The organism is Bradyrhizobium sp. 187, from assembly GCF_023101005.1.
Classification (GTDB): Bacteria; Pseudomonadota; Alphaproteobacteria; order Rhizobiales; family Xanthobacteraceae; genus Bradyrhizobium; species Bradyrhizobium canariense_D.
The window spans coordinates 519,041-576,126 of the sequence record NZ_CP064694.1; the positions used below are offsets into that span (position 1 = coordinate 519,041).

The 57,086-nt window shown below is 60.6% G+C and carries 49 protein-coding genes and 6 pseudogenes; 15 read left to right on the top strand and 40 right to left on the bottom strand.

Annotated features, from left to right (window positions below):
* Positions 1-192 precede the first annotated feature (192 nt).
* Entirely contained in the window at positions 193-1,593 is a 1,401-nt protein-coding gene (locus IVB19_RS39590) for an aminotransferase (protein ID WP_247822022.1), read from the bottom strand.
* Positions 1,594-1,604: 11 nt separating this feature from the next.
* Positions 1,605-3,119 carry an NAD-dependent succinate-semialdehyde dehydrogenase gene (locus tag IVB19_RS39595; protein WP_247822023.1) on the bottom strand — a complete coding sequence of 505 codons (1,515 nt, stop codon included), beginning with the start codon at positions 3,117-3,119 and terminating at the stop codon, positions 1,605-1,607.
* Between the two features lie 158 nt (positions 3,120-3,277).
* On the opposite strand from IVB19_RS39595, the gene IVB19_RS39600 reads away from it, so the two are divergent.
* Complete coding sequence (locus IVB19_RS39600; RefSeq protein WP_247822025.1) at positions 3,278-3,754, top strand: Lrp/AsnC family transcriptional regulator; 477 nt, start codon at positions 3,278-3,280, stop codon at positions 3,752-3,754.
* 583 nt (positions 3,755-4,337) lie between these two features.
* Positions 4,338-6,017, top strand: coding sequence for an MFS transporter (locus IVB19_RS39605; protein ID WP_247822026.1), 1,680 nt, complete (start codon positions 4,338-4,340; stop codon positions 6,015-6,017).
* 106 nt (positions 6,018-6,123) lie between these two features.
* Here the strand turns inward: IVB19_RS39605 and IVB19_RS41000 are convergent.
* Together IVB19_RS41000 and ald are read right to left on the bottom strand one after the other, a co-directional pair.
* Positions 6,124-7,231, bottom strand: a pseudogene (locus tag IVB19_RS41000) (transposase).
* Between the two features lie 325 nt (positions 7,232-7,556).
* On the bottom strand, positions 7,557-8,669 hold the full coding sequence (gene ald, locus IVB19_RS39625; protein ID WP_247822028.1) for an alanine dehydrogenase: 1,113 nt from the start codon (positions 8,667-8,669) through the stop codon (positions 7,557-7,559).
* A 520-nt stretch (positions 8,670-9,189) separates the two neighbouring features.
* Between ald and IVB19_RS39635 the strand changes: the two genes are divergently transcribed.
* Entirely contained in the window at positions 9,190-9,459 is a 270-nt protein-coding gene (locus IVB19_RS39635; RefSeq protein WP_247822032.1) for a transposase, read from the top strand.
* 900 nt (positions 9,460-10,359) lie between these two features.
* On the opposite strand, the pseudogene IVB19_RS39640 reads toward IVB19_RS39635, so the two are convergent.
* Together IVB19_RS39640 and IVB19_RS39645 are read right to left on the bottom strand one after the other, a co-directional pair.
* Positions 10,360-11,478, bottom strand: a pseudogene (locus IVB19_RS39640) (ABC transporter ATP-binding protein); the annotation flags it as partial.
* A pseudogene (locus IVB19_RS39645) lies at positions 11,474-12,175 on the bottom strand (ABC transporter substrate-binding protein); the annotation flags it as partial. The pseudogenes IVB19_RS39640 and IVB19_RS39645, both read right to left, overlap by 5 nt.
* A 411-nt stretch (positions 12,176-12,586) precedes the next feature.
* On the opposite strand from IVB19_RS39645, the gene IVB19_RS39650 reads away from it, so the two are divergent.
* From IVB19_RS39650 to IVB19_RS39660, 3 genes are all read left to right on the top strand, one after another.
* On the top strand, positions 12,587-13,312 hold the full coding sequence (locus IVB19_RS39650) for a LuxR family transcriptional regulator (protein ID WP_247822034.1): 726 nt from the start codon (positions 12,587-12,589) through the stop codon (positions 13,310-13,312).
* A gap of 518 nt (positions 13,313-13,830) precedes the next feature.
* On the top strand, positions 13,831-14,463 hold the full coding sequence (locus tag IVB19_RS39655; protein ID WP_026233906.1) for an acyl-homoserine-lactone synthase: 633 nt from the start codon (positions 13,831-13,833) through the stop codon (positions 14,461-14,463).
* A gap of 73 nt (positions 14,464-14,536) precedes the next feature.
* The gene (locus IVB19_RS39660; protein ID WP_247822036.1) at positions 14,537-15,490 is read left to right on the top strand and encodes a LysR family transcriptional regulator; all 954 of its coding nucleotides are present in this window, start codon (positions 14,537-14,539) and stop codon (positions 15,488-15,490) included.
* On the opposite strand, the gene IVB19_RS39665 is transcribed toward IVB19_RS39660, so the two are convergent.
* From IVB19_RS39665 to IVB19_RS39770, 22 genes are all read right to left on the bottom strand, one after another.
* On the bottom strand, positions 15,463-15,705 hold the full coding sequence (locus tag IVB19_RS39665) for a DUF2274 domain-containing protein (protein WP_018459932.1): 243 nt from the start codon (positions 15,703-15,705) through the stop codon (positions 15,463-15,465). The genes IVB19_RS39660 and IVB19_RS39665 overlap by 28 nt on opposite strands.
* Before the next feature lie 5 nt (positions 15,706-15,710).
* Entirely contained in the window at positions 15,711-16,916 is a 1,206-nt protein-coding gene (locus IVB19_RS39670; RefSeq protein ID WP_247822038.1) for a TraB/TrbI/VirB10 family type IV secretion system protein, read from the bottom strand.
* Positions 16,913-17,887, bottom strand: coding sequence for a P-type conjugative transfer protein TrbG (gene trbG, locus IVB19_RS39675; RefSeq protein WP_247822045.1), 975 nt, complete (start codon positions 17,885-17,887; stop codon positions 16,913-16,915). The genes IVB19_RS39670 and trbG overlap by 4 nt, the downstream gene beginning before the upstream one ends.
* 2 nt (positions 17,888-17,889) lie before the next feature.
* Positions 17,890-18,570, bottom strand: coding sequence for a conjugal transfer protein TrbF (gene trbF, locus IVB19_RS39680; RefSeq protein ID WP_247822046.1), 681 nt, complete (start codon positions 18,568-18,570; stop codon positions 17,890-17,892).
* A gap of 47 nt (positions 18,571-18,617) precedes the next feature.
* Complete coding sequence (gene trbL / locus IVB19_RS39685) at positions 18,618-19,853, bottom strand: P-type conjugative transfer protein TrbL (protein WP_247822051.1); 1,236 nt, start codon at positions 19,851-19,853, stop codon at positions 18,618-18,620.
* Positions 19,854-19,856: 3 nt separating this feature from the next.
* The gene (gene trbK-alt, locus IVB19_RS39690) at positions 19,857-20,228 is read right to left on the bottom strand and encodes a putative entry exclusion protein TrbK-alt (RefSeq protein ID WP_247445028.1); all 372 of its coding nucleotides are present in this window, start codon (positions 20,226-20,228) and stop codon (positions 19,857-19,859) included.
* 2 nt (positions 20,229-20,230) lie between these two features.
* Complete coding sequence (trbJ, locus tag IVB19_RS39695) at positions 20,231-20,965, bottom strand: P-type conjugative transfer protein TrbJ (RefSeq protein WP_247822057.1); 735 nt, start codon at positions 20,963-20,965, stop codon at positions 20,231-20,233.
* Positions 20,962-23,397, bottom strand: a complete 2,436-nt coding sequence (gene trbE, locus IVB19_RS39700) for a conjugal transfer protein TrbE (protein WP_247822058.1) — start codon at positions 23,395-23,397, stop codon at positions 20,962-20,964. Before trbE ends, trbJ begins: the two co-directional genes overlap by 4 nt.
* 9 nt (positions 23,398-23,406) lie before the next feature.
* Positions 23,407-23,670, bottom strand: coding sequence for a VirB3 family type IV secretion system protein (locus IVB19_RS39705; RefSeq protein WP_247394338.1), 264 nt, complete (start codon positions 23,668-23,670; stop codon positions 23,407-23,409).
* On the bottom strand, positions 23,670-23,996 hold the full coding sequence (locus tag IVB19_RS39710) for a TrbC/VirB2 family type IV secretion system protein (RefSeq protein ID WP_018459011.1): 327 nt from the start codon (positions 23,994-23,996) through the stop codon (positions 23,670-23,672). The genes IVB19_RS39705 and IVB19_RS39710 overlap by 1 nt, the downstream gene beginning before the upstream one ends.
* Positions 23,993-24,913, bottom strand: a complete 921-nt coding sequence (trbB, locus tag IVB19_RS39715; RefSeq protein WP_247822064.1) for a P-type conjugative transfer ATPase TrbB — start codon at positions 24,911-24,913, stop codon at positions 23,993-23,995. Before trbB ends, IVB19_RS39710 begins: the two co-directional genes overlap by 4 nt.
* A gap of 253 nt (positions 24,914-25,166) precedes the next feature.
* Entirely contained in the window at positions 25,167-26,483 is a 1,317-nt protein-coding gene (locus IVB19_RS39720; RefSeq protein ID WP_247822304.1) for an MFS transporter, read from the bottom strand.
* A gap of 82 nt (positions 26,484-26,565) precedes the next feature.
* Positions 26,566-27,228: a ribbon-helix-helix domain-containing protein gene (locus tag IVB19_RS39725; protein WP_247822066.1), complete on the bottom strand. Its 663-nt coding sequence runs from the start codon at positions 27,226-27,228 to the stop codon at positions 26,566-26,568.
* Positions 27,229-27,616: 388 nt separating this feature from the next.
* Positions 27,617-28,039, bottom strand: coding sequence for a CopG family transcriptional regulator (locus IVB19_RS39730; protein WP_247822068.1), 423 nt, complete (start codon positions 28,037-28,039; stop codon positions 27,617-27,619).
* A gap of 11 nt (positions 28,040-28,050) precedes the next feature.
* A complete protein-coding gene (locus IVB19_RS39735) occupies positions 28,051-30,027 on the bottom strand; it encodes a conjugal transfer protein TraG (protein ID WP_247822070.1) in 1,977 nt (658 codons plus the stop codon).
* A 409-nt stretch (positions 30,028-30,436) separates the two neighbouring features.
* Positions 30,437-30,643 carry a cold-shock protein gene (locus IVB19_RS39740; protein WP_247408864.1) on the bottom strand — a complete coding sequence of 69 codons (207 nt, stop codon included), beginning with the start codon at positions 30,641-30,643 and terminating at the stop codon, positions 30,437-30,439.
* 275 nt (positions 30,644-30,918) lie between these two features.
* Positions 30,919-32,643, bottom strand: coding sequence for a relaxase/mobilization nuclease domain-containing protein (locus IVB19_RS39745; RefSeq protein ID WP_247822305.1), 1,725 nt, complete (start codon positions 32,641-32,643; stop codon positions 30,919-30,921).
* Between the two features lie 240 nt (positions 32,644-32,883).
* Positions 32,884-33,798: a lytic transglycosylase domain-containing protein gene (locus IVB19_RS39750; RefSeq protein WP_247822071.1), complete on the bottom strand. Its 915-nt coding sequence runs from the start codon at positions 33,796-33,798 to the stop codon at positions 32,884-32,886.
* A complete protein-coding gene (locus tag IVB19_RS39755; RefSeq protein ID WP_524536781.1) occupies positions 33,795-34,301 on the bottom strand; it encodes a S26 family signal peptidase in 507 nt (168 codons plus the stop codon). Before IVB19_RS39755 ends, IVB19_RS39750 begins: the two co-directional genes overlap by 4 nt.
* Complete coding sequence (locus IVB19_RS39760) at positions 34,301-34,765, bottom strand: DUF2840 domain-containing protein (protein ID WP_247822073.1); 465 nt, start codon at positions 34,763-34,765, stop codon at positions 34,301-34,303. The genes IVB19_RS39755 and IVB19_RS39760 overlap by 1 nt, the downstream gene beginning before the upstream one ends.
* Before the next feature lie 454 nt (positions 34,766-35,219).
* The gene (locus tag IVB19_RS39765; RefSeq protein WP_247822075.1) at positions 35,220-36,122 is read right to left on the bottom strand and encodes a replication initiator protein A; all 903 of its coding nucleotides are present in this window, start codon (positions 36,120-36,122) and stop codon (positions 35,220-35,222) included.
* Between the two features lie 3 nt (positions 36,123-36,125).
* The gene (locus tag IVB19_RS39770) at positions 36,126-36,404 is read right to left on the bottom strand and encodes a helix-turn-helix transcriptional regulator (protein ID WP_247522883.1); all 279 of its coding nucleotides are present in this window, start codon (positions 36,402-36,404) and stop codon (positions 36,126-36,128) included.
* An 86-nt stretch (positions 36,405-36,490) separates the two neighbouring features.
* Here IVB19_RS39770 and IVB19_RS39775 point away from each other — a divergent pair, with 86 nt between their 5' ends.
* From IVB19_RS39775 to tnpC, 4 genes are all read left to right on the top strand, one after another.
* Entirely contained in the window at positions 36,491-36,694 is a 204-nt protein-coding gene (locus tag IVB19_RS39775; RefSeq protein ID WP_247822077.1) for a hypothetical protein, read from the top strand.
* 224 nt (positions 36,695-36,918) lie between these two features.
* The gene (gene tnpA, locus IVB19_RS39780; protein ID WP_247336378.1) at positions 36,919-37,341 is read left to right on the top strand and encodes an IS66-like element accessory protein TnpA; all 423 of its coding nucleotides are present in this window, start codon (positions 36,919-36,921) and stop codon (positions 37,339-37,341) included.
* A complete protein-coding gene (gene tnpB / locus IVB19_RS39785; RefSeq protein WP_007601228.1) occupies positions 37,338-37,691 on the top strand; it encodes an IS66 family insertion sequence element accessory protein TnpB in 354 nt (117 codons plus the stop codon). The genes tnpA and tnpB overlap by 4 nt, the downstream gene beginning before the upstream one ends.
* A 69-nt stretch (positions 37,692-37,760) precedes the next feature.
* Positions 37,761-39,350, top strand: a complete 1,590-nt coding sequence (gene tnpC, locus IVB19_RS39790) for an IS66 family transposase (RefSeq protein WP_247822085.1) — start codon at positions 37,761-37,763, stop codon at positions 39,348-39,350.
* Here the strand turns inward: tnpC and IVB19_RS39795 are convergent.
* From IVB19_RS39795 to IVB19_RS39805, 3 genes are all read right to left on the bottom strand, one after another.
* Positions 39,333-39,734 (bottom strand): DUF2285 domain-containing protein, encoded by a 402-nt coding sequence (locus IVB19_RS39795; RefSeq protein WP_346283672.1) that lies wholly within the window; start codon positions 39,732-39,734, stop codon positions 39,333-39,335. The two genes, tnpC and IVB19_RS39795, sit on opposite strands and share 18 nt — an antisense overlap.
* Positions 39,735-39,906: 172 nt before the next feature.
* Entirely contained in the window at positions 39,907-40,098 is a 192-nt protein-coding gene (locus IVB19_RS39800) for a transcriptional regulator domain-containing protein (protein WP_247822089.1), read from the bottom strand.
* A 159-nt stretch (positions 40,099-40,257) separates the two neighbouring features.
* Positions 40,258-40,536 (bottom strand): DNA -binding domain-containing protein, encoded by a 279-nt coding sequence (locus IVB19_RS39805; RefSeq protein ID WP_247822090.1) that lies wholly within the window; start codon positions 40,534-40,536, stop codon positions 40,258-40,260.
* Between the two features lie 279 nt (positions 40,537-40,815).
* Between IVB19_RS39805 and relB (IVB19_RS39810) the strand changes: the two genes are divergently transcribed.
* Entirely contained in the window at positions 40,816-41,043 is a 228-nt protein-coding gene (gene relB / locus IVB19_RS39810; RefSeq protein WP_247822307.1) for a type II toxin-antitoxin system RelB family anti-toxin, read from the top strand.
* A 185-nt stretch (positions 41,044-41,228) separates the two neighbouring features.
* Here relB (IVB19_RS39810) and IVB19_RS39815 read toward each other — a convergent pair whose 3' ends face one another.
* Positions 41,229-41,507, bottom strand: coding sequence for a DNA -binding domain-containing protein (locus tag IVB19_RS39815; RefSeq protein ID WP_247822091.1), 279 nt, complete (start codon positions 41,505-41,507; stop codon positions 41,229-41,231).
* Positions 41,508-41,666: 159 nt separating this feature from the next.
* Between IVB19_RS39815 and relB (IVB19_RS39820) the strand changes: the two genes are divergently transcribed.
* Positions 41,667-41,930 carry a type II toxin-antitoxin system RelB family anti-toxin gene (gene relB, locus IVB19_RS39820; protein WP_247822092.1) on the top strand — a complete coding sequence of 88 codons (264 nt, stop codon included), beginning with the start codon at positions 41,667-41,669 and terminating at the stop codon, positions 41,928-41,930.
* A 507-nt stretch (positions 41,931-42,437) separates the two neighbouring features.
* Here relB (IVB19_RS39820) and IVB19_RS39825 read toward each other — a convergent pair.
* The 8 genes and pseudogenes from IVB19_RS39825 to IVB19_RS39860 all read right to left on the bottom strand — a co-directional run bounded on the left by IVB19_RS39825 (position 42,438) and on the right by IVB19_RS39860 (position 51,802).
* Positions 42,438-42,758: a DUF736 domain-containing protein gene (locus IVB19_RS39825; RefSeq protein ID WP_018454792.1), complete on the bottom strand. Its 321-nt coding sequence runs from the start codon at positions 42,756-42,758 to the stop codon at positions 42,438-42,440.
* Between the two features lie 548 nt (positions 42,759-43,306).
* Positions 43,307-43,792: a hypothetical protein gene (locus IVB19_RS39830; RefSeq protein ID WP_247822093.1), complete on the bottom strand. Its 486-nt coding sequence runs from the start codon at positions 43,790-43,792 to the stop codon at positions 43,307-43,309.
* Positions 43,793-43,930: 138 nt separating this feature from the next.
* Positions 43,931-44,854, bottom strand: coding sequence for a DUF2493 domain-containing protein (locus IVB19_RS39835; RefSeq protein ID WP_247822094.1), 924 nt, complete (start codon positions 44,852-44,854; stop codon positions 43,931-43,933).
* A 331-nt stretch (positions 44,855-45,185) separates the two neighbouring features.
* On the bottom strand, positions 45,186-46,247 hold the full coding sequence (locus IVB19_RS39840) for a DUF7146 domain-containing protein (protein WP_247822095.1): 1,062 nt from the start codon (positions 46,245-46,247) through the stop codon (positions 45,186-45,188).
* A 323-nt stretch (positions 46,248-46,570) separates the two neighbouring features.
* Positions 46,571-47,101: pseudogene (locus tag IVB19_RS39845) on the bottom strand (hypothetical protein); the annotation flags it as partial.
* Positions 47,102-47,285: 184 nt separating this feature from the next.
* Positions 47,286-49,403, bottom strand: a pseudogene (locus IVB19_RS39850) (ParB/Srx family N-terminal domain-containing protein).
* Between the two features lie 107 nt (positions 49,404-49,510).
* Positions 49,511-50,467: an ArdC family protein gene (locus IVB19_RS39855; RefSeq protein ID WP_247822096.1), complete on the bottom strand. Its 957-nt coding sequence runs from the start codon at positions 50,465-50,467 to the stop codon at positions 49,511-49,513.
* Positions 50,468-51,241: 774 nt separating this feature from the next.
* Positions 51,242-51,802: a thermonuclease family protein gene (locus IVB19_RS39860; protein WP_247822097.1), complete on the bottom strand. Its 561-nt coding sequence runs from the start codon at positions 51,800-51,802 to the stop codon at positions 51,242-51,244.
* 570 nt (positions 51,803-52,372) lie between these two features.
* Here IVB19_RS39860 and dinB point away from each other — a divergent pair.
* The 3 genes and pseudogenes from dinB to IVB19_RS39880 all read left to right on the top strand — a co-directional run.
* Positions 52,373-53,221 (top strand): annotated as a pseudogene (gene dinB / locus IVB19_RS39870) (DNA polymerase IV); the annotation flags it as partial.
* Positions 53,222-53,623: 402 nt separating this feature from the next.
* On the top strand, positions 53,624-55,474 hold the full coding sequence (locus IVB19_RS39875; RefSeq protein ID WP_247822098.1) for a PIN-like domain-containing protein: 1,851 nt from the start codon (positions 53,624-53,626) through the stop codon (positions 55,472-55,474).
* The gene (locus IVB19_RS39880; protein WP_247822099.1) at positions 55,467-57,068 is read left to right on the top strand and encodes an ATP-binding protein; all 1,602 of its coding nucleotides are present in this window, start codon (positions 55,467-55,469) and stop codon (positions 57,066-57,068) included. The genes IVB19_RS39875 and IVB19_RS39880 overlap by 8 nt, the downstream gene beginning before the upstream one ends.
* Positions 57,069-57,086 lie beyond the last annotated feature (18 nt).

Sequence of the window (57,086 nt, forward strand, 5' to 3'; positions counted from 1 at the left end):
ACTATAAGAGCGTTTAGGCCAGAACGCGTGAGCGTCATTCGGGTATGCATCGCTTACGCGGACACGATCCCCGTGTGACCGCCTGCGAGCGAGAACAGCGGATGTCCGTTGTCCTCAATGGCGCTAAGCGCGCCTCTCGGCTCCGCGGGGCCCGAGAGCCGAAATCCTCAGACGCAATATGCAAAACGAGCTTCAGCCGGCCGCTGGTTTCTTGGCCAGCTCGTCCATCACATCCTTTGTTGCTCGATAGGCCAAGTCCACAATCTCATCGATCTCGGCCTCTGATACAACGAGCGGGGGTGCAAAGCCAAGAATGTCCCCGTGCGGCATTGCTCGGGCGATTAACCCGCGATCGCGGGCAGCCTTTGAGATCCGAGCGCCAACCTTTAGGTCCGGATCAAACCGTCGCTTCGTATGGCGATCTGCTACAAACTCGATCGCGCCGAGCAGGCCCACCCCGCGAACTTCTCCCACGATTTCCAGCTGAGCAAACCGCTCTTTGAGTCGCTTCTGAAAGTGCGCGCCGACAGTTTTGGCGCGGTCACTTAACCGCTCCTTCTCTACGATGTCGAGGACCGCATTGGCAGCCGCAGCCGCGATCGGGTGCCCAGAATAAGTATATCCATGCGAGAATGCCCCGACACGATCAGCGGCTTCCTCCATGACCTTGTAAACTCTCTCACCAACAATGGCTCCTGAGAGCGGCATATAGCCGGAGGTCAGTCCTTTGGCGACTGTTACTAGATCCGGCTCAATGCCGTAAAGGGTGCTTCCGAAATCCGCGCCGGTACGGCCGAAACCACAAATGACCTCGTCTGCAATCAGAAGAATGTCGTAGCGCCTGAGCACCGCCTGGATTTCACGCCAGTACCCCTCAGGTGGGGGCGTAATGCCGCCGGTGCCTAGCACCGGCTCAGCGATCAAGGCACCGATTGTTTCTGGCCCCTCCGTGACGATTAGTGTCTCGAGTTCGGCGGCACGCCGACCAGAGAAGTCCAGTTCCGTCTCGCCCGGCTCGGCGCCCCAGTAGTGATGCGGCGCACCGGTGTGCAGTATGCCCGGGTACGGCAGGTCCATGTAATCGTGGTAGAACGACATGCCGGTCATCGAGCCGGAAATCACAGAGCAGCCATGGTAGCCGCGCTCACGCGAGATAATCTTCTTCTTCTTAGGCTGCCCTCGTAGATTGTTATAGTACCAGACGAGCTTGGCTTGAGTCTCATTCGCATCGGACCCGGACAGCCCGAAAAAGACCTTGCTTGCCTTCCCAGGTGCCATCCGTACGAGGCGGTCCGAAAGCGTGGCCAGCTGTTCGGTCGTGTGTGCCGCATATGTGTGGTAGTACGCCAAACTGTAAGCCTGACGTGCGATTGCTTCGGCAACCTCCGTACGGCCGTAGCCGATATTCACACAGTAAAGGCCAGCAAAGGCGTCGATATAATTGCGACCCTCAGCGTCCTTGATGCAAATCCCGCTTCCGCCTGTGACGATCGTCGGATCACCCATTTTTCCCGTGGCGAAGTCTTTGAGCTGAGTGAATGGATGCAAAACACTCGAACGATCCCGTTCAGCAATGGTTTTGATGTCGATCATCTTATGTCTCCCTAAACCGCTAGATCGCCGAAGCAGACGTATTTCAGTTCCATGTATTCCGTTAACCCGTGTCGTGACCCTTCGCGACCGAGTCCTGATTGTTTCCAGCCCCCGAACGGGATGGGCGGTCCCGTGAATGAAGCCGTGTTGACACCGATCATGCCGCACTCGATTTGCTCAGAAAGTCGGAGCGCTCGGCGCAGACTGTCCGTATAGACATATCCAGCAAGCCCCATTTCATTCGCGTTGGCTCGGGCTATGACCTCTTCTTCAGAATCGAACGGCAGTACGGCTGCGACGGGCCCAAAGGTCTCTTCGCGAGCAATTCGCATGTCTTCCGTGACTTCGCTGAGCAGCGTTGGAAGGACGAAGTTGCCACCTAAGCTCGTGTCGTTTTTCGATGTGAAAATGCGGGCTCCCCGCTGTGTCGCGTCATCGATCTGAGCGCGGCATTTTTGGGCAACAGACAACTTGGTCATGGGGCCAATGTCAGTTGCGGGCTCCAGGCCATGCCCGACTTTGAGTTGGGCCATTGTTTCGGCAAATGCTTCAACGAAGGCGCCATAGATGCCTCGTTGCACATAGATGCGGTTAGCGGCCAAGCAATCTTGGCCGGAAGTAGCGAATTTAGCTGCGATTGCGCCGCCCACGGCCTTCCGAACGTCGACGTCGTCGAAGACTAGAAAAGGGGCATGCCCCCCCAGTTCCAACGACACCTTCTTAACGTTCTCGGCCGCACCTCTGAGAAGGAGCCGACCGACCTCGGTAGAACCTGTAAACGATAGAGCGCGAATTCGTGCGTCGCTCAACAAGGGTCGCGAAAGCTCGATCGGATCACCGACGAGCACCTGAAGCACGCCTGGCGGGAAGCCAGCCTGCTCGCCAAGTCTCGCAAGGGCGAGTGCAGACAGTGGAGTTTCTGGTGCAGGCTTGATAACAATTGGGCAACCGGCAGCAAGAGCGGCCCCAGCCTTTCTTGTGATCATCGCGATTGGAAAATTCCAGGGGGTGATCGCGGCTGCGACCCCTATTGGCTGCATCCGCACTTGAAGCAGGCTACCAGCCTTGTGGCTGGGAATCGTCTCTCCGTACGCACGCTCCCCCTCTGCTGCAAACCATTCAAGAAAGCCCGCGCCATAGGCTATTTCCTGCCGTGCCTCAGCCAGCGGTTTACCTTGTTCGCTCGTCACCAGGATCGCGAGCTCTTCTGAGTGCTCGAGCATCAATGAGGCCCAAGACCTAAGAACCGCTCCTCTTTTTGCTGGGAGCAATTCTCGCCAGGCGGGAAATGCCCGCTCAGCCGCGGCGATTGCCACCTCCATCTCTGCGGCGGTACAGCGAGCGACGTCCGCGATGCCTTCCCCCGTCGCGGGGTCGATCACCTGAGTTCGCTCTCGGTCCGCAACCCATCGGCCGTCGACCAGCGCCGCTCCCACCAGGAAATCGCGCCGTCGTAGCGTTTGCAGATGCCGAGTAGCAAGGCCGGCAGAATGGGCGCTTTGGTGCACAGTCGCCTGAAACGTCATGTGTGGGTCACGCACGGTCAATTCTTGAAATGATCGAGGAATTCAGGATAGTGGTAATGTACAAAGATTTGCGCCGCATTTCCCTGCCGCCTGGAGGATTTCCTGCGGCGCGCATGGGTTTGGCGACGGAATGCACCTGAAGTACGCTGGAGCGAAGCATGCAATACGATCGGATCGACGCCCGCATCCTGGAGATCGTACAAAAGAACAATCGTTTGACATCCGAGGTCATCGGCGAGATGGCCGGCCTTTCTGCTACGGCCTGTCAACGCCGCTTAAAGAGACTGCGCTCTGATGGAATCATCGAAGCTGATGTCTCCATTGTTTCGGCCAAGGCGGTTGGAAGGCCCATTCAGATGCTTGTCTTGGTGAGTCTCGAGCGAGAGCGCTCAGACATTATCGACAAGTTTAAGAAGGCGATCAAATCGTCTGCGGAGGTCGTCAACGGGTTCTATGTCACGGGCGATGCCGACTTCGTTCTCTACATTACAGCCCGAACTATGGAGGACTACGAGCAGTTCACCCGGCGTTTTTTTTACGAGAACCCTGACATCAAGGGGTTCAAGACGATGGTTATCATGGACCGCGTAAAGGCCGGGTTTGCTATTCCGATCGAGTCGCCGTCCGAGGAATAGCGCTGTTCCTTCGCGAAGGTTTTCGTCGCGCACTCGCGCAGAACGCCTGAAACAATCAGCTGGCTGCACTATCCTGAGTCGCTCAATGCGGTCAGTGCTGAGCAGGTGTGGGTTGCATCTTAGCCGCCTCAGCCAATCATCCACTCTCTGGCGAGACGATGCAGCAACTAGGAACTCGGCGGAAGTTCATCTGCGGTTTGGCTGGCAGAATAGCTCGCCTTGCTTTGGCTGATTGTGGCGGCAAGTTCGCGGTTCAGATCGCACAAACAGCATCGGGGTCGCTGCGAACAGAATGCGCCGCGACCGAATTGAGTCATCTTGCAGGTAGACGCCTCCACCTTGACGGGGTTGGTCGTTCCAAACAAGTCGCTGCGCGATGGGTCCGGTCGTCGGCGCTTGCAGCTATAGAACGAGAGGCGCCCTGTCGCGCGCGAAATAGGCGAGACTTCGTTGGAGGGCCAACTCCGGCGATTGGACTGAGCCATAAGGAGTTTATTTCTCGGCTGCGCAACTCACGATGCGCTCTTGGTTTGCACCAAGAGCGGCTTCTCAATCCGAGCCTAGAGGCAACAAAGAACCCAAGATGACTCAGTCGTTGAAGGCCCCGACGTTTAGCCCCGATGGAATCACAGCTCCGCTCCGCGAACTGAATTTCCGACGGATCTGGCTGGCTAGTGTACTTGCCAATCTGGGCGCCCTGATTCGGAGCGTCGGCGCGGCCTGGGCGATGACGCAGATGACGCCGTCAGCTGATAAGATCGCGCTGGTGCAGACCGCTCTGATGTTGCCGGTGATGCTGATCTCGATGCCCGCGGGCGCCATTGCCGACATGCACGACCGACGCATCGTGGCCCTAGTGTCCGTCGGTATCGCGCTCAGCGGCGCGGCGGCACTGACAGCGCTTGCTTGGCTTGGCCTGCTTACGCCAAACCTGTTGCTGATATCGTGCTTCGTTGTGGGCACCGGAATGGCGCTGATGGATCCTGCGTGGCAGTCTTCGGTCAGCGACCAAGTGCCACCGGAGACACTTCCGGCCGCGGTGGCGCTGAACAGCATCAGCTACAATATTGCGCGAAGCGTGGGGCCGGCCATCGGCGGAATCGTCGTGGCAACGGCGGGCGCGGTAGCGTCCTTCGCGCTTAACACGCTGTTTTATGTTCCACTAATTCTGGCTCTTTTTCTATGGAATCGTGATTCGGAGCCGAGTCGTCTGCCGCCAGAGCGGCTTAACCGCGCGATCCGCTCGGGCGTGCGTTACATCATCAATTCGCCGTCCATCAAAATTGTACTCGTTCGTTCAATGGTTATGGGCGTGATCGGCGGCGGGATCATCGCGCTGATGCCCCTTGTAGCTCGCGACCTACTGCAGGGTAGCGCACAGACATATGGCATCATCCTTAGCGCCTTTGGTGTCGGTGCGGTGGTTGGCGCGCTCAGCATTACTGCCATACGCAAGCGTATGAGCGGGGAGTCGGCAATCCGCGCCTGCGCGTTGTCAATGAGCGGAGCAATCACCGCGGTAGCGCTGAGCGGCGCGCCGATATTGACGGCGATAGCGTTGTTCCTCGCAGGTGCTGTGTGGATGATTGCTTGGGCTCTTTTTAACATCGGAGTTCAATTGTCAGCTCCGCGCTGGGTCGCTGGCCGTTCGCTTGCGGCCTATCAAGCGGCTGGATCGGGCGGGATCGCCATTGGTAGCTGGGGCTGGGGTTATCTGGCTGACGACACAGGTGTGCAAACTGCGCTCCTGATCTCAGCTGGCCTGATGCTGGCATCACCGATTCTCGGTGTTTGGCTGCGCATGCCGCGCATCAGTGCTCGTGAGCAAGACGCCGAGATGTTGGCCGACCCCGAGGTTCGGCTTAGACTTTCCAGTCGCAGCGGGCCCCTTGTGGTTGAGATTGAGTATCGTGTGGAGCAGGAGAATGCACGGGCCTTTCACAAGGTGATCCAGGACGTCCAGCTGTTCCGACAGCGCAACGGCGCGTATGGTTGGTCTATCGCGCGAGACATCGCTGATCCAGAATTGTGGACCGAACGCTATCACTGCCCGACATGGCTGGATTACCTGCGACAGCGCAACCGCTCGACCGAGTCAGAGCGCGACCTGGATCGAAAGGCTGCCGCTTTCCACAAAGGTCCGAAGCCCATCCGCGTCCGCCGCATGCTGGAGCGTCCCTTTGGGTCGGTTCACCGGAAAGAGGATGAACTCGATCGTGTTGCGAAGGAAGCGGTGCACGGTCAAGGGCTGATTCGGAGCTGAGGAACTAGCGCAGCGAGACCGGACTGGCGGAAACGAGCAAGAAGTCAAAGGCTGCGGTTTCGAAAAGGTTCAACACAGGGTCAGGCGCCCGTGACAGCCGAGCCGGTCAGGCGGCGGCGTTTGCGGGCTGACGGTCGGTCGGTTTTGCGATGACCTCGATGCCATCGGCGAATGTCGCACTGAGAACGAGTTTTGGTAGCTGGTCGTGACTGTCGAGACGACGCCCGCGTTTCTGCGCGCCTTCGGCCAGTTTGAAGACCATCGCGAGCGCGGTCTGTTGGACAGACAGCCCTTCGACCGGATGGTGCGGTCGTATTTGGGTGTGTAGCTCTCGATGAAGGCATCGAACGCTAGTTCGGCTGTGGCCTTGGTTTCGGCCATCCATATCTCCTCCAAGGCGCTTTTGGCTTTTGGCCTTCGGCTGCTGGCTCTTTGGCAGGTTGGCGAGCACGTTCGCGGTCTTGTGCACCCAGCAGCACTGTTCGCGCGTTGTCGGCCAGACCTCACCGGCCGCCTTCAACAAACCCGAGTGTGCCATCGGCGATGACGAGCCGCGGTGCCACGTCGATCCGGTGCTGCTTCATGAGCAGTAGATCGCGCCAGTCGTGCACGCTCTCGCGGGCGCGATCGGAGAAGGCGACCGGTTCGTTGCTGCTGCTGCTCCTGCCCATTCGTTACCTGAAGGAGATTTCGACCGGCGACTTCTCCGAGGCGCTGGCGGCTCGGCAAGAATGCTGCTGGGTCGTCCGAACCCGCCATCGGCCACCGGAAGGATGGCTGGTCGAGGAGCAAGACGCGTAGCAGAAGCGCGATCTGTCGGCCGGGCGCTACGTTTACATCTGGGCTGACGGCATCCATCTGGAAGCTCGGATCGAAGACGAAAAGCTCATCTTAATCGACTTCGACCGGCGTACGTATGGCGGCAGGATTGGGGGCGAGAACCGGATAAAGCCATAATCGCCGGCCCCGGCCTCGCGATCGCGTACACGCCTCCTGGCGCACGGCGACCAGGCCGAATGCGGTCATCACCTCGCGCTCCGGCAGGTGACCGTGGCGGCCCACGCGCTGGTCGCCGTCCGCGGTCTTCAAATCGGCATGCTTCCCGAGAATGACAGCGAGCTCGGCCTCGGTCGCCGTCGCAAGCAGGGTACGAGGACCGTTGCGCAAGATTGCGGTGAGTTGATTGTCGAGATTCCTGGCTGAATCAGCTTGATAGCGTTATCGTTTGACCCGCCATATCACTCCTTCGGTGGAGAAATGGATGCGTCAAGCACCCCCACGATATGCCGCCTTTCCGATTCCTTCCGTCACCAACTTTCAGCGATAGCTCCCGACGAGATAATTTTAGCAACAATAATGGTGTTCCTAAAGCGGCGCACTCTCTCGAGCCGATGCCCTCGGCAGTATCTGACGGTGCGCTGGGATGCTGAACAATTTGCAGGTGTCTAGCGGTTCGCTCCCGTGGATAAAAAAGGGCCACTCCCGAAGGAGTGGCCCGCCAAGTCAGGGAGGAAATGCCCCCTAGGGAGGCCTCTGGGATCAGGCCGCAGCCTGTTCGATTGGGGAGAATGGCAGCTTTAGACTCTCGGCTACGGCCTTATAGGTCAGACGGCCGCGATAGACATTGAGACCGGCGCGCAGATGAGGATTTTCAAGAATGGCTGCAAAGCCGTTATTGGCTAGAGACAAACCAAATGGGAGCGTTGCGTTGTTCAGAGCGTGGCTGGACGTAAGCGGGACAGCCCCCGGCATATTGGCCACGCAGTAGTGAATGACACCGTCTACTTCGTATGTTGGATCAGCATGGGTCGTGGGATGCGAGGTTTCGAAACAGCCGCCCTGGTCAATGGCGACGTCAACGATCACAGAGCCTTTGCGCATTGAACTCAGCATTTGGCGGCTGACTAACTTTGGCGCACTCGCTCCCGGTACAAGCACGGCCCCAATGACAACGTCTGCCGAAAAAACCTCTTCTTCAACGGAGTCGATCGTCGAGAACTTAGTGCGGGCGCGCCCCTGGAACAGCTCGTCCAGCTCGCGGAGCCGGGGTATAGATCGGTCAATGACTGTGACCTCGGCACCAAGGCCGATAGCCATGCGCGCGGCATGCGTGCCGACAACGCCGCCGCCGATGACGACGATCCGGGCCGGCTGAACGCCCGGAACGCCACCGATCAACAATCCGCGGCCCCCCGTATAGCGCTTCAGTGCCGTACCGGCTGCCTCGATTGCAAGTCTACCCGCAACTTCGCTCATCGGCGCGAGCAGCGGCAGGGCGCCCTGTGCATCCGTCACGGTTTCATATGCGACGGCTGTGCACCCAGAATTCAGCAGCCCATTGGCTTGGTCCGGATCCGGGGCGAGATGTAGATATGCAAAAAGGATCTGATTTTCTCGGAGCTGCACCCATTCGGAAGGCTGTGGCTCCTTGACCTTTACGATCATCTCGCTCGATGCAAATACCTCGCGAGCAGAGTCCAAGATCGTAGCGCCAGCCCTGCGGTAGTCATCATCAGTAGATCCAATGCCGGCCCCCGCATTAGTCTCGACCTGCACTTTGTGGCCAGCGGTCACATATTCGCGGACGGCTCCAGGCGTCAGACCCACTCGGTATTCATGTGTCTTTATTTCCTTGGGAACACCCACCTTCATATGCATCTCCTAACTGGATGCGCCCTTGTAATCAGAAACAGACACGATCCTGCGTCAGATAAGGTGAAATCGCGGAGAAATGCGGCGTTGTTCCTCGGTTTGTGCAGGATTTCGAACCCGGTAGAGCGGCGGGATGACCGCGCCATTTCGGTTGTCACCACCATAAGCAAATCAATGCTAGATCTGCTTGTTACAAACGCGGCTGGTCCGCGCGCATTTGTGTCGGCGCCAACCACGCCGCGGTGCCGTCGAGCTCACGAGCAGGATCGGTCGGACGTGGCAGCTCAATGCGCCGCGTGGAAACCTGAGATCGACGTCCACGGGATGGTGTTCATCGACGAGAAGGGAGCCTTGAGCAAGACGGCGCGGCGCTATGGCCGTTCGCCGTACGGCTAGGGCTGTGTCGCAGCGTTCCCGCATGGTCATTGGAAGACAACGACTTCGTCGACGCGCTCAGATGGCATGGCTGCTCCGATTGTTTTTGACGGGTCCCCTGCATGGTCTGGCAGTCGAGGCTTACATGACGCAAGTCCTCGTGCCGACACTCAGGCTCGGCGTCATGGTGGTGATGGAGAGTCTCGCAGCACACAAGCTGGCCGAAGTCGGCATCGCAGTCGAGGCGGCTGGTGCCAAGCTCCTCTATCCGCCGCCTTATTCGCCCGACCTCAATCCGATCGAACTGGCCTTCAAGCTCAAAGTCGCCCCTGCAATACTGACGCCCGATCAATCGAGTCTTTGGACAACGCTATCGCCCTCGGCCTGGCCGCCTTCACCGCCCAAGAATCTCTGAACTTCTTCGCCGCAGGAGGTTGTGATCGTGTCTGACCACAATCTGGTCTCTGGCTATCGAAGCTGAGAATTAAAGTGGTGAGGAGAGTCAAAAGTTGACGCGCGGACGGCGAGATGAATCTGGAAGAGGTGGTGATAGGAGGCCATCGCCTGAATAGTTCAGATCGTACGCTCCGGCCCTTTGTGTCTTCTATTGCCGACACTAGACTAGACAGTTTGACTGAGCCAGCAACTGATTGATGAGCTTGTCCTGCTCTAACGTTTGATCGACCATGGCGCCATGGTCTGGCCTCTTGCAGATCGCGTGCGAGACCAGTGTCGCCTAGTCGCCACGTGGGAGTCAGCAGAATGAAGGCATCGATCGCGCTCATCCACCCGGACGCGCATTCGTCGGAGAGCGTGCTGCAGGTCCTCAGCTCGGGAAATAAGAGAATCGCGACATATTTATACCGCTTCACGTCGAATCCCTCCAAGTGTCTGCGCTGGATCATCGGCCTCATAGCACGCGCCGCTTCTTCGAGCCGACGTACTGTGTTTGATGGGTCGACATACATTCTTGCTGTACTCGACGGCTCAAATGGCCGGCTCGGTATTCGTCACCGTCGTGCCCTATCTCCTGGAGAAGCGCTGCCGTCGCGTCGACCACTTGCGGCACTTCCGGCTCGCGGTCGACCTTGCCCCAACTGGTTCTCACGAACCAGAGCCCAGAGAGCCCGTGGGCTGGATTCCCAGAGTGCCCATCCAGCTGCTCTTCCGAAGACGGTTTCCATTTTTGCGGCCGGGCTTCGGCGGCCCCGATGTCTTGCAGAGGAAAGGCAAGCCTTAGAAAAGCGCTCCGTCCGCCCCCCAACACCCTCACCAACTTATGTTCTTAATCGGCGAGTTGATTCAGCTCGATGAGCTAGCATCGTTCGATCACAGCAGCAGGATGGGCCGCGATATTGCGGGTACCGGCTCTGTATTCCCGCTGGAGGTGCTCGAGATCTGCTGCGCGGATGTGGCAACGGATTACATGGCCGGGCTCCGCTTCAATGAGCGTGGGCTCGGCCGTCTCACAAATTTCCCCGATCTTTCGCGGGCATCGACTCTGGAAGGAGCATCCTGAAGGCGGGTTGGCAGCGGAAGGAATTTCGCCAGATAGCCGAATGCGGGAGTTGTTGTTACCATTGAGGGTGTGGACGGCGGAAAGGAGCGCCTCGGTATAGGGGTGGTTTGGTCCTTCGAATACGCGCTCCGATGGTCCCATCTCCATAACCCGTCCGAGATAGAGTACGGCTATTCTGTCTGAAAGATAGCGCACAACGCCAAGATCGTGAGAGATGAAGATGTAACTGACCGCGCTGGCCCCCTGGAGCTCGGCGAGAAGATTTAGGATGGCGCCCTGCACAGATACGTCGAGCGCCGAGGTAGGTTCGTCGCAGACCACAACTCGAGGATCACCGGCGAAGCTTCGGGCAATGGCCACGCGCTGCTTGAGCCCGCCCGAGAGCTGGCGGGGGCGTAGAGCAAGATGTCGAGGAGTCAGGCGGACAGCCTCCACAAGCGCGTTTAGACGGCTAGACAAGTCGACGCCACGAAAGCCGCCGAGCCTGCGCAACGCGCGGCCGATAATGCGCGAGACAGAGTGGGAGGGATTTAGTGCGGAATCCGGATTCTGGAAGACGATCTGCACCGCCTTGACCTCGTCATCGCGGCGCTGGCCGAGACTGGGAGCAAGACGCTTCCCGTCAAGCTCGATTGTCCCGCCGAGATCAGGCGGCCCCAAGCCTAGAATCATTCGAGCCAGCGTTGTCTTGCCGGAGCCGGACTCGCCGACTAAACCAAGTGTTTCCCCCGCGTGCAGGCTTAGCGAGACATCGGATACCGCACGGATCGCATAGCTGCCCTGTCCGAAAGTCTTCGAGAGATTGCTGATCCGAAGCGCCGGTGTGCCGCACGCTGCGGGTTTCTGTACAACCAAGTTTGTTGTGCTGCGCGGAAGGTCGCCAGCCCGATCGGGGTAGTGGCAACGCACCAAACGGGCCTGTGCCGTCCCAGGTCTTCTCGAATTCGCCGGCATAGCTCGCGGGCAGAATGATGACGTTGAAGTTGCCGGAGGACACCAAATAGGGGAAGTTGCCGTTCGGAGCGTCTAGATGGAACTCCACCGTGTAGTCGTCCACCTTTCGGGTACCGCCCTTCTGCAGGACGCCCCTGAAAAACGTGAGCGCATTCCCGGGATTTTTCGGATCGGCCAAGCGGTCGATCGTGGCGACCACATCCTCAGCCTTCATCTCGCCGCCAGAATGGAACTTGACCCCCTTGCGCAAGGTGAACGTCCAGACGCTGCCGTCCTGATTGGGCTTCCAGCCTGTCGCAAGGCAGGGCCTAAGTACGAGGTCCGGGCCGTCGATGCAGAGGAACTCGCCGACCTGCTGGAGCAACACCATCGAGAGGAAGGGTCCCCGTGTTGGGTCGATCTCACTCGTCGGCGTATTGCATGCGACGCGCATCGTGGCGCCCGGTTGGACCGCGGCCCTGACGGCCGACGGTGCTGCTCCGAAACCAGCGGCCAGTGTAGCTCGCCTAAGAAAAGGCAGCGACAGCCCAAGCAAACTGCCGTGCCGCAAGAACTCTCGGCGTCCAACACGGCCCTCGACATGACCATCGATCAGATGATTCTCGAGAGGAGTGAGGCCGAAGCGAAGACCATCGAGCAAGTTAGCGTTTCGCGTCACGGCGATTCCCCCTTTCATAGTATCGAGCAGCAGCAGCTGGCCGTTCTCTGCGACCGCTTTGTGGGACATACACCCGGCCCCATGCTACTGGATGTAAAAGAACCTATTTGATGGATCTTTTCCGGCTTATTTCAGCTCTCCAAGCCGACGATCCGCGCAAGCGCATCATTTTGCGCGTTTTAGAGGCGCCGCCTCCGTCGTGATCGCTGGAAAGGACGTCACCCGGATGATCCGTAGGCTGGTTACAACGTATCATGACCACCCTCTCGATCTCTCGATGTCATCGTGGGGCGCAGGAAGGCCCCTGAGGCAGTTCGGGAGTTCGGCGCGATCGTTCGAAGACGAAGCACTTGCAACGGCGCCACATCCAGAGATAGTATTCCGTTGGAATAACGCTCCCCGACGGCCAAAATGAACCGGACCATTCAGACGTTCATCGATCGACTGATCGAAAGCAGAGACCATAACGCTCTGCAGCAAAGTATGGCGGAAGTCGCCAAAGCCCTGAACCTATCTTCCTTCGCCTACCTCCGACTCCCTAAGAAGGAAGGCGGTGATCCCAAGCTGATTTCAACATACCCGCCCTGCTGGACTACACATTACCTGCAGCGCCGCTATGAAGACATGGATCCTGTGGTTCGTCACGCGATGATCCATACTCAACCGTTTCGATGGGGGCCCGGGTCGGGACCGCCAGTGCGCTCGGACTCTGAGAGAGAGTTGTTCGAACAGGCAAGCAGGTTCGGTATCCGGCACGGATACACCATACCAATTCACGACAGCAGAGGTGAAATAGCCATCATAACATTTGCGATTGACACGAACCGGGCCGGCTTCGAGCGCTCCATAAGGGAACGCGGCAGTGTTCTGGAAGTGATCGCCTGGTATTTCCATGCGCATGCACGACAAAAGCTTACGCCCGACCGTTTGATCGATGGCGTCACGCTGTCTCAGCGCGAGCACGAGTGCCTCGAGTGGTCCTCTCAAGGAAAATCGATTGCCGACATCGGAGTCATCCTGGGAATTTCACGGAGAACCGCCGCGTTTCATTTGGATAATGTTCGAGCGAAGCTCGGGGTTCGCACGATTTGCCAGGCGGTGGCGCGATTGGCGCAGAACAATTCACAACGAAAGTAGGCGCGTTTGCCCCTGGGTTTCCCGCCGCACAACTGCCGCCGCGTGGGAGTCCCGCCAGAAGACGCGGCCGCACCACTGGTCCTTGGTACGCAGGCACTGAGCGCAACGTCGTGCTATGCCATGATGATTCATGAGCATGCCGGCTGCCGAGCCGTTGTCAGAGCCAGGGCGGAGGACCGAGCCAAGGCCGGTCAGGAAAAATGTCGGGGGTAGGATCCGCTCGCCAACTGCATCATGGCCGGCCGTGAGGCTGAGGCTTATTCTGAGTGCGCCCGGCCGTACGTGAAATGTCGGCTCGCCACGGCGACCATTTCGTCCTCGCGGCTATCGGCCACATTCCGCGTGTTAAAGACTTGAAAGAAGATCGTTGTTGGCACGAATTGCCGGCCCTCACTGGGCGGCCAGAAGAAACAATCAACATCATACTCGAAGCAAAATGGTCGCGCACCTGTGCACCTGCACAGGTGGAGGGTACGCAGGATTGTGCTTTACTTTGCGAAGCAAGCACGGAGGTGGCAATGATGCTCCTGATTAAGCCAGAATATTACGGCGAGTTTGTTGAGGAGCTGGCCGAGATGCACCGTCTGCGCTATCGAGTGTTCAAGCAGCGTCTTGAATGGGAGGTCCAAGTGAGGGGGGACATGGAGGTCGACGCGTTCGATGTCGTTCGGCCTGTTCACTTGCTGCTCCGGTCGAGCGAAGGCCGGCTTCAGGGTTGTGTCCGTCTTCTCCCCTCGACCGGCCCTACGATGCTGAGAGACACTTTCCCGGTTCTTCTGGACGGGCAACCGGTGCCGCGGAGCGAGAAGATCTGGGAGAGCAGCCGTTTTGCGCTCGACATTCCCCCCGACGCGCCGAAGGCAGGTGGCGGACTTGCTGCTGCGACTTACCAGCTTTTTGCAGCGATGATCGAATTCGGCCTCTCCCTTGATCTCTGTAATATCGTCACCGTCACCGATGCCCGCATGGAGCGCATTCTTCGGCGCGCTGGCTGGCCTCTTTGCCGGATTGGGAGATCTCGGGCACTCGGCAACACGTCGGCTGTTGCCGGTTACCTGGAAGTATCGACGGGTGCGTTGGAACGTATCCGTCAGGCGGGGCAGATCTCAGGTCCAGTGCTCTGGGCGCCTGTCGTCCGAGCCGCCGCGTAGGCATTCGAGCAAGTCCGAAGCTTTCAACATGGCTGCGCACTAAGCCGGCAGCCACTCTCGCTCGTTCCTCAAGATGCGCAATTCCCGCGGACGAAATCTTTCGCTTCAAGCCCACAAAGCCGTGGAACTGAAGCACTTAAGATCGGCGGTGGCTGCCGCGGATTGCGGTAGCTTTCGTGGAGCCGCCGACTTGCTGGGATCGCAACAATCGAGCCTTAGCCGAATAATCAGCGAGTTTGAGCACCACTTGGGCGTTCCAATTTTCGAGCGCTTCAGCGGAGGTGTGCGCCCAACGCGGCCCGGCCGCGACGTTCTTCGGTTATCCAGGACCATCCTGGAGGAGTTCGGCGCACTCATCGCAACCGCGCGATCCGTCCACAACAGCGAAACCGGCCGTCTGAGCGTCGGTTTCTGCACATCACTTTCGGCCGGCAATCTGCAAGCGTCCCTACTCGAGTTCAAGCAGCGCTTCCCGCAGAGCGCTCTTGCAACGGTTGAACGATCACGGACACGTTTAGCAGCGGCACTTCGCAACGGATCGCTTGATCTCCTGATCGTCACGGGGAGCTTGCCGCTATTGGACAATAAAGCCATGTCTCTGTGGAGCGAGCGTGTTCTCGTTGCCTTGCCTCATGACCATCCTCTCAGTTCCCGCGAAACTGTCTACTGGACCGACCTGCGTGGTGAGACGGTGCTGCTCAGCCATTACGACCCCGGAAAAGAGCTCGAAGATCTTCTGGTTTCCAAGCTGGTTTCGCCGGAGGCTCGCCCAAAAATCGAGCGCCATGACGTCAGCCGCGGCATCATCAAAAGCCTGATCAGCATGAACACAGGAATAAGCCTCGTGCTCGAGTCTGACATAGGCGCAAATTTTGCGGGCCTTGTTTACCGGGAGCTGCGCGACGGCGCGGGTGCGAGCCGGCTCGAGTTTTCTGCGTATTGGCGCGCCGACAATGAAAACCCCGCGCTACACGAATTCCTGAAGTTGCTCTCCCAGCGCTACCCCTCGCCTTCTGCTGGTCGCTGACCCGCGCGGCGCGCCTTCCGGAAGCTCCGGTCAGCTGCCATGAACCGGGCCAGCATGGGCGCGATAAGTTTGGCTGGATCTCCGATCGGCTGCTGGGTCTCGTGTGCAAGGATCTCGGCATATGCCACGAGATCCCTGTGCACGCTCGCGGGCAGTTCATGCGTAATTTTGATCGGCTTGTCGTCTTCGATTGCGCCGAGCTTAAGCTTGGCCATCGTCCTCACCCCCTATACGGTTCGAGCACCAGGTCACGGTTGACGATCACCCGCACCGGAAATCCCGGACGAATCGTCAAAGTTGGCTGAATATTGAGATTGCGGCGGACTATCTGCTGGCCCGTTTGATTGATCGAATCCCCAGCTCCACGGCGGAGCGCGGCAATGAGATCGCTGTTGGTATTGCCGCTATCCGCGCCGGAATTCACCTCCGTGCCGACGGAAAGCAGCGTCGAAAGAGCGGCGGCCCCCAACAATTCCTTCCAATGATTGTCGACTTCGTCCTCAAGACCAGAGTAGCCTGCCGCATCTGCGCCGGGCTGCCGTTCCAAAACGATCGACCTCCCGTTCGGCATGATAAGGCGCGTCCAGACCAGGAGCACGCGCGACTGCCCAAATGCAACCTGGCTGTCGTAGCTTCCGATCAGCCTTGCTCCCTGGGGGATAAGGCGAGCTCGCCCGGTAGGAGAATCGTACACCGATTCTGTGACTTGCGCCGTGATCTGGCCCGGCAGGTCGGAGCGGATTCCTGTGATGAGAGCGGCCGGAATGACCGTTCCGGCCTGAACGACAAAAGGCGATGCCGGCCTCACAAGGCGATCGGAGCTTGTCGTTCGGCGGTCGACTGTTGCACTGACAAATGCAAGCTTTCGGTCTTGGCCATTCTGAGCAAATGCTTCGTCGGATGATGGCGCGGCGCTCGATCGGGCTTCGCTCGACGAGGTGGCAGGGGCCTGTGGGCGGACATTGGTGCTGGCAAATACCTTGCTGGTCCGTGCCGCCTCGCTCTCCTGCGTGACACGCTGCTGTTCGGCATCGATACCAAGGGAGCTGGATGTCGAAGACCCCTGTGCTGCGACGATCGGGCGGCCGAGATCACCGGGCAAGGGCGGCCCCAGGCGCGGCACGTCCTTCGGGATCTCGGTGTAATCCTTTGGTAAGGTCGCGAGCTGATCGGCGAGATTGTGGCGGTCGGTGGCGTAAAGCTCCTCAGGCGCTGAGACACGAGACCGTTTCTCCTGCAGCGCCCAGAGCACCGCGCCGGTGATCAGCACGAGCACCAGGGCGCTGACGCCAATCAGGACCTTTCGCGAGAGGCGGGCCACTTGTGGAGGATCCGGCCGGAGGCGCAGGGCCTCGGCGATCTCTTCCGGCGGCCTGGCCCGAGCCGGTTCCTTTGGTGTATCGATCGCCTCGTCACGATCGTTCAAAGCGACCTCCCGTCAGTTCGCACGATCCTGACCTTCTGCTGGTGCTCCTCGCCGAGCCGCAGCTCCGCGGCCGCGAACAGCCGGTCAACAATCAATACGTTTCCGTACGCGCGGTAGTTGACAAGCTCGGTTTTGCCGTCGGGTCCGATCACGAAGAGCGGCGGCATCTCGCCCTGACTGACGCCGGGGGAGAATTCGATATAAGTTTTTCGGCCGTCATCATAAGCGTTGACGGGACGCCACGGCGGGCTGTCGCCCTCGATCGCGTAACGGTACCGGCGCGCCGGCAGGTCCGGAATAAAGGGTGCCGGCGGTAAAGCCCGAGTTCGCTCGCCACGATCCGCCGGATAGAACCAAGCGACCGAGGGCATATAGGGCTTTTCTTTTGCGCGAAGCTCGATCAAGTAAGTACGACGATCAGTATTGACGACGAGGTTGGTCTCGATCAAGGGACGGGTTGGCTTGACCATGATGTGAACGCGGCGGCTGTCGCCACTCCCACTTTCGGTGTCGCCGACCACCCAGCGCACAGTATCGCCCGCGGCGACGGGTCCCGAGCCGATCAGCTGCTCACCGGGCTCAAGGGCAATGTCCGTAATTTGTCCCGGCGCGGCATAGATCTGGTAGAGCGCGCCCGGACTATAGGAAAACACTTGCACCGCATTGTAGTAGCCCGCTTTGCGAGGCTGCACACGTGCAGCGTCATTTGCGGTTTCGATACGCTCGACAGGCTCTTTGGCCTCCGCGGTCTTGCCGCCGCGCGCCGCCTTCCAGATCGGCGGCAGATGCAGCGGTCGCGGCCGGTCATCGGCAAGCGCGGGCAAATCCGGGGCCGGCGGGAGCTCGTTGTCGTAGCTGATCTGCGGCGGCCTGAAACTCGTGCAGCCGCCGAGCGTCGAGAGACAGATAAGAAGAGCTAGAGGCAAGCGCGGCTGCGTGTGTCGCGACGCAATGACGATATCTGACGGCATGGTTAGCCGAGCTCCTTTGACCAGTTGATCGCGTTGACATAGATGCCGAGGGGATTTTTGCGCAGGCGATCCAGATCGCGAGGCATTTCCACGATGATGGTGAGGATCGCAGTCCACCGTTCGGTTGCGGCAAGTTGGCCGTTGTCGTAGCGGCGTTCGATCCAGGCCAGACGAAAGCTCTCAGGCGAGGCCCGGATGACGCTCGAGAGTTCGACCGCGACTTGCGTCTTGCCGAGCTTGGCAAACGGATCGTTGTTGCGGGCATAATCATTGAGCGCTGCGGCACCGCGATCCGTCGTGAAATCATAGGCGCGCAGCCAATTTTCGCGAAGCACGATGGCGTCCATCGGCAGACCACGCACATGCTCGACGAATCGCGCCAGGTGAAAAGCGACTTGAGGGTCGGTCGGTTGGTAGCTGGCATTTGCCGCAGCGACAGTCTTGGCTTCCCCCAATTGATCGACCTCAACCACCCAGGGCGTGATCGTCCCGTGTGCGGATTGCCAGACCAGGGCGGCGGCAAAACCAGCGGACAAGAAGAGGCAGGCAAACGCCATCAGGCGCCAGTTTTTGGCCTGGACGCGCGCAGACCCAATGCGATCATCCCAGACCTGGGCGGCGCGTTGATACGGAGTGACAGGTTCCGGCATGCGGCCATAGTGAACGGCCGATCGTTTGAACATTGTTTGACCTCAAGCTGCTCAGCGATGGAAATGGTCGATGTGAAGCGTCAGCGGTCCTGTTGGGAGAGGTCGACAGATCCGCCCCCTCCGCCGTGATCGCCCGAACGGATCGCGTGGGTAGCCGCCGATGCGCCATGGCTGATCGTCTGCCCCCGCTTCATCCGGCGAACCCAGGGGGGCGCGTCGGAAGCCGCGGCGGAAGAGTCCCCCTCTTCCCGACCGGCATGGCTCGAGGATCCACCAAGACCAGCGGCGAGAGAACGTAAAGGACTAGCCGCACCTGACGCACTTGCCTCTGCGCCGGACATGCTCCCCGCCCGCGACACGCTCACCGTACCACTTGCAATCGCGCTGCCTCCACGTGCCGCGCCAGCAATCGCGCTGCCCGCGAGACCGGCCGCGCCGGCGGCAAGACCTGCGCCAGCCGCAACAACGCCAGCGGCGGCGAGGCCCGTCCCGACGGCGCTCCCGGCGCCAAGCTGCGGACCTCCGGAGACGATGCCGTTGGCGACACCGGGCCCGAAAATCCCGAGCCCCAGAAGTGTGAGCGCACCGAGCACCAGTGCCATCGCGTTCTCGATGGTCGGCTGGTTGCCGCCGAAGCCTGCCGTGAACTGCGAGAACAAGCTCGAACCGATGCCGACAATGACGGCAAGGACCAGGACCTTGACGCCGGAGGAAATGACATTACCCAGCACGCGCTCGGCCGCAAAAGCGGTCTTGCCGAAGAGGCCAAAGGGGATCAGAACGAAACCCGCAAGTGTCGTCAGCTTGAACTCGATAAGCGTGACGAAAAGCTGGATGGCGAGAATGAAGAAGGCTAACAGCACCACAATCCAGGCGAACAGCAGGACCACGATCTGCACGAAATTCTCGAAGAAGCTGACATAACCCATGAGCCCCGAGATCGAGTCGAGGATGGGGCGGCCGGCATCAAGCCCCACTTGCGCGATCCGGCCCGGCCGCAGAAATTCTGCCGATGACAGGCTTGTGCCTGAGGCTTTTAGCCCAAGGCTTGCAAAGCTTTCGAAGACGATGCGCGCAAGGCTGTTCCAGTTGCCGATGAGATAGGCAAAGACGCCGACAAACAATGTCTTCTTGACGAGCCGGGCAAGAATCTCCTCATCAGTGCCAAAGGACCAGAACAGGCCCGCGAGCGTGAGGTCGATCGCGGCCAGCGTCGTAGCGAGATAGCCTACTTCGCCTCCGACGAGGCCAAACCCGGAATCAATGTAGCGGGTGAAGATTTCCAGGAACTGATCGATGACGGAGGTACCACCCATGGCTCACTCGGTTTGGCTTGGAATGGAGGGAAAACCGGACGGGTGGCGACTTTCGTCCTTGCGCGGGACAGGAGAGAGGAATGGCGCCGCGCCTGTCCGGCTGTCCGGATCACCTGTCGATCTACTTCCTGCCAAAAACTGCCTGCGCTGCTCGGCCCAAATCTTCTGGCATTCCAGGAGAGTCTCTTTCTGCTCGTAGGTGACGGTACGGCATTGCTCGAGCTTTGCCGCGGTCGCATCGGGTTTTGACGCGAGATAGACGGAAGATTGGGTCGCGCTCCCGTCCTCACCCAACCGAATGGCGCAGACGCCAACCACCAGGACAGCAAGACCAAGCGCTGCCGCGGCGGGCAGTCGTTCAAGTTGTTTCTTCATGATCAGTGGAACATCTGCACGGTTGTTGGTTGGTAGCCCTGCCCCTGGGTCAGAAAGCGCCGCAGTTGCTCCCTGCCCTGATCCTGCGCAGCTGCGCGCTGGGCAGACTCGAGCGTTTGCGCACGACCTTGCGACGCGACAGTAGCCGTAAGGTCCGCAAGCTGCTGAGCTTGCAACGCAAGGAGCTGGTTGCCGGCCTGACTTGATTGAAGCGCACCTGATGCGCCCTGGCTCGCCGTCACCAGGGCCGACATTTGGGTGCGGTTGGTGTCGAGATTGCCGACAACACTCGCTTGGACCCGCATGGCGTCCTGCAGCCCGACAACGGAGTTCTGCCAACGCGTCTGCGCATTTGCGACAAGGAGCCCATTGGACATGCTGACCGATGCCGGCGCATAGGTGGTGGAAAACGCGCGATCGATTTGCTGGACATCGTAGGCAATTCGCTGCGCCTGCGAGAGTAGCTGCTGGGTGCGCTGAATCGATTGCTCGAGCTGTTGCAACGACGAATAAGGCAGGCTCGCCAGGTTCTTCGCTTGATTGATCAGCATCTGCGCTTCGTTCTGGAGCGATGTGATCTGGTTGTTGATCTGCTGCAGCTCACGCGCGGCGGTCAGCACATTCTGAGCGTAGTTGTTGGGATCGAACACGATCCACTGCGCCTTTGCTTCGCCGGGCGCTTGGACCATGGTCATGGCGATGATACTTGCCACCAGAATCGGCAGGATACGGTTCATGAGAGTGCTCCCTGTTTGGCGAGCTGCGGAATGAGGTTGCAGGCCCAGCCGAGGTCGCGCGCCTTGAGCCAACCGGTGACGAACTCGTCCCTTCCGTGCTCGGCAAGCACCCGATCGATGAGAGCCTGGTCGGCTTTGGACGAGGCGCCCACGAAGGCGAGCGCGATTTCGCCAAGTCCGAGCTCGAACAGGCGGTTGCCGCGTCGAGATTGGCAGTAGTAGTGTCGCTTGGGGGTGGCGCGGGCGAGGATCTCGATCTGGCGGTCGTTCAGCCCAAAGCGCCGATAAATCGCCATGATCTGCGGCTCGATGGCGCGATCGTTTGGCAACAGGATCCGGGTCGGGCAGCTCTCGATGATGGCAGGCGCGATTTTGGAGCCGTCGATATCGGCAAGCGACTGGGTCGCAAAAACGACGGAGGCGTTCTTCTTGCGAAGCGTTTTCAGCCATTCGCGAAGCTTGCCGGCAAAATCGGCATCATCGAGCGCGAGCCAGCCTTCGTCGATGATGAGCAGTGTCGGACGGCCGTCTAAGCGGTCCTCGATCCGGTGAAACAGATAGGCCAGAACTGCGGGGGCGACAGAGGTCCCAATCAATCCGTCGGTCTCGAACACCTGGACGGAGGCTTCACCCAGCCGTTCGTGCTCGCCGTCCAGCAACCGGGCGTATGGCCCACCGAGGCAGTAGGGCTGCAGGGCGCGCTTGAGAGCGTTGGATTGCAGGAGAACGGATAGTCCAGTCAGCGTCCGCTCCGTAACCGGCGCCGAGGCGAGCGAGGTCAATGCCGACCAGACATGATCCTTGGTCTCAGGCGTGACCTCGATCCGCTCGCGCGTCAGGATCGATGCGATCCAGTCGGATGCCCAGCCTCTCTCGCCGATATCATCAATGCGCGCAAGCGGCTGGAGGGCGACGAGTTCTGAGGATTCGAGCGCGCCGCCGAGATCATGCCAGTCGCCCCCCATGGCGATCGCCGATGCGCGGATCGAGCCGCCGAAGTCGAACGCAATGATCTGCGCCGCGCTGTAGCGGCGGAACTGCAGCGCCATGAGCGCCAGCAGGACCGACTTGCCGGCGCCCGTCGGTCCGATGACCAGCGTGTGGCCGACATCTGCGACATGCAGAGACAACCGGAATGGCGTGGAACCTTCAGTCTTGCCGAAGAACAATGGGGGTGCCTTGAGGTGGTGATCCCTCACCTCTCCGGCCCATACTGCAGACAACGGGATCATATGGGCGAGGTTCAGGGTAGAGACCGGGGGCTGGCGGACGTTTGCGTAAGTTTGTCCAGGCAGGCTGCCGAGCCACGCTTCGACGGCATTGACCGTCTCGGCCATGCAAGTGAAGTCCCGGCCCTGAATGACCTTTTCGGCGAGGCGGAGCTTTTCGTCGGCTGCGCGCGGATCCCTGTCCCAGACTGTGACCGTTGCCGTGACGAAGACCTCGCCGATCTGATCCGAACCCAATTCCTGGAGCGCACTATCGGCATCCATCGCCTTGTTGTGGGCATCGGTGTCCAAAAGCGTGGAGGCCTCGTTCGTCATCACTTCCTTCAGGATCGAGGCGATCGATTTGCGCTTGGCAAACCATTGCCGCCTGATCCTGGTGAGGAGCTTTGTGGCATCTGTCTTGTCGAGCATGATAGCCCGCGTCGACCAGCGATACGGGAACGCCAGCCGGTTCAGCTCGTCGAGAATCCCGGGCGTGGTCACGGTTGGGAACCCCACGAGCGTCAGAACGCGCAGATGCGCGTCGCCCAGCATGGGTTCAAGACCGCCTACCAGCGATTGATCGGCCAGCAGCGCATCGAGATACATCGGGATTTCTGGCACGCGCACGCGGTGCCGTTTGGTCGAGACCGTCGAATGCAGGTAGGTCAGGGTTTGCTCGTCATCAAGCCAACCGCATTCCGGCATGAAACCCTCGACCAGCTGCAGCACGCGGCTGGTCCGGTCACTAAAGCCGGCGAGCACCTCGCGTGCATCGGCTCCCGCAGCGCGCTGGCCGCCCTCGTACAGCAAGCGCTCTGCTGCCGCCGCACTCTCTGCCGGAGGCAGATAAAGGAAGGTCAGGTAGTAGCTCGATTCGTAATGACTGCCGGCTTGTTCGAATTGCGCCTTGCGCTCCGCATCCACCAGCGCCGAGGCGACGTCCGGGAATGTATCCGGCGGATAGCGTCCGGCCGAATGACGTTGCGCCTCGACGAACACGGCCCACCCCGATCCGAGGCGACGGAGTGCATTGTTGAGGCGGCCAGCGACCGCAACAAGCTCGGCAGGCACGGAGCTGTCGAGATCCGGCCCTCTGAACCGGGCCGTTCGCTGAAATGATCCATCCTTGTTGAGAATGATCCCTTCGTCGACCAGGGCAGCCCAGGGCAGGAAGTCGGCAAGACGTGTGCTTGAACGGCGGTATTCGGCAAGATTCATCATGGGACGACTTCAGGTGCTGAGGTGAGCGGGGACGCGAACATGCCGGCGCACGACTTCTACGAATTCCGGATCGCGCTTGGCGGCCCAGACCGAAGCCATGTGACCCACGAAGGCGAAGAGAAGGCCGGCCAGCCACATGCGCAGGCCGAGACCGAGTGCGGCGGCCAGTGTGCCGTTGAGAATGGCAACCGCGCGCGGCGCGCCGCCCATCAGGATCGGTTCGGTGAGCGCCCGGTGGACGGGAGCCACAAATCCCGGGACTGGCTCGTCCATCAGATCACCACTCCGCCGCCGAATGAGAAGAACGACAGGAAGAAGCTCGATGCGGCGAATGCGATCGACAGGCCAAACACGATCTGGACTAGCCGCCGGAAACCACCCGAGGTGTCGCCAAAGGCGAGCGACAGCCCGGTTACGATGATGATGATGACGGCAATGATCTTTGCGACCGGACCTTCGACCGATTGCAGGATCTGGTTGAGCGGCTGCTCCCATGGCATGTTCGAGCCGGCGGCCCAGGCCGGCGCGCTGGCGAGGGAAAATGTGGCGAATGCTGCAATTTCGATGAAGCCGGGCGCGAGAGAGGCTCGTGTGGTCATGACTGATCTCCGATGTTCGAAAGGCTGTAGTCGCCCGATGATCCAAGGCCGTTGACGCACGCGAGTTCACTCAAACGCCGTTCGCCGCCACGGCCAGAGAGCACGGCGATGACGTTGATGGTTTCTGCGATCAGCGCACGCGGGACGGTGATGACGGCTTCCTGGATCAGCTGCTCGAGCCGGCGCAGCGCGCCAAGCGAGGTTCCGGCGTGGATCGTCCCGATGCCGCCCGGATGTCCTGTGCCCCAGGCTTTCAAGAGATCGAGGGCTTCGGCCCCACGGACCTCGCCGATCGGAATGCGATCAGGGCGCAGGCGAAGAGAGGAGCGCACAAGGTCGGACAGCGAGATCACGCCATCCTTGGTCCGCAGCGCCACGAGGTTCGGTGCCCTGCACTGAAGCTCCCGGGTGTCTTCGATGAGAACGACGCGGTCCGATCCTTTCGCGACCTCGGCAAGCAGCGCATTTGTCAGCGTGGTCTTCCCGGTCGAGGTGCCGCCGGCGACCAGGATGTTCTTCCGTGCGGCGACCGCATTGCGAAGCGCGCTCGCTTGGCTCACGTTCATGATGCCTGCGGCGACATAGTCGTCCAGGCCGAACACGGCGACCGCCGGTTTGCGGATCGCAAACGTCGGCGCGGCAACAACCGGCGGCAGCAATCCTTCGAAACGTTCCCCCGTTTCCGGCAGCTCAGCCGAAATCCGGGGGGAGCCGGGATGAACTTCGGCTCCTACATAGTGCGCGACCAGTCGGACGATTCGTTCGCCATCCGCTGCCGAAAGGCTCTCTCCGGTGTCTGTAAGCCCGCTCGACAATCGGTCGATCCATAGCCGCCCGTCAGGATTGAGCATCACCTCCACAACGGTCTGATCTTCCAAAAAGCCCGCAATGGCCGGCCCAAGGGCGGTGCGGAGCATGCGCGCCCCGCGCAACTCGGCTTCCGAATGAAATGAATGTATCGCCACGGCTGCCCCACATGATCGAGGCCCTGCCCTTCAGCGGCCTCATGTGAGAAGTAGAAAAAGCAGATCCTACGCTATCGCAAGACAGGATCATCGCCGTCGTAGTCTGGCGTAGAAACGACAAGAGTCGGAAAGGAAGGTTCGGTAAGCTCGTGTTCGGCGCGTCGAAAAAGGCGCACTAGTTGGGCATCAGCCCGTCAAGCTCGCGTCACCACTCCAGGTGTTCATCCGCGTCCAGGATCGCAGCCTCGCTCGCCGGGATAGCGGCATGAGCCGAGTTCCAGCCGCAGGCCGGTTGGAGTATGGCGGAAGTCCTCTTCTTCCCTTTCCGACTTCGAAACGGTGGAACGGCAAACCAGGCGAGCGCCGCCAGCTGTAGCAGCACGTTCAGTCCGAACGCGGTCTGGTAGGCAATCAAAGGATGGTGGCCGGCCTCAACGGGCCATCGCTCAAGAATCAGTCCCGTCCGGTACTGCACGATGAAGGCCCAACCAAATTGCAGGACGTTCAAACCACCATTCGCGCGCGCGACCAGTTGGGTCGGGAAATAATCTCCTATGATGGCGTAGGTCAAAGCGGTGGCCGATCCGGCCACCGAGACGACGCACCACGGCAGAAGTGACGGCCAGGGTGGATGCAGGATGAGGACGATCTCCGCTCCGATCAACAGGGCCGCGACGGCCGCGAACAATACTTCCATATTCCTGCCACGGCTGCGCACCCAGGTTGCAAGCACGCCCAAGACTAGCGCCCCAAGGCTCAAAACAGTCGCCATCACGAACAGCTCACTAACGAGACTTGTTCGACTGAGCCGTTCGATATCGCAAAGCCAAGGTGCCGCCCACAAGGACTGCAGTGCCCAAGCCGATCCGATGCAGGTTGCCGACAGGGGGGCAATCCGCCAGAAGCGTTGATCAGAGTAGATGGTTTTCAGCGTGGCCGGCTTCGTGCTGCCTGATGGGCTGTCGACTCGTTCGGGAGCGACCAGATAGATCAAAATGGCAGCAAGCGCGCTTGCGGCGGCCAGCACCGCGAACAGGCCGCGCCAGCCTATCCAGTCCAGGAGCACCTCGGCAGGAGCGGTTGCCGTGACCGCGCCCAACGAACCCAGCATGATCATAAAGCCATTGATGAGGGCCAAACGTTCTCTAGGAAACCAGAGGACGATCATTTTCAGCCCCGACATCAGCGCTGCTGCACTCCCAAGTCCGATCATCGCGCGGGCGATGAGAAGCGAAACGAAACCCGTCGATAGTCCAAAAAGCGCGGCCCCCGCTGCTGCCACGGCCAATAGCAAGCTCTGGACCCGGCGCGGCCCGTAGCGATCCAGTAACATGCCGATGGGAATCTGACCCGCCATGACGACCAGGAAATAGATCGACGTGAGCAGCCCGATGTCGGCAGCGCCAAGCCCGAGATCGGAGCCAAGGGGTCCAGCGATCAGGGTATTGATCGTCCGGAACAGGTAGGCAAGGTAGTACCCGGCCGCGAAGGGAAGAAAGATGCAGGCGATGAGCCGCCACACAGGAAGCGGCTCGATGCGTACCACAGGCGTTGTTTGCGCGGCGAGCCCTTTCAGCCCGCTTCTGCCGTTCTGGACAGTGCGCTCAACAGAACGAGCTGGACAGGTTCCGAAAGTTCAGCTTGCTGCCGCCCTCCTCGGCGGCAGCGCTCGGGTGAGAGCCCCCCTCTACAGCGGGTGCGGACGAACCCTCCTGAAGCAGTTCTTCTACAGTTCGCCTCTCTGACACACCGCCGCCGGTTTCAGAGGCGCGCCAGCTCGGCATTCCGAGCCGATCAATGGTCTCCTGAATCAATGGTTGGCCAAGCCGCACTCCGCGCTCGACCTGTTGGACCAAAACGTTGCAGCGTTCTTGGCCGAGCAGGCCGGCGTCCCGCTGCTGGGATGATTGCATGGCCGCCGTAACGGTGAGGTGATAGCGCGCATGCAGTGCCACTGTCTCGGCAACGATCGCGACCTGCCGCTCGAGCCTTGCCATCTGGCCACTGACCCGGTCCAGAGTTTCACGAATGAGCCCTTCGGCCCCTTGCGCAGGAGCCAGAAAACGCTGAAGCGCCGTCTCGACGACCACGCTCTTGCCGACTCCCGGGCGTTCGGTCGCGGCTTCAAGCCGCTCCAAGATGCTTTCGGAGAGCTGAACCATGATCTTCTTGGTTCGCAGACCTTCGTTCGAGCTCGGCTGCACCTCGCCATCGGAACCATTCCCAATAGAGCTGGCCTGACCTTCAGCCTCAGCATCGATCTGCATTGTTTCTTCAGCTCCTCAATTGCGACCGCTCGAAAACGGCACGCTACCCGTGCAGCGTGGCTTTCCTGTCGAAACAGATGAATCGGCCCAGCGATGATGCGTCGACAGAAGGGCCAATCCGACCACGACATCAATCGCGCCGACATCGGCGGCGTAGTCTGGCGTAGCCAAAGAAAGATGAGGCGGGCTCAAGGTGAGCGGGATCTCTCAGCCTCCTGCGCGGCAGCTAGGGCCACTCGCGATGGCCTTCTGGGACCGCAAGGAAGCTCCCCGCGCTTCACGACTCTGTGTCGGTCTGCCTGCGCGCGTGCGCGCCGGCTCGGCTCACCTGGGGCCGGCGCTGCTCGATCACCAAGGGGCGTCACAGGCACTCTGCGCGCAGAACTATCTATTCGGGCTTCTCGGAGGCTTGCACGTCGATGCTTACCTCCTTCAGGACGCTGGATCCGCTCGCAAGTCGTCGTCCCAGCGCTTCGACAAAGCGGTCGTACCGCTCACCGCCCTTGGCGCGAGCGGCAGGGCTCGAATGCTCCGGCAATGCCGGAGTTGAGGTCAGCCAGAACCGGATGAAGAGCGCGACGGTCTCGAGCGTGATGCCATCGTTGCGTTCAAGACGCTCGAGCACCCGCACAATCCGATCCAGCCGTTTTGCTATCACAGCCTCGCGCCGATCGGAATCGTCAGGAGAAAGAAAGGAACCTATTGCGGCCTCGACCACCAGCGACTTGGACCGGCCACCGCGGCTTGCGAAGGTCTCGAGCGTTTTGAACGTTTCGGGATCGAGATAGATGCTGAGCTGGACTTTTTTCACGCTGCCCTCGCTCACAGATCCATTCCATCGTCCGGATCGAGAGTGACGGTCCGCGCAACTCCCTGCACCGACCGGTTCATCAGTTGCGCCTGGACGTCATCCGCGTCACCCTCTTCTAGATCGGGGTCGAACTCGTGCTCGCCGGCCGGCGTCTTGATCTCGATTTCCTCATGCTGCGGCAATTCCGGCTCGCGGCGTAAGCCGCCGTTCGCCTCGTCGCCCCTGCCCGTGCGACTGGTCAGCAGCTGGCCCGACGGCGATATTGGGGCGCGGGCTGACCAGTCATCTGGGCGGGTGGGCTGCTTGTTCGGCTCCAAGCGGGCCGGCTTCAAGACACGTCGCTGGAATTGCGGATCCTCATAGTAGCGGACCTTGTTGGCACGGACGGGGTGCACACCGGAAATCATTACGACCGCGTCTTGCGGAGACAGTTGCATGATTTCGCCGGGGGTCAGCAGCGGACGGGAGGTCTCCTGGCGGCTGACCATCAAGTGCCCAAGCCAAGGGCTCAAGCGGTGGCCCGCATAGTTCTTCATGGCTCGCAATTCGGTCGCAGTTCCAAGCGCGTCGGAGACGCGCTTGGCGGTGCGCTCGTCATTGGTCGAAAAGGCGATCCGGACGTGGCAATTGTCAAGGATCGCATGGTTCGGACCGTAGGCGCGTTCGAGCTGGTTAAGGCTCTGCGTGATGAGAAAGCTGCGGATGCCGTAACCTGCCATAAAGGCGAGTTGGCTCTCGAAAAAGTCGAGCCGGCCGAGGGCTGCAAACTCGTCAAGCATCAGAAGCAGCTTCTGCCGGCGCCGGTCGGGATCAAGGCTTTCGGTCAAACGCCGTCCGATCTGGTTCAGGATGAGCCGCATCAAGGGTTTGGTGCGGACGATGTCCGATGGCGGCACCACGAGGTACAGTGAGACGGATTCAGGACGGTCGACGAGATCACGGATGCGCCAATCGCTTCGCGCAGTGATCTTGGCAACTACCGGATCACGATAGAGCCCGAGGAAGCTCATCGCCGTCGAGAGCACACCCGAGCGCTCGTTCTCGCTTTTGTTCAAAAGCTCGCGTGCCGCTGATGCGACGACTGGATGGATGCCTGTCCCAAGATGCGGAGTCGCCAGCATTGCGTTGAGCGTAGCCTCGATCGGGCGAGATGGATCCGAAAGGAAATTTGCAACCCCGGCGAGGGTCTTATCGGCTTCGGCGTAGAGGACATGCAGAATTGCCCCCACCAGGAGTGAGTGGCTGGTCTTTTCCCAATGATTGCGGCGCTCGAGTGCACCCTCAGGATCGACGAGAATATCCGCGATATTTTGAGCATCTCGCACCTCGCAGTCGCCACGGCGGATCTCGAGGAGTGGATTGTAGGCGGCGCTGGCCGGATTGGTCGGATCGAACAACAGCACGGGCCCAAATTGCGCGCGCCATCCGGAGGTCAACTGGAAGTTCTCGCCCTTGATGTCATGGACGATGGTGGAGGCCGGCCAGGTCAGAAGAGTCGGAATGACGAGGCCAACACCCTTGCCGGAGCGCGTTGGCGCAAAGCAAAGCACATGCTCGGGCCCGTCGTGGCGCAGATAATGACGTCCGAACCGGCCGAGCACGATGCCGTCAGGGCCTAATAGCCCGGCCCGTCTGACTTCGCGTAGATCGGCCCAGCGCGCCGAGCCGTAGGTGGTGACGTCCCGCCCTTCATGAGCCCGCAGGACCGAGAGCAACATGGCCATCGCTATGGCCGCGATGCCGCCGCTTGCAGCAATCGCGCCACCCTCCAGAAAAACGACGGGCGCGTAAGCATCGAACTTGAACCACCAGCCAAAGAAAGCTGCCGGCTGATAAATTGGCCAATGCCCGAGCTTGAACCAGGGAGCCCCAAGCTGCTGCTGGAACGCAAGCCGCCAGGCTGTCCATTCGGTCGCCGCCCACAGGAACGCGAGCACGATGAGGCAGACCAGGATGACCTGGTGCCAAATGATTTTTGTCGCCGACATGATCGGAACATCTCGGCATATGGACATGCGCACACAACCACAATCGTGCTCGCGTCGCAGTCGCGCGCGTGGCAGCGCAGAGATTGGCGGGGACAAAGAGGAGATAAGCCGGCGTTCTTGCGCTATCTGGACGAGAATGGCTATGGCATCGTGCACCTGGTGCCAGCTGGCCCATCCAGAGTAACGTTGAAGTCGCCCGTTATCGACAAGCCGCAGCAGTTCGCGCCGATGAGAGCGTAGATTACGCTAATCTAACCAACTGGTTGTTCACGGCGCGGCCGGGTCCACATTGATGCTGATGGCACGGCCGTATCTTCAACTAGCGAAGCTCTGTTCTTTGGCGAGATCGGGTCTCATTTCAGGAGGGATCCCGATCCAACCGTTGCCGCCGCCGTCGGTGATGTCGGCCTTATCCGATCCGGAGATTCTCGGCTGATACTTTGCCGGACCGACCGGCCTTGGCCTCGAAGCTGATCCGAGCGCCTTCCGCCAAGCCGGTGTATCCGGCCTTTTCAACGGCGCTGATGTGCACAAAGACGTCGGGGCCGCCGTCATCCGGCTTGATGAAACCGTAGCCCTTGGTCGTGTTAAACCACTTTACAGTACCGATCGTCACCGTCACTTCTCCTGAATGAACACATGCGATCTAGCGAAAACTCGCAACGGCATCAAGATCTCCAGGAGGAGACAGTGCTCGGAACCGGGCACGCAGAAGGATCGAACCAGCGAATGTCCCGGCCCCCAAGACTCGCTGGGACGTGGTGCAGTGAGCGCGAATACAGCGAACTTCCTCTCGCGACAAAAGGATAGCGGGGCTCGCTTGTACATGGGTGAGCGCAGCCGCAGCTAGGGCCGCAGTCTTGCGTCGCAGCCCAGCGAAGAGACTGCCAGTCAAAGTGACAGGCCCCGTTTGCGGCCCCAGGACCAATCGACATTGCCTGGGCCTGCGATCCCGCTCACCTGTTTGCCCAGTTCCCGCTCCAGTGAAGGAGCCCAAGGCACGAGCTGAAAGCCGAGCCCATTATCAATCATGGCAAAGCGCCCCGAGGCGAGGGAAAGCCGCTGTCGGTATGTTCCCGAAACCTGTTCACCTGATCGAGCAGTTAGATGCGGAAGCCCCGTCTCCTCCGTAAGTCGCCGGCCGGCGCTATCGAGCTCGCGGCTTCGCAAGGTCTCGATCAGATTGCGGCCAAGCCGCACTTTGTCGCCGTGCCGCTGAGCAAGTCCGTACTCTGCCAGCACATCAATCCGCTGTTCCAGGGCTGCCCGGACCTCTGCGCCAAAGCCGGCGCGCGAGAATTCAGGAGGTTCGCGCGCCAAAAGCTGCCGGTCGAGCCATGTGGCGCCTTCCGCGGTGACCTGCTTTTCCAGGACGAGTTCGGATCTTACCGCGAGTGCGATGCGTGTCCGTCCCCTCGTATCCTCAAAGCGGCGGAGCTCCACGACGCCTCCAATCGGTCCGTCGCCAGCCGCCTCGATATCGGGGAGTTTGAGGTGATGGACGCGCCCGTCTATGCCGTCGACAATGGCAAAGGCATTGCCCCTCAATTCGTCGTCGTGTCCGCGGGCGACGAGACGGCCAATGATCGGTTCACCGTGATGCTCGCCTTCGAGCGCAAAGGAGGACGGTGAGCGTGCGATACCATCCTTGGCAATCGCCTTGTGCAGCCGCTTGATGATGTCGCCGCGCTCGCCAAGCGCTCTCAGGCGTGGCTCGGCGTCTTCGGCCAAGACCCAGCGAGCGGGCCCCGCCGGCTCTGCCACACCCAGGCGCTCCAGCATCCGCATCCGCCCGATCCGAATGTCTCGTAACGGGTCCCGGGCACCATCCCGTTCCGGCCTTAAATCGATGACGCCATCGGCCAATGCCGCTTGCCGCGCGAGCACCCGGTCGAACCTGGTCCATCGTTCGGCGGTCACCTCGGCTTCCAGCCCTTCGCGGATCTGGAGCTCGGATCGGGGACCCAGTTCGCGGGTGACGAGATCGCCGGCCCGGGCGCGCAAGCCAGTTGCGATGTAATCGCGGCTGATGACGAGGTCTTTTCCATCATCGGCGCGTCCGCGCACGAGAATATGAATGTGCGGGTGCTCCGTATTCCAGTGATCGACCGCGACCCATTCGAGGCGCGTTCCAAGGTCGCGCGAGGCCTGATCCATGAGCTCACGGGTGAAGCTGCGCAGGCTGGTGAGCTCGCCTGCATCATCGGGCGAAACGATGAAGCGGAAATGATGCCGGTCACCCTCGCAGCGTTCGGCGAAGGCGCGGCCGTCTGCTTCATCTCCGAGAGCGTCAAAGAGCTTGCCTGGCGCTCCGTCCCGGGTGACCCCGTCACGCTGCAGATAACCAAGATGGGCCCGCAGCGCCCCGGGCGTGGGCATTCGGCGCACCACCCGCGCCTTGACCATGGCGCCGCGAGACCGGTTGCTGAGCAGTCTGGATGCTGCAAGACTCGCTGCGCGTCCACGTCCGAAGTTTGTTCCACGGCGGTACCCGCGTGACAGACCGCCGGCCTTCTGCGCGGCTCTGAGGGCCTGCGCCAGAAACGGCTTTGCCCGCGGCGCTCGCGTAGAGCGAATGCGGCCAGGGCGGATTCGGAAATCGTCCTTACCGGCCATCGTTTGTTGGCAGAGTGCGAAAAGCTGAGCAGCAGCGGCAATTTGGCAAAATGTGAAATGTGCGCTCAACATTTGCAAGTTGCATTGGCTGATTGAAACTAAAGCAAGATTGCTCCCAACCGACCGGCCGCACCTTGCGGCTTTTATCCTGCCATCCCCGGTCCGCTCCTTCCGCCCGCGTCCTCATCACTCTCCAAAATGCGAGAACTTGCGATGGTATGCGAGGAGATGCGATTATCGTCATTGAGACTTCGATTCGTCCGATCGCGGCACGAACAGACCACTCGCATGGGGCACAAGTCCAGTTGTGTTGGGGGTCAGCGTGTCTTTCGATGAAGGCGTTTCATGCAGAGCGGATACCGAGCTCCGTTCGCTCGACCAGCGATGAAATCGCGGAACAAACGGCGCGGCCTGCTTCCAATCTGTGCTGGGAACGGGGACCGAAGTATCGCGCCAGCGCTGTATGATGCCGGTCAATGGCTCGAGTTTGTTCAGGTAGGCCAGGGTTTCTTCAGGCAGCGCGCGCCCCGTCGTCAGATGCTTCGCGTAGCGCTGGGGGCCTGCGTTGTAGGCGGCGAGAAATCCGTCCGAGCCGAACCGGTCCAGCATCTCTCGCAGGTAGGCGGCCCCGGCGAAAATGTTGTCATGGGGGTCAAAGGGGTCGATGCCTAGATTGTAGCGGGCGCTCAGGTCGACCCACGTCCCTGGCATGATCTGCATCAAGCCCAGGGCACCTCGAGATGACACGGCCTGCGCTTTGCCACTGCTTTCGACCTGGATCACGGCACAAACCAATTGCACGGGAACTGCAAACCGGCGGGACGCCTCGGCAATGAAGGCCGCATATGGGACGAATTTGCCAAGGCACGTTGAGGGCGGAGCAGGCGCCTGCAATTCGGATTGGGCTCGACAGCTCGACGGCAATTCGACAGCTGCCAAAGCTGCCAGGAATGCCGCGATGATACGGAAGGATGGACGGCATGCCCGCATCGCCTCGAGCGCAACCTGGGAGCAGTCAGCGTGCGGCCTTTGCAGCTGATCATCATCTGCGCGCCCGCATCTGCTGACGAGCTTGGCCGGAAAGGAGCAAAGGGATTGTGGTCCGCGGGAGCATGATGAAGCTGCAAGTCGATGAAGCGAGGCAAGCATGGTCATTCCTCCTTCGTCCACACTGGCAAAGCTTGGCCGATGACGGCGGAGGCCGCGATCGGCCCGAAATAGCGGCCATCAAAAGAATCGGCCGATTGCCAGTTCATCAGAAAGATCTGGTCGGCCGTCAGGACGTGGCATCCTTGCCATGCGGGCAAAGGCCGTCCACGGCCATCACGCTCGCGGGCCTCGCCCATCTCGATGCCGTCGACGAGGATAGCGAGTTCTCGTCTGCAGACGGTGTGCCCCGGGAGCGCCAAGACCCGCTTGAGCATGGGAATGCCGAGCGGCAGATAACCGTTCAAATCAAGGAAGGACGCAAGCGGCTCGGGCGGGCGAACGGCTACAAGCGAAGTGACACGGAGGCGCTCTACCCCTTGCAAGCGGTAAAGACCGATCGGCACGCTGTGCGAAGCGTTCCAAACATACCATGGCGCTGTGCCCCGGTCGGCGGAGAGCGCAAGAGCCGTGCCCCCGCACATTGCAAGAATTGTTATGAGCCGGCCCATCAAAGTGTCACCCTTTGGCGCCGGAGCCACGCCTGGTGGCGCGCACGGGTGTAGCTTCGCGGAGTCTCATTGACGGAAAGGCGGTTGTGCGCGTGGTGCCAGTAGTCGGGCGCCACGTCGGCAGGATCGATGCCCAGTGCTTCCACCGCGTCGATCAGCTGCAGGACACGTTCGACCTTCGGCCAACCGGACAATCTCAGCAGGCTCTCGCCGCCCGGACTGATCCAAGGCACGGTCGAGTAGCGTTGCCCTGACGCGCACGCGCGCAGAATATCGATGCGTGACAGTACGGTTCCGAAGTCATTGGAGCTCCAGCGTACGAACGCAAAAATGCTGCCAGGCGAAAATGAAAGAACACGCCGGTGATGGTCGATGATCGCTTCCGATATTGGCCGGCCGAACCGAATGCGGTTTTCGATGCGTTTCTCGAGCCACAAGAGCTCAACCGTCGTGAGATCATTCATATTGAAAATCCATATCGCAAGACGGCGGGCGCGGTGCCCAGACGTGGCGATCTGAAATCCAGGACGAGGAGGCGTGATAGGCAAACGACAGGCGAGGCGAAGCACGACTGCTGCGCGCTCACGGCCGCGTCAGGACGCCAAGCGCGCCTTGGGAGGAGATAACGCTCCTGCAGGTCCAGGACTGGGAAGATCCATTTCCAGGAAGCAAGACGCAGCTCAGCCGCTGTCGTGCGGAGATTGGCGCAGGCGGTAGGCTCGCTGGACAGCCACGAACTCTGCAGGGACGTGGATTGGGGATCCGTTAGAAGGAATCCGAAGGATTCCTGGTTAGGAAAGTTAGAGGAAGCGGAAGCTCCTCTGTGGCAAGGGCTTTTCCGCGATAACGGTCCCTGATCGCACGCGTTTTCGGTCCCCGATGGCACGGTGGCGCTGGTCCCTGATAGCACGGCGGGATTCACAGGTTTTCCCCCGAGCCGGAGATAAGCCCGCGCTTGCGCAGCCGGTGGGTAAGCGGGTCGACCGGAGTGGGAGCGAAGTTCAGCCGTTCCGTCCCATTTGGGTCGTGCGAGATGACCAGTTCATATCCTGGCAATCTCTGCTGTCGAACGATCTGGCGCAGGTCGTATGCGAAGTGCTTGAGTGGCGATAGGCAGCCCGATTTGGCGTGGAGGTGCACAAGATCAAAGCTCCAGCCGCCCTTTTGGCGACCGCCGTGCCTGCGCACGAGGCGATAAAGCCAGCGCTCCAGTCCGCCAGTCAGATCGAAATATGCGCGGTCGATCGTCAGCACGAGTGCTTCGTTCAGGACACCCGTGTAGAACCAGTCTGGCAGGATCAGCTCGAGCCCGCGGGCGCGGCCGTGCATATCCGTCGTCTCTTTCCATTCATTGATCCACGAGAACCGATGCTGCCGGCGCTCTGTCGGCTGGCGAATGGATGTCATCACGGTCGTCGATTGCAGCCGGTCGAGCGCAGCCTTGAGGCGATCGTAGTCGCGCACGCTTGTGCCGCGTCCAACGAAAGTCAGGATCTCGTAAGGGGTGGCGGCCATCAACCGCGACGTCTTCAAACCTGCGTCACGCGCCTGGATAATTTGCGAGGCGGCCCAGATCAGCACGTCCGCATCCCAGATGGTCGCCATGCCATGTTCCGGCACAGCTTCGACACGGATTTTGATTGTCCCGACCCCAAAATCGATGGGAACGGTCCGTTTCGACTTCGCCAGCGAAAAGAACGGATAAGCCATTAAGTCTTGCGCGTCGCGCGGCGCGAGATCACCGGGAAGAGCGCGAAACAGATCGAGCTGATCCCGTTCTGAGTTGCGCCGCGAGCGCGCAAAGGAGTTGCTGTCCGGCATGGGTCAGCGCCGCTCCTTGCCTGCGTAAGCGATGGGCGGGTGCCGCTTGGCGGGCAAGACCGTGCCAACCCCGGGATCGCTGGTCGACGTTTTGGCGCCGCGGTCCACCCATGCTTTCAGGTCTTCGAGCGCGTAGACGACGCGGCCGCCCAGCTTGCGGTAGGTCGGACCTGTGCCATAGGTGCGATGCTTTTCGAGGGTGCGGCCGGACAGGCCAAGAAAGCGTGCCGCTTCTGGTGTGCGAAGATAGCGTTGCGGCGTGCCGGCGTTCGGGTCGGGCATCGGATCGCTCCCGTGATGTCATGGAGCGCGACGGAGTTTGATCGCGCGTCGACGGACACCATGGAGGAGCGAACGTACTTGAGGGGATGCCGAACATCGTGGTGACGATTTCGGCACCCCTCCTGTTGCTTTCGCGCTGCGATCGGCAAAAGAGGAATGCAGGCTTGGCAGTCCAGCAATCGGCCGACGATTCTGCTGCGCAGCCAGGGACGTCTCAGTTGTTGGGCGTGGTGCGGGAAAGTTCGACGCGCTCCGATGCGCCGCAGGCGATCGGCACGCATGAGGCGTAAGATCCAACCGCGGGCCGCCCGCCGGTGAAGTCAGCGCGAGGGCGAGAGGCGCCAAACCTGACCTGGTTGCATCAGTTGTACGCTATGCAGATCTATTTCTTGCGGGATCTCGATCGAAACAATGCACGGTAGCCGGTACGCACGGTAAGCGCGAAGCCGATACCCTTGCTTCAGAATTCGAATGAACGTGCGAAAGAAGCCTCCGGCTTGGACGGAGGTTTCGGATGGGATTGGACAGCAAAAAGGACGTCCATTTGGACGGCTCAACGAGGCGATCGGTGAGCCGGCTGGAGGTTCTTGAAGGACCATCGGGGCGCCGCGTACGTTCGGAAGCTGAGAGAGCTCGGATCGTCGCCGAGAGTCTGTTACCCGGTGCCCAGGTGTCCGAGGTGGCGCGCAAGCACGGAGCGACGCGCTGGCAAATCTACGATTGGCGGCGGCGGTTTCGACAGCGAGGCATGTTGTCGCCGCGCGAGGTATCGCAGCCGACATTCGCGCCGCTAGTCGTGGAAGGTGCGTTGGAGGAGCGTCAGGTTCCGGCGATCAAGCTTGAGATCGCGATCGGCGATGTCGTGCTGCGGACGGACACAGCCATAGATGGCGAGCAGCTGTCCCGTGTGATCCGCGCGATGCGAGCGTCACGATGATCGCGGCCGGTGCCGATCTGAAGATTTACATCGCGACGCGGCCGATCGACTTCCGCTGTGGCCACGATGGGCTTGCGGCGAAGGTGCAGGAGATGCTTCGTCTCGACCCGTTCAGCGGCGCAGCCTTCGTGTTCCGATCGAAACGAGCGGACCGGATCAAGATTTTGGTCTGGGATCGAACGGGTCTGGTGTTGGTGCACAAGCGTCTTGAAGGTTGCAAGTTCGTTTGGCCAACGATCGCAGACGGCGTGATACGGATATCGCCGGCGATGTTCGCAGCCCTGTTCGAGGGGCTGGATTGGAGGTTGGTCCGCCCGGAAGAAGCGCGGCGTCCCCAGGCGGCTGGATAACTGCGGCAGAATGACTCGGAAGCTATTTTGAATGTGGCACGCGCGGCGGCGATGTGCTCGAAATAGCGCATGAGCATCGCGGCGCTGCGCGACGAAAATGAACAATTGAAAGCGCTTTTGGCGCAAACGCAGGCGACCTTGAGCGAACATCAGGCGGCGCTGGCGACGTCGGAAGAGGCGCGGCGTCGGTTGGAGGTCATTCTCGGCGAATTGCGACGCGAGAAGTTCGGCGCGACGTCCGAGAAGCTGCGGCCAGATCAGTATCACTTGCCGCTGGAAGACGTGGAGATCGCGCAAGGCATCCTGGACGCGGCGCAGGAGAGAGCCGAGGCTGTGATCAAGGGCCGATCGCGGAGCGCGCCGGATCAAGGTTCTCATCGCAACCGCGGCTGCCTGCCTGCCCATTTGCCGCGGGTGGAACGGATCATCGAGCCTGCGAGTACGCTTTGCCCGTGCGGTTGCGGCGCCATGACGAAGATCGGCGAGGACGTCAGCCAGCGCCTCGACGTGATCCCGGCGCAATGGCGCGTGCTGATCACACGCCGCCCAAAATACATCTGTCGCCGCTGCTCCGGCCCCGTCGTGCAGGCGCACGCACCGGAGCACGTCGTGCCCGGCGGGCTGCCGACCGAAGCGGCCATCGCGCATGTGATCGTCTCCAAATTTGGCGACCATACGCCATTTTACCGTCAGGCCGAGATCTATGCGCGCCAGGGCATCCGGCTTGATCGGGCGACACTGGGCAACTGGTCCGGCCGCGCCTGCTTCCATCTTCAGCCCATCGCGGAACACATGCGCCACCACCTGGCCATGGCGGATCGGCTGTTCATGGACGAGACCAAGGCGCCGGTACTCGATCCGGGGCGCGGCCAAACGAAGAAAGGCTACTTCTGGGCGATTGCCTCAGACGACCGCGGCCACAGCGGCCCAAGTCCGCCGATCGTGCTGTTCCGATATGCCCCCAGTCGCAGCGGTGCCTTCGCTGAGCAGTTCCTGGATGGCTTTGGCGGACGCTTCCTGCAATGCGATGCCTATGACGGTTATGATCGACTGACCGAAGTCGCTCGACTGCAAGGGCCTTGGACGCTCGTGCATTGCTGGAGCCACTTGCGCCGACGCTTCGTCAAATTGGCCCGCAATAGCAAATCGCCGATCGCCGAGGCCGCCATTCGGCACATCGCACAGCTTTACGCCATCGAAGCCATGGTGCGCGGTGCATCGCCGGACATCCGGCTCGCCGCACGAAAGGAGCATTCGTTGGCTCTCGTCGCCGCTTTGAAAATGTGGTTCGAGAAGCAGCTGTCGATGATCTCCAGCGGTTCGACGCTCGCCGAGGACATCCGCTACGCGCTCAATCACTGGCAAGGTCTGACCCGCTTCCTCGAAGACGGGCGCCTCGAGCTCGACACCAACCCTGTCGAGAACGCCATCCGGCCAGTCTGCCTGACCAGAAAAAATGCGCTCTTCGCCGGTCATGAGGTCGGAGCCGAAAACTGGGCCTTGCTCGCCTCGATCGTCGCCACCTGCAAGCTCAACGACGTCAACCCGGCCGCCTACATCGCCGAAACACTCGAGACGATCATCGACGGCCATCCCCATAGCCGCATCGAAGACCTCATGCCGTGGCGATTCCGCAAAACGTCAAGCCAGCCTCAATAGGGTTGCGGCTAAGCGCTTACTACGCACGATGAAGCGACCGGCTTTGACCAGGCGAATGGTACGGCTGCGCAGGTCATGGGTCTTCCAGCCGCGCTCGATGAGCCGCCTTTTGCCGAACATCACCTCGGCGATCGTTCGATAGGATGCGCCATCCTCATGCCCATCCCGCGCTCGCAGAGCGAGGCCGAGCCTTTTCCGCTGCTGGGCCGAAAGCCGATGAAAGGCAGGTCCCGGCGGGCGGCCGTTCAGCGCTCGCCATAAGCGATGCGCGGCGTGGGCGCGCGCGACGAAATTCTCGTCTAGCGGCAATTCGGTGGCATATCCGGTGCCGAGTCGCGGGGCCTCTCTGAGCCATAACCGATGCTGCGTGCCCTGGACCAGCAAGAGGGCATGCCAGCCGTCCGGTGCTTGCCTCATGGTGGCCGACGTAAGGTCAGCAAGCGGAAGTGCTACGTCCGAACCTTGAGGGCCGGACGCGCTCCGAACGATCGGCACCACCGTTGGCATCGCCTCGGGCGCCCAGAAGATGGTCTGCTCGTAGAAAGACCCTTGGGGGTCATGGGCGAAAGCAGACGCCCCATCTCCTTCTGAACTCGGGGCTTACGTGGCCCCCTATGGCGCGTGCCTCCCGGTAGTCCCTTTGATATTCAGGATTGCGGCGGAGGAGCTCCCACGCGAAATCTTCGATTTCACCTGAAGTAATTGCGCGCTGATAACTCTCCGCTGAGCGCCAGTCGTATGTCGACATTAAGATAACCCCAAAGCCAGACCGTAGTAGGAGACGATCTAAGTAACCTTCAGTTGTTCGACAAGTCAGTAATCTGGCATCACGCGATGCCTGCAGGGCATCACGAGAATTGCCGGAGACGGCTATTCTCGAGAAAAAGCTTGCGACAGCTGATTTCTGCTACTTGCCGGTGCCGCCGCGAAGCAGCTCGCGATAGCCGCGGTCCGCCATCCAATTTGCTCTGGCCAGATGAGTATCGAAAGCCCTGCGGGCGCGTGTCGGCTCACGATCGGGATCGATGTGCAGGACGATTCGCGAGACCTCCCTCCAATCAGCACCCGCGGCTGCTGCATCAAGCAGCCGCCAATAGGTCACCAGATGCTTCTCGTCATAGGAGGTAAGGACTGGATCGTTCGGAGCTGAATCGGCGAGGTCGGGCTCGAGTGGCGGTATCTGCATGGGCGTACCATCAACTTACTTGCTCGATCCTACTCAATTCCTGATGGCTTGCCACAAGCGTGCCATAAAGGCCAGAAGATGGGATCCATTTCTCCACCTCTGTCTGCGCGGACTGCGCCCGCCGTACCTTGGGGCGGACGTCGTGCGTTGCCGCTAGCGCATGCGTCCGACGACAAGCCCGTCCCGAGTGGCAAAACCAACGGATCCTTGGTCGCACCAAGCCTCGCCGCGTATTATAACACGTAGCGCCAAAATACGCGAATGCTTCCTATCCTGCGGATGGACATCCGCAAGCTTTTTGGAGCAAACACGCGTCGATTTCGGTTAGACCTTCGCCTGAGCCAAGAGGCGGTGGCAGAGCGCATGGGTGTCGATCGCGCGTTCATCAGTAGTATGGAGAGAGGGTTGCAAAACGTGACCCTGCTTACGATTTGGCAAGTCTCGCAGGCTCTGGAAGTTCGACCCGCCCAACTGCTCGAGGAGAAGGCGAGCAAAATTCGTGCGTGATTGTACGCTCGACCGCATCTACTCCGGGCTGAACTCTCCAAGCGCGATTGGGTCGATAGCGGGCCAATAAGGGCTGTGGGAGTGCCAGGTTGCCGTGGAGGCGATCACAACGTGATGCTCAAGAAGATCCATGATGCTCGGAGAGAATTGACTTTTCAACTCGGGTGGCGAGGCGGCAAATCCTGCTATCTACCTGCGCCACCGCGCAACAGATGACGGTAGCCGTGATCTGCCAGCCATCTCGCGCGCCTCAAATGGCTCTCGAATGCAGTTTGCGCCCGGATGGATTCTCGGTCCGGATCAATGTGCAGCACGATTCGAGCCACTTCCTTCCAGTCGGCGCCATCTGCCGCGGCGTCGAGAAGGCGCCAATACGTCACCAGATGCTCCTCATCATAGGATGTGAGCGCTGGATCTGTGGGGGCGCAGGCCGCGACATGCGGCTCAAGGGGCGGTGTTTGCATGGTAAATCTCGCAAGAATGACAATAGACGCGCGCAGTCAGGGTTCCTCAGTTCATTTCCCGCTCAAGGCTGCAGTTTAGCGTTCGAGGTGGGTCTCAAATCGTGGAATACATATTATAGGAGATAAACCTCATAGTATGTGAAGAAGCAACTTGCGCAGATGGATATGCGCAAGTTGGTGGGTCGGAATTTTTTGAAACTGCGGAAGCAGAAAGGCTTCACGCAGGAGAAATTCTCAGAGGCGTCCGGCTTCACGCAACAATATATCAGCGGATTGGAACAGGGTCGGCGCAATCCCACCGTGCTGACGCTGTTCGAACTCGCAACCACACTGGGTGTTAGCCACGTGGATCTTGTCTTGCCGGACCAGGAGTTCTCGAAGAGCCTCCTAAAGGCCCGAAGAGGAAAAAAGATTGACCAGTAGAGCATCGTACCGGGGCGAGACGTTTCCCGACCGCCTGGAAAAAGCCTCGCACGAGCGGTTCGACGAGGTTTTTTGTTGGACCTCTGCTTGCCGGTTTTATGCGGTCGGACCTAAGGAGGGTGTAGCCTCCTGCCCTTACGATCCATCCGGCAATGCTCAAGCGTGAGTGAATGGCTTCAAGACATGGTCAAAACGGGACCGCGTAGACGCCGGCCTTGCCATTCCGATTGTACCTCCGCCCGATTAGACGCCCGATGCAAGGTCAGCAAGCGTTAGCGCGGCGGCGGTGAGTTATGAGGTTGAGGCGCTCGGTCCTCGGACTCCGCAAAGCCTTCGCTGCCCCAAGAGCAAGCTGTCTACGAGATCGGCATTGACCGGACTAAAATATCGGTACCCACGAGAGGTGATGTGAGAACCGTTCCAATGTAACGGCAGCGATGATCATTTTGCCTTAGGCTGGAAAAGAAGCCCCGCCCGATCAACTCGGGCGGGGCTTTGGACCGAGCCTCACTCCCCGTTCTTGCGCGGCCGCGACCACAAGAGCGTGTAGCCCTCGCCGCCTTCGTCGTCGAACAGGTTCGCGTAGATCGGCGCGTTGAACGAGGGATCGTCGAGCTTGAGCGAGAGGTAATCGCGGCCCTCCTCGGAGCGCTTGGACCAGGCCGCCCCGATCTCCGCCCGGCCCACATAGATGCGGTGGCTGGGAGCGTTATCGTTGGAGCGGTTGGTCTCGGCGACGATGCGGACGCCCTTGGCCTGCAAACTCAGGGTGACGATCTCGCCCTGGAAATCGTTGCCGACTTTCTTGAAAGAACCGATGTTAGCCATGTCACTTCTCCTGTTGTGTTTCGAGCCCGCGACCACCGCGGCCTCGATGGCGATCTAAAGGCCGAAGACGATCGGCGACGCACCCGCTGGCGGGCCGGAGCGCAGCGGAGGACGCCGTTGGAGCGACTTTCTTGTCTCGCGAGGAATGGGCGCCAGCCCAGGGGAAGAAAGTCGCTCCAACGGCGTTGCGGCTCAGACGATCGAGGCGCAGCCGCTCTTGGGCCAGATCGAGCCACCAAAGAGGCCACGTGCGTCCGCGTGCTGAACCGCATCTTAAGGAGAAGATTTGGCGAATCTCGGTGTGCTGAGCAAGAGGTCGGTACGGATCCGCGCAGAAGGAGAAGCAATTTGCCGCAAAGGGCGGTATCGTCCCCGCAGAAATGATCGAGCGCGGCGCGCCTCACCGCAGCTATGCGGGCCAGACAGAGATTTGTGGGGCTTGCTTGAAGGGTTCGAGGAGAAACGCGGTTACCTTTCGCTCAAGCTCGAGGCTCTCTCGTTCAACCTGGTCTCTGTGCGAGCTTGCTGGACCTGATGGCAACGACGCCTCATTGCTCGTGCTTGGCGGCGGTAAGAACTGGTCGAGGTGTATTCTCCACCACCCCGGCCGAGTCCGATGGGCGGGTCCTCGCGAAAAAGGTCAAACGCGCCCATGCCGTGCCGCCGATGCAAAGCGCACCTACGCAAGCAAAGGCCTCGCGCCAAACCAGCGAGGCGACCTCGATCTGCGACAGGGCAAACACCACATGATAGCCGGCGATTGCCGCGGGGACCACCGCGAAGACGGTTGCGATCGCGACGCGCAAGGTCAAGGACTGACTAACGGCGAGAGTGAGCTGACCAGCGGCAAGCGTCAGCGCGCCAGAAACAATTCCGATAAGCAGTGCGCCGAAGACGCCCGCGCCATCACGAAATGCGGACATTCCGACGGTAACTGCGACGAAAAACGGCAAGGCATAGACCGCGAGCGCAAAGATCAGCCAGCAGAACAAACCGATGCCAAGCGTGTTGAGGGCAAGCCCAAGGGCGAGCATGGCGGTGGCTCCAATGCACAGACGTATTGGTCGCGCCTCCACCACCACCACGGCGCGGCTTTGCACGTAAAATCGAAACGAGGCGGAGTTGCGGCGCGCAACGCCATCTTGGCCGTCTTGGAGGCGAGTAGACGGCGCTCATGCGCCGCCGAACTTCCAAACGGGAATACCGAGCCGCTTCGCCTTGTCAGCGAGATTGTCCTGAATTCCCGTGCCCGGGAAATGCATGACGCCGATCGGCAGGAGTTCGAGCATCGCATCGTTGCGTTTGAACGGCGCCGCCTTGGCGTGCCTGGTCCAGTCGGGCTTGAAGGCGATCTGTGGCACTTTGCGGCCGGTTGCCCATTTGGAGGCGATCAGTTCGGCACCCTTCGGAGAGCCGCCATGCAGGAGGACCATGTCGGGGTGCTTGGCATGAACCTTGTCGAGGCGATCCCAGATGAGGTTGTGGTCATTGAAGTCGAGCCCGCCGGTGAGTGCGATTTTCGGTCCTGGTGGCAACAAGACCTCGGTCTCGGCGCGTCGTTTGGCGGCAATGAAGTCGCGGGAGTCGATCATTGCCGCGGTGAGCGTGCGGTGGTTGACCAATGATCCCGATCGCGGCCGCCAGGATGCGCCGGTGTTGACCTCAAATCGTTCGATGGCCTGGTCGCGAAAGAGCTCCAGGCAGTTGCGGCGCTCGATCAGCGTGATGCCTTCGGCTGTCAGGCGCTCAAGCTCGACCGATCGCACTTCGGAGCCGTTCTGCTCGCGTTGGCTCTTCTGCTGCGCCTGTTCGTTATTATCGAGCTGCCGCTCGATGCGGTCGACGGCACGATGGAACAGGTTGACTGTCGACCAGAGCAGATCGTCAAGATCCGGCTCAAGCCGCGTGTCGCTAAGGGTCGCGACCAGGGCGTCGAATATATCCGCGACGGCGCCGCCAATCATCTTGCCCTCGGGGAGCGGTCTTGGATCGGGCTGGTCGTCGAATGGACGATGGCCGAAGAGCTGTAGTTCGGTGATGACGTGGTCGGTCGGAGAAGAGTTGTGCGGCGGTTCGATGTCGTCATGGTCGGTCATGGGAAGAGGTCCTTGCCGGATCGGCCGCGACCATCGCGGCCTTCGTGGCGATCCTCTGACGGCGGGCGGAGCGTGCCAGAACCCGAAAGGGCCGAAGCGGCAGCGGAGGATGGCGAAGGCCGGCTATTTTGCTTCGCGATGCAAAGCGCGCTAGCCAAACGTACGATGTGTCTTCACATCGCCGGCGCGCGGCGGAAAATAGCCGGACGCAGCCATTGCCGGCCCGCACCCGCTTGCCATCCGATCGCCCTCTAGAAGGCCGAGGTCGCGTCCTCTTCCGGTATTGGCCTCGCCTATGACTGGCCCATCAACGTCGATTGAAGACCGGGAGCTATTCCGCGGGCACCGTCGAGGAATGCAGGAAGCGAACGACGTCCTCTGGCACGAGCTGGAACCGCAACGCTGCTCGGACGGCATCGAGGCCGAAGACATGGAGATCTTCGTTGAAGTCGCCCAGCCGGGGCGACAGCGCGATTGCTTCAATGCCGGCGTCCGCTGCGCGCTGGCTGAGAGTCGCCTGCACCACATCGCCGGCAGCATCGAGATCGCGGGAGATGTAGAGCCGGCGCAGCCCAGTGGGAAACACCATGGCTGAGAGGTGATTGGCCGAGAGCGCAGCCGCCATGGGCATGCTCGGCAGCACGTAACGAAGCGAAAGCATGGTTTCGATTCCCTCGCCGGCAGCGAGCACGTCGTCCACCACGCCGAAGCGAACCGCATTGCCGAGGAGATCGCCCATCGCGCGTCGTGGGGTATCAATCGGAGCTTTGCCCAGCCGAATGCGATCAAAGCCGTCCGGGTCGAGCCAGGTGCGATGCACGCCAGTGATCCTGCATTCGAGATCCGTGACGCAGGCGATCATCGCCGGCCAGGTCTCGGCTGGCAGGTGTTCGTCGGGCCGATAATAGCAGCGCGGATGGAAGCGCAGACTGCCAGCATGGGGCACGTGGAGGATCCCGCGACGCTGCAAATATGTCTCCACCAGCGTCCCCTCGATCGGTTGGGATATCATGAAGAGCCGTCTCGCCGCCTCTTGCGATCCGGCCGGTGCTAATGGACGAACGGGTTTCGGGGCGACCTCCGGTTCACTACGAGCCAGCCTCAGAAAGCGCCTCGCCTCCTCTGCGACCTCCCGGAAATCGCGCAAGCCGCATGTTTCACGAATGACGTCGAGAAGATCGCCATGCTCGCCGGTTGCGGCGTCGGTCCATTTTCCGGCAGGGCCTTTCGGCAAATCCTTGAGCCGCACAAACAACGAGCGGCCAGGGGTGTTGTGGACATCCCCGACCAGCCAGTATCGGCCCTGCCGCTTGCCGTTGGAGAGATAGTGTCGGCACACCGCCTCGGCCTCGCGTGCGAGGCGGCGTGCCAGTTCGCAAGGCTCGCGGCGCATCAGGCGGCCTCCCGCTCACTGGCACGCTCGACCGGATAACGGTCGAGTACCTTGGACAGAATCTCGACACCGCTCAGGTCCGTGGGCACGAACATGCGCAGCTTCCAGGAGATGATTTCTCCAAAGAGGCCGTAAGCCCGCAAGCGATCGCGCATGGTGTCGTTGAAGCCCGCCAGTTCGATGCGGTGTGCGCCCATCACCCGGACACGGCGAAGCTGGAGCCCCTCCGCAAGCTCGAGGACGGTCCGCCCCCCCATCAGCGCGACGAAAGCGGCGTCTGGCGCGAGCGCCGGCGCGTCAGCCGCAAGGACATTCGCGACCCAGGTAACCGAGACCTTGCGGCCGACGATCCGCTCGCCTGCGTCGGTCTGAAAGATGGCCAACAGGCCGGTCCCCGCGGAAGGCTCCAAAACCCGGTCGGACGGGGTGATGCCGGCCGCGGTGCATGCGGCAAGCCCAAGCGGGATCGGCGTTGAGAATTGTTGAAGGGCCTGACTGTCCTCGGAGCGGCGCGTGTGGGTCGGCAGACGGCGCGCGATTCTCGCGAGCATCAGCAGCATGGCGGCCGTCGAGCCGGCCTCGACACGAATTGCGGGACCAAACTTGCGAAGGAACAGAACAGTTGCCGCCTCGCAGACATCATAGGCGGTTTTCCAGTTCCAGCCGCCAGTGGCGTCGGAAGCGCCGAAGGCAGCTCCCATGGCGCTACGCAGGACAGCCGCATCGATCTGACGGCCGCGCTCGAGATCAATCGCGAGCTGTCGCGCGGCCCTGACGGCGGCGGAGGTGAGACTTGCAGCGGCGCGCACCGAGAGCGGCGCGGCGGCAGCGCCGCCGGCGAGAGATTCGGTCATGGGAGGGTTTCTTTCGGAGAGCAGGAAAGGGTCGAACCATCAGGCGCTCTCCTTTGACCCCGACGGCTCAAACCCTTCCCGGCCCGGCTCTCCCTCTCAGAGCTCGCCCAGAAAAATGGGGACCGGCGCTGCACACCGGTCCCCAAGCACCTACGGACGGCCAGAGCCGTCCAACTCCATGGTCTCACTCAGCGGCGTCGAGTTGTTGCGGATCCTCATCCTCGTTCGCGTTCTCCCGATCCTTGTCATCTCCGAGGAATTCAGGCAGCGGGCCCGCTTCACTCTCCTGCTCCAGTGACGATACGCTGGACTCGACGAGACGCAGCGGCTCCGGCAACCAGCCCGAACCATCGAGAAGACGCTCGGCTCCTTGGCCATGTCGGCCTTCTTCAGGTGGTCGATCAATTGCGCGGACGATTCGCCTCTTGCTTCCCGCACCGCCTCCAGGATGCGAGGTTTGGTGACCCGGCCGAGATAGTTGTCGACGGAGGGCTTCCAGCCCGCTCGGACCATGTCGAGGCGGACGGCGCGCGCGAGCACATCCGCCTGGTCGAGCCGGGTGCGGACGCCGTGGGCGGAGACGCGGCCCTGATTGTAGCGGTTGGCCGGCTCGTAGAGAGCGTTGACCGCAAATGACGCACGTGAGCGAACAGGGATGCCTGTGCGCCGCAATCGAGAGCTGCGAGCGCATCCCAAAGATCGTTCTCGCTGTTCGGCAATCGTGCTTTCCAGGACTCATGCCGCGCCTCAACGGCCTTCGCGGACGCGCTTCCCCTCAAGCCAGGCGCTTGAGCCGGAAAGGTCGGCGTGCGAAGCCGATCTCAAGGCAGCCGCCGGACGATGCGAAGCGGTAAAAGGCCGTCAGCACGAAGTTGTGCAGCACCGCCTGAAACGCGATCGCAGGATTTTCTGCCAGCGCATCCCGCAACGGCAACGTGCGATGCGCCGTCAGCTCGGTGATCAGCCGATCCGGCAGACGTTTCGTGGCGTCCTCATCATCTTCTTCCACCTCAGGAGCGCCACCCGCGATGGCGATGGCCGTGTGCTGGACGGAAGTACCAGCCGCCTTCCCCTCGTTTGACTGTGTGTCGGCGCCCTGCCCGATATCAGGATCGTCTGCCGACACGTCGTCCTCTGGCCGGACGTAACCCCGATGCACCGAGAGGCGGCCTTCGGAATCGATGCAGACGAAGGCGCCAGCGCGGACGATCTCGGCCGGATCGTAAATCATTGGCCGGTCTTCGAACGCGACCAGTGCCGCCTCGATTTCGCCGAGACGCTCATCGACCCCATCGGGCAACTCGTCGGCATCCTGATAATCGGATTCAAGCTTGGCCTGCTCCGCGTTGAGGGCGTCGATGGTGGCCTGCTCCTCCGGGGAGAGATCGACAGGTTTGCCCTCCAGCTCACGCAGGCCATCGGTGTGGCCGTAGTGGAATTCGACCGCGAGCGAAATCCACTTCCAGCCTTCGGCTGCAATCGACTCGGCTTCGGCTTTGAGTTTTTCTGTCACGAGACGGTCGAGCAAGGCAGTGTCCTGGAGCCAGCCGCCATCATCGCGCTCGAACCGATCCCGCAAAACGCCGCCACCAGCCCGCTCGTAAGCATCCAGCCCAATGAACTGAACGCGGCGATCGGTCGCGCGCACGGTGTTTTCCGTGAGCATTCGCCGGATCTGATACGGCTCATCATATCTGGATCGGCTGACATTCTCCCAGACCTGCTCCTGCCTGGCGTGGTCGGCTGTAACAGAGAAGGCGATGAGCTGCTCGAGAGTCATGCCGTCTTCGGCATAGACGTCGTGGAGCTTTGCCGACACGGACGCCAGCCGGAGTCGTTGCTTAACGACAGCCGGCGTCACGAAGTGCCGAGCCGCGATATCCTCCTCGGACATGCCGGCGGCACTCAAGGTCTGGAAGGCTCGGAACTGATCGAGCGGATGAAGCCCTACCCGCTCGTCATTTTCTGCAAGCGAGTCGTCTTCAGCAATGCCGCCCTCGCGCACGATACAGGGAACCGCCTGCGTCTTCGCCATGCGCTTCTGCCTTACGAGAAGTTCCAGCGTGCGATAGCGCCGGCCACCTGCCGGCACTTCGAACATGCCGGTCTCATTGCCTTCAGTGTCCACGACCGCCCGCACGTTGAGACTTTGCAGGAGCGTACGCTGCGCGATACTTTCGGCGAGTTGCTCGATGGAAATGCCCGCCGTCACATGCCGGACGTTGGACTGGCTCAGCACCAGCTTGTTGAACGGAATATCACGCGAGGGCGACAAGGTGATCTTTTCGACAGCCTTCGTCATGTCGATTCTCCACGACGGGCGGCCGAGAGCCTCTCTCTCGACCTCCAACCCGTCGCGGAAAACGACCCGCCCTCTCACTCTCGTGCCCGCGGTGACCCGGTGGAGTCTCACGCCGCTTCCTGGTCCGCTTTTTCCGCCTTCATGTAGGCAGCGGGTGCTGGCAAGAATCGAAGGAGATAGTCCGCGACCTTGCTGGCCTGTGAAGCGGCCCGGACAATTGCACGATTGTCCTCGCGCAAGGCATCGAGCCACGAGCCGATATAGTCGGCGTGCCGCACCGTCGGTACGATACCGAGCGACGCGCAACCGAACGCAGAGGCAATTTCCGCGACCAACTCCTCAAAGGCATACTTCTTGGTACCAAAGCTGCCCGACAAGTCGCGGTTGAGACGTGACGGATGGCCGCTGGCATGCGCCAGCTCATGCAAGGCCGTTCGATGCCAGTTGATCGGCTCGAAATAAGCTTGCGGTGGCGGCACCTGCACATAATCTTCTGTCGGCGCATAAAAGGCGCGGTTGCCGCCGATGCGGAAGTCGATGCCAGTCGCCTTGATGAGCTTTTCGAGCTGCGGCTCGATCAGGTCTGGCGGCGGAGGCGGCGCTGTTGTTGCGATCTCCGGAGGCAAGCCCTCGCATTGATTGATGTTGAAAAGTGTGAAGCGCTTGAGGAACGGAATGGTCTGCGCTTCCTCACCGTTCTCGCTCGCGCGGCGCTGTTCGTCGACCGGCACAAAGCGGTCGGCATAGACGACGGTCGTGCCGCGCTCGCCCTTGCGAACGTGACCACCGAGCGATAGCGCCTGGCGGAATGTGAGCCAGCTCTGACCTGTGAATGCGTGTTCAGTGGCAGCCCCCCAGAGAATTAGTATGTTAACGCCGCTGTATTGGCGGCCGGTCGCAGCACTCTTCGGCATGGCCAAAGGGGCCGTCGCCGCCGCGGTGCCCCAAGGCTGCACCCACGGCACACGGCCGGCCTCCAGTTCGGCGATGATCTTGTTGGTGATGTCGTCATAAAGGCTCGTCCGGTCCTCACCGGTGCGCGCCCGAGGATGATGTCTGGACATCGCGGATCTCCGCGACGGCGCCGCGAGCCTCTCTCGCAGCCTGTAACCCGTCACGGCAAAACCGCGCGACACTCTTACTCTCAGCCTCTAATTCAGAATGCGACATTTGCGACCCGGTCCGCCTTCCGTTCCAAGTTTTCAGGACTAGATACTGAGATGCCTGGGGCCGCAGACCCGACCGGGCGTGCGCCAAGAGCGCATCGCCTCGACGGGAAATGGCACCCGGAGAGCGTGAGCATAGCGACCCGAAGGGGCACGCGGTCCGAGTGCAGCGACGAGACCGGTTCAATAGTGGCACCCGGGAACGGGGCAGTGATAGCGATCGCCGCAGGCGGGCCCCTTTCCCGAGTGCCCCCGGCGAGGAGCTCCGCAGCTCTTGCGCGAGGGATCGAAGCCGGACGGCCGAGACGCAAAGCGGCTCGGTTCAACGAGAGCCCGATGCGGCGGAAGCCGCACGCGCACAAGCGGAAGAACTCCACCAGGGCTTAAGTCGGAGGACCTAGATTTCCTCGCGCGCATTGGTCTGCGCGTCGTCGATCCTGATCTGAAGCATGGGAAAACGCTTCTTTAGTTCTTCCACCTGCCCTGGCGCCGTCTGTGGTTGCAAATTCGGCGTTGAGCCGGCCGTCCACTTCAAGCGCGTAACCAGAGGCCGGCAACTCACGGGTGGCTGCAACCATTTTATTCCCGTTGTGCAGTGAGGGGATTGGAAATGATGCGTAGAGTGAGCAGCCCAAACGGCGCCAGAGCCACCTCCCCAAGTGCCGTGATTGGCTAACGCCCGTTCTGGATTGGTGCCTTGCAGGGATCGCATAAAGGATGGGCATTTGCATCGTCCGAACAGGCGGACGGCTTTCCACTTGCGCGGATGCATGCACGATAGAGCCACGGCTCGACATAGCTGCCCTTCCAGAGTCCTCGGCCCGCGCGCTCAGCCTCGCGCTGAGCTTCGTGATACCTGCCCTTCGAGTATTGGGGCCAATCCAGCGCAAGACCGTTGCGTACAAGCCAACCCCCGAGATCCTTGCCTGCGACCGAGCAGGTCGCGACCGTGCGGCCATACGGGTCGAGGCTGACTGGAACACAATTGACGGCACTGCGGCCAATGAAGGCGTCAAGGTCGTTCGCGGCCTGAGCACCACACCGATATTGTAAGCTGTCGTCGCCACGGCACAGCTGGCTGCTCTCCGGTGCATCGATACCCCAAAGCCGGATGCGCATTCCATGCATTTCCAGCGTGTCGCCGTCGATCACGCTGGCCTGCCCGACAAAATCGTCGGCCAACGCTACGCTCGATATAATGACTACAATCAATGCGACAGAGGTTCGACGCATTCAAATGACCTTGCATTGGATTTCGGCCAGTTCTCGAGTGGTTTCAGTGCTGGCAGGTTCTCGGGCCGCTCGGGAAAATGAAACTCCGTGTCATGCAGCCAGGGACCCTTGAAGCGAGCCAGAACAGAATCGCGTCCATCTGCCAATTAATTCATAAACTTTCCAGACGCCGCCATCCTTTATAACTTCGCCGGTCGCGTTGAATGGCAGGCGGTTCAGCCGGCAAAGCGCGTAAATTTCGTCCCGGCGCGCTCCTTGGGATGAAGCAAAGGCGCTGCAGCGCCCTTCTGACGAGGCGATGAAAGTTGTCATGCGCGACGTGGACAAAGAAGACAAGATTGCTGCGTAGCTGATTTTGCACAGGATGGCGGAACACGTGGAAAAGCACCTGCCCCCGACGTTTTGGAATCCCTGCTCTGTGTTAGCAGCCCGGAACGAACCGAGGGCTGCAAGGATTCGTCCCTCGCCAGGAGCGATCTTGATGCTGATGACCAGGGAAAGGCGGACGGCGATCCGCACGGTACGGGGGTGGGCGATAGCCGTGCTGCAGCAGGCAGGCGCGATCCGCGAGTGAAGCCACGCTTCGAGGTCTACAAGGCGGTCTCGGAGCAAATCCGCAAGATCTTCGCCGAGCATACCCCGATCATCGAGCCGTTGTCGCTGGACGAGGCCTACCTCGACGTGACCGAAAATCTGCAAGGCATTCCGCTGGCCCGGGACGTCGCGTTGGCGATCCGTGCGAAGATCAAGGAGGTAACCGGCCTCAACGCTTCCGCCCGCATCTCCTACAACAACTTTCTAGCAAAGCTCGCCGCCGACTACCGCAAGCCTAACGGCCAGTACGTTATCACGCCTGAGATGGGCCCCCCATTCCTAGAAAGCCTGCCGGTCCGCAACTTTCACCGCATCGGGCCCGCGACCAGCCCCAAAATGAATGCTCTTGGGTCGTACACCGGCTCGACATGCGCAATCAGTCGCTCGACTTCATGCAAGCCAATTTCGGTAAGGCTCGAAGCTATTACTATTGGATATCGAGGGGCGTCGACAACCGCGAGGTCCGCGCCAACCGTGTGCGGAAATCCGTCGGCACCGAAAACACGTTCTCCACCGACTTCACCGACTTCGACGCCATGGCCGTCGAACTCGAGCCACTCATCGAGAGGTCTGGCGATACTGCGAGGGTGCCGGTAACCGGGGTCGCAAGGTGACGCTGAAGGTGTAGTTCAACCACTTCGAGATCATCACGCGCAGCAGATCCGTCCTCGTCGCGGTTTCGCGCCGCAGCGCACCTCGACGTCAATCGATCGTTTTGCTGCCGAACGAGATGCCCGTTCCCAAGCCGGTCCGGCTTCTGGGTGCTCGCTTTCGGGGCAACAAGGCGGCGACCAAGCAGAACCGCAACTTGGTTTCCCGATCTGACGGTGGCGGAAGACCACGGCGGATAATGTCGCAATAATTTTCACAAGGACACCTCGCCAGTAAACTCGCAGGGACGTCACGTGCTAGGCTCTGGACCGAATTACTTCGCGGGTCGCTCAATCCCTGAGCGCCCCACATTCCGGCTTCGTACTCCGTTTCTTCACCATTCACTCATCTGATCCTGATCGGCCTCGACCGTCATCAGCTTCCTGCGATACCGCACTCCGAGCATCGGGCCGGCATAAAAAGGGGTTCCGTACGAGAATGCCCGGGAGAGCGGCTTAAGGGGTTCGCTCGAGGCGCAACGATGTCTCGCAAATTTCTATTGCTTCGGCAGGCGGCTGCTGGCACCAACCTACAATTGTCAAATTCGGCGTACGCGCCTGGGCTTGTGGTGATGCAATGCGTCTGGACCCGTTCATCCGCGACTACCGGGCGTTTATGGACGAACTCGTTGAAACGTTCGAGTCAAAGAATACCCGTTACTATTTGGACACCTCTCTGCTCATGTGGCTGATCCGTATCGGACCTGCGGCCCGCGGCGAGTTCATTGCATGGTGCAAAAGTCGGCCGAACAACGCAGTGCGCGTGCCGGTTTGGTCTGCGCATGAACTGCATCACCACCTAATCAAAGGCACCGTCACGTCAAACTTTCGCGCGGTTGTGAGCGAGACGGAGAAAAAATATGATGAATTCGTCCGCCTTGCCTCCGAGCGGGCCGACGAGGTTATATGCCAGGCTCGCGGATACGCAGGGCGTGAGTTCTTCGTGGCCGACGTCGAGCAATCATTCGCTCGCGTCCGCGAGCTTGCGAAGGTGGTCGGCGACGACCGCGGCATCGCCGCTGCGGCCGACGAGGTGGTCGCGTTCGTAAACTCGATCGTGCTTGACACCGATTTGACGCCCATCGTGCGGCTTCTCGGGGAAACCGGCGATTTCCGTTACAGTCACCGAATGCCTCCGGGCTTTCATGACAAAAAGGACGACAACCGCTATGGCGACGTCGTCATCTGGGAGGAAATTCTGGCCGACATCGCCAACGATGAAAAAGAGCCTCGGCACGGTGTTCTCATCTCTCGGGACGAAAAAACGGACTGGGTGTCTTCAGCCCCGTTGATCCTTTCCGAGGAAAAGCTTCCGCATCGCTCGAATAGGGACTTCGATCACGACGTCACTCGCGCTCACCCGCTCCTTGTCCACGAGTTTGCCGCCCGCACCAAGAGCGGGCGGTTGTATGTGCTTCATCCCGGCTTTTTGGCATCGGCCTTGGACTATGCCGCCAGGATGTCCAGCCGCCCGAGCGAGGTGGTCAACTGGCTGGCCGCATCTCATCGTTCCGACTTCCTTCCGCGCCTGGCTGGCGCCGGTCTGAAGGCGGAGCAGGCTTCCGCTTCCGTAGAACAACGACTAGACAGCAAAACCGGGGCCGGCAAGGGTAGCAGCCAAGCCGCGTTCGCTGCACCAACTCTTGCCGACGTCATGAGCTTGACTAGTCCAAAGGAGGTCAGTCAGTACACCAGCGCGATCCCCCGGGATTTTCCCGATATCTTGCAATCGTGGGAACGTCTCTTGTTGAATGGCACGTGGACGGGTTTGAAATTTGGCAGGCTATTGGTCGATCTTGCTCTCGCCGGACGAGGTGAAATCACGTCGCAGTTGCCGTCCGTTGTCGAGCGGCTTTCATCCGCATTGAACCCGGGCGTGTCGAATGCCGTCGTCCTTGGAATGATTGTGCCGGCGTTTTTCGACCGCTACGGTGAACTTCTGAGGCGACCTGAAGGTGCTTTGGCGCCCGCCGTTCTTCTCCTTGATAACGATCCTCGCTGGAGGCCCGCGTTTGCTGCCCTGTCAGAGTATCTTCGGTCGGCCGACGCGGAACTTCCTTATCTGCCCGGTTCGGAGCGAAAGCGTTTGCGCTATTCAGTCGACGTGATCGAAGGCACGGGCAACACTCCGCGCGTGATACGCGGGCTGCGCATCGGGAAGCAATCCGCGCTCGCGGATCCGCTTCCGTCTGGCAGCACGAGAAGTTTTGCAGGCCTGTTGAGTAGGGAGCCGGAAAAGGGGTGTTCGGGTCTAGAGCTTCGCGCGCTGATCGCTCGGGAATACCTGATCCCCATTGAGCTGTTGTCCGACGAATATGACAAGAAACGCCTAACCTGGCTGCCGGACACGGGACTGGTGACGCTCGACATGACAAGCTCGGGCGGATTGAGCGCGATTGGCGACGATGGGGAGAGTGATCGTGACTGACGAAGCTTCGAAATCTGGAGTTACCGACCCGGCACAAGGTAGGGCTGCGCCGCATATCGGCGCGTTCGTGCTCGAGACCTTGACGCTCGGGATGTATGGCGAGCCCCGTCATACGCTGCGGGAATATGTGCAGAATTCCTTTGACGCCATCCGCGCGGCCCAGCGTACCCGCTTTCTCAAAGATCGTGGCAAAGTTACAATTTCGATTTCCTCCGAAGCAATCAAGATCCTCGACAACGGACTCGGGGTGCCGGCGGACCAAGCATGGAAGACGCTGACATCGGTCGGGGCTTCCAAGAAGGACAGGCAGCGGGATGCCGGCTTCCGAGGCATCGGACGACTGGCCGGGATGGCGTATTGCGAGAAACTGATTTTCCGGACGACATTTCCCGGCGAAACGACGCTCACGGAGATTACGTTCGACTGCGCAAAGCTACTCAAGGCGATGAGTCCAGATGAAGGCGGCGATGTCGAGCTCTCGAGATTACTTTCTACGGCAATCAAGCTGAAAGCGAGCCAGGACGCGGCGAAGTCCGAAGATCATTTTTTCGAGGTTACATTATCTGGGCTGGCCAACACGCCCGCCTATCTCACTTCTGCTTCGGATGTCCGCGATTATCTTTCAGAGACCGTGCCGGTTGCCTTTGACCCGTCCTTTTCAAAGAAGGAGAAGATCGAAGCCGAGTTCAAGGCCTATTTCGGGGAGCCGCTGGAAACTATCGATGTATTCGTGCAGGCAGATGGCCCATCGGTACAGATACTGAAGCCCTATGGCGACAGTTACGAACATTCCGGCGGCATGATGAACTTGGATGCAGTCGAATATTATTCCGGGGAAGACAACCGATATTGGGGTTGGGTCGGGCGGCTGAGCGGCTCGGCAACCGTAACCGATTGGCGTACACGAGGGTTGAGAATTCGGGTACGCAACATTCAGGTCGATGGCACGGAAATATTCGAGAAGCTGTTTACCCAGGTTAAGCCGTCATACGGTCGCATCAGCAGTTTTTATGTCGGCGAGATCCACATCGACGCCGAAAAGGTTATTCCGAATGCTCGCCGCGATGGGTTCGAGGAGACAAAGTTTTGGATCGACATCAAGAGCAGTTTGATCACTAACATATGCCGTCCGTTGTCAACGGACGTCTACGAAGCGTCCCGGCAGGGACAGATCGACGTTACGAAGGTCGTCGACGATATCGGAAAGCTGGTCGAACGAAGCACCAGCTTGGCAGATAATCCGAAGGCTTCGTACGACCAGGTCGTTGATCTCATGAATACGGCCAAGCGTCTTCGACGGCGTGCGTCTTCTGCCTTGAAGACCATCGGAGACATCGATGCGACGCTTGTGGATGAGGGCAAGCCCAAGGAGCAGAGCGCAGTTGTGCTGCAAGATGCGGCAAAATCCGTCGAAAGCATTGAGTCCCAAGCTCGTATGTTGGTCGGGCGGTTCCTGGACGAAGACGAAAGGTTGACCGCACTCAAATCTCGTCTGCGCCAGGAAATCCTGCAGGAACTTCTGGACGTTGTGAACGCGTTCGTCGATCCCTCAACCTATCAAAAGATCAAGCGACAACTCAGCAAGGCCGTCTGACGCCTCGCGTGGCGGCAG

Bases quoted from the DNA above. Each gene is read 5' to 3' on its own strand.
- IVB19_RS39590 (WP_247822022.1), bottom strand. From the start codon at position 1,593: ATGATCGACATCAAAACCATTGCTGAACGGGATCGTTCGAGTGTTTTG.
- IVB19_RS39595 (WP_247822023.1), bottom strand. From the start codon at position 3,119: ATGACGTTTCAGGCGACTGTGCACCAAAGCGCCCATTCTGCCGGCCTT.
- IVB19_RS39600 (WP_247822025.1), top strand. From the start codon at position 3,278: ATGCAATACGATCGGATCGACGCCCGCATCCTGGAGATCGTACAAAAG.
- IVB19_RS39605 (WP_247822026.1), top strand. From the start codon at position 4,338: ATGACTCAGTCGTTGAAGGCCCCGACGTTTAGCCCCGATGGAATCACA.
- ald (WP_247822028.1), bottom strand. From the start codon at position 8,669: ATGAAGGTGGGTGTTCCCAAGGAAATAAAGACACATGAATACCGAGTG.
- IVB19_RS39635 (WP_247822032.1), top strand. From the start codon at position 9,190: ATGACGCAAGTCCTCGTGCCGACACTCAGGCTCGGCGTCATGGTGGTG.
- IVB19_RS39650 (WP_247822034.1), top strand. From the start codon at position 12,587: ATGAACCGGACCATTCAGACGTTCATCGATCGACTGATCGAAAGCAGA.
- IVB19_RS39655 (WP_026233906.1), top strand. From the start codon at position 13,831: ATGATGCTCCTGATTAAGCCAGAATATTACGGCGAGTTTGTTGAGGAG.
- IVB19_RS39660 (WP_247822036.1), top strand. From the start codon at position 14,537: ATGCGCAATTCCCGCGGACGAAATCTTTCGCTTCAAGCCCACAAAGCC.
- IVB19_RS39665 (WP_018459932.1), bottom strand. From the start codon at position 15,705: ATGGCCAAGCTTAAGCTCGGCGCAATCGAAGACGACAAGCCGATCAAA.
- trbG (WP_247822045.1), bottom strand. From the start codon at position 17,887: ATGCCGTCAGATATCGTCATTGCGTCGCGACACACGCAGCCGCGCTTG.
- trbF (WP_247822046.1), bottom strand. From the start codon at position 18,570: ATGTTCAAACGATCGGCCGTTCACTATGGCCGCATGCCGGAACCTGTC.
- trbL (WP_247822051.1), bottom strand. From the start codon at position 19,853: ATGGGTGGTACCTCCGTCATCGATCAGTTCCTGGAAATCTTCACCCGC.
- trbK-alt (WP_247445028.1), bottom strand. From the start codon at position 20,228: ATGAAGAAACAACTTGAACGACTGCCCGCCGCGGCAGCGCTTGGTCTT.
- trbJ (WP_247822057.1), bottom strand. From the start codon at position 20,965: ATGAACCGTATCCTGCCGATTCTGGTGGCAAGTATCATCGCCATGACC.
- trbE (WP_247822058.1), bottom strand. From the start codon at position 23,397: ATGATGAATCTTGCCGAATACCGCCGTTCAAGCACACGTCTTGCCGAC.
- IVB19_RS39705 (WP_247394338.1), bottom strand. From the start codon at position 23,670: ATGGACGAGCCAGTCCCGGGATTTGTGGCTCCCGTCCACCGGGCGCTC.
- IVB19_RS39710 (WP_018459011.1), bottom strand. From the start codon at position 23,996: ATGACCACACGAGCCTCTCTCGCGCCCGGCTTCATCGAAATTGCAGCA.
- trbB (WP_247822064.1), bottom strand. From the start codon at position 24,913: ATGCTCCGCACCGCCCTTGGGCCGGCCATTGCGGGCTTTTTGGAAGAT.
- IVB19_RS39725 (WP_247822066.1), bottom strand. From the start codon at position 27,228: ATGCAGATCGATGCTGAGGCTGAAGGTCAGGCCAGCTCTATTGGGAAT.
- IVB19_RS39735 (WP_247822070.1), bottom strand. From the start codon at position 30,027: ATGTCGGCGACAAAAATCATTTGGCACCAGGTCATCCTGGTCTGCCTC.
- IVB19_RS39745 (WP_247822305.1), bottom strand. From the start codon at position 32,643: ATGGCCGGTAAGGACGATTTCCGAATCCGCCCTGGCCGCATTCGCTCT.
- IVB19_RS39750 (WP_247822071.1), bottom strand. From the start codon at position 33,798: ATGACCATGCTTGCCTCGCTTCATCGACTTGCAGCTTCATCATGCTCC.
- IVB19_RS39755 (WP_524536781.1), bottom strand. From the start codon at position 34,301: ATGGGCCGGCTCATAACAATTCTTGCAATGTGCGGGGGCACGGCTCTT.
- IVB19_RS39760 (WP_247822073.1), bottom strand. From the start codon at position 34,765: ATGAATGATCTCACGACGGTTGAGCTCTTGTGGCTCGAGAAACGCATC.
- IVB19_RS39765 (WP_247822075.1), bottom strand. From the start codon at position 36,122: ATGCCGGACAGCAACTCCTTTGCGCGCTCGCGGCGCAACTCAGAACGG.
- IVB19_RS39770 (WP_247522883.1), bottom strand. From the start codon at position 36,404: ATGCCCGACCCGAACGCCGGCACGCCGCAACGCTATCTTCGCACACCA.
- IVB19_RS39775 (WP_247822077.1), top strand. From the start codon at position 36,491: ATGCCGAACATCGTGGTGACGATTTCGGCACCCCTCCTGTTGCTTTCG.
- tnpA (WP_247336378.1), top strand. From the start codon at position 36,919: ATGGGATTGGACAGCAAAAAGGACGTCCATTTGGACGGCTCAACGAGG.
- tnpB (WP_007601228.1), top strand. From the start codon at position 37,338: ATGATCGCGGCCGGTGCCGATCTGAAGATTTACATCGCGACGCGGCCG.
- tnpC (WP_247822085.1), top strand. From the start codon at position 37,761: ATGAGCATCGCGGCGCTGCGCGACGAAAATGAACAATTGAAAGCGCTT.
- IVB19_RS39800 (WP_247822089.1), bottom strand. From the start codon at position 40,098: ATGTCGACATACGACTGGCGCTCAGCGGAGAGTTATCAGCGCGCAATT.
- IVB19_RS39805 (WP_247822090.1), bottom strand. From the start codon at position 40,536: ATGCAGATACCGCCACTCGAGCCCGACCTCGCCGATTCAGCTCCGAAC.
- relB (WP_247822307.1), top strand. From the start codon at position 40,816: ATGGACATCCGCAAGCTTTTTGGAGCAAACACGCGTCGATTTCGGTTA.
- IVB19_RS39815 (WP_247822091.1), bottom strand. From the start codon at position 41,507: ATGCAAACACCGCCCCTTGAGCCGCATGTCGCGGCCTGCGCCCCCACA.
- relB (WP_247822092.1), top strand. From the start codon at position 41,667: ATGGATATGCGCAAGTTGGTGGGTCGGAATTTTTTGAAACTGCGGAAG.
- IVB19_RS39825 (WP_018454792.1), bottom strand. From the start codon at position 42,758: ATGGCTAACATCGGTTCTTTCAAGAAAGTCGGCAACGATTTCCAGGGC.
- IVB19_RS39830 (WP_247822093.1), bottom strand. From the start codon at position 43,792: ATGCTCGCCCTTGGGCTTGCCCTCAACACGCTTGGCATCGGTTTGTTC.
- IVB19_RS39835 (WP_247822094.1), bottom strand. From the start codon at position 44,854: ATGACCGACCATGACGACATCGAACCGCCGCACAACTCTTCTCCGACC.
- IVB19_RS39840 (WP_247822095.1), bottom strand. From the start codon at position 46,247: ATGCGCCGCGAGCCTTGCGAACTGGCACGCCGCCTCGCACGCGAGGCC.
- IVB19_RS39855 (WP_247822096.1), bottom strand. From the start codon at position 50,467: ATGTCCAGACATCATCCTCGGGCGCGCACCGGTGAGGACCGGACGAGC.
- IVB19_RS39860 (WP_247822097.1), bottom strand. From the start codon at position 51,802: ATGCGTCGAACCTCTGTCGCATTGATTGTAGTCATTATATCGAGCGTA.
- IVB19_RS39875 (WP_247822098.1), top strand. From the start codon at position 53,624: ATGCGTCTGGACCCGTTCATCCGCGACTACCGGGCGTTTATGGACGAA.